Origin of the sequence: Pseudomonas sp. BN415 (assembly GCF_029871195.1) — a bacterium.
Lineage (GTDB): Bacteria > Pseudomonadota > Gammaproteobacteria > Pseudomonadales > Pseudomonadaceae > Metapseudomonas > Metapseudomonas resinovorans.
This window is the reverse complement of record NZ_SSOK01000020.1, coordinates 162-54,447: the sequence shown is the minus strand read 5'-3', so window position 1 is coordinate 54,447 and position 54,286 is coordinate 162. Positions and strand designations below refer to the sequence as shown.

The following is a 54,286-nucleotide window of genomic DNA, read 5'->3' as shown; positions in this document are numbered from 1 at the left end:
AGCCAATTCTGCTACCCGTGCTGCGGGGCATACGAGATCGTTGTCGATCTGTCGGCAAATTGTTCTGGCCACATGATGGTCAGGGATGTTCAGCACGACGTTTGGCTGAGCACTCGCGACTACCTCGACATCTACATCGAGAACGCCGAGGGCAAGACCATCAACCGCGTGCGCGCTCCGGCTGGTGCGGGGGAACCCTTCCGTCGCGGCGAGGCGCAAGGTACTGCCCATGAGTAACATCATCGGTCTTTCCGACAATGGCCTTACTCCAACCCTTCGAAACACTTCGACGAAGCTCGGCGAAGAGATCTGGGCCGCCATCGACAAGGCAACGGACGCAGGGATACCGGCTGGCCTGATAGTCGGGCACCTGGAGTTCATCAAGGCCGCCATCATCGACCAGAACTTCCGCAATGTGGAGCGGGAGGACTGAGATGGCTGATTCTTTCTACCGCTGGCCCTGTGGCATGTTCGAGAACATTGGCGGCCCCTGGTCGGTCATGCGCTATCGCCCGATGGCCTGTACACCGGCTGGTGATGTCGTGATCACGGTCGACTCCAAGGAAGCTTGCGACCGCATCGTCGCTGAGCTGATGGCGCGCGACCCGGAGCCCTCGCTGGAAGAGGCGCAGCATTTGGCGAGCGAGCTGGCTGGATAAAAGTGCCGCAGTTGAGTGCGGCACGATGAAGTTAGCTCTCGCTGGCGCGCATCCTCACAGCCACCTTCGTTAGGTAGCGGATCAGTTCCTCGACTTGTGTGGATGAGGTGGCAATCGGGTATTCGCCCAGCGCCGCCCTCAGCACGTCGTGGTGGTCGACGAAGAAAAGCTCACCATCGATGTAATTGGCGTAGCCCTCCAGCGGCATCTCGCGCATGGTTGGGATATCGGCTGCAACAGCGTCGCTGTCGATCTTGACCTTAAGTTCCATCGAGTTTCCTCCCCTGTTGAGTGGAACCGCACCAATACCGGCATCAGGCCACTGTTTCAAGTCCTGCCCGAGCGAGGCATCAAGGTCTCAAGGAATCACTATGGCGCTGACAGCAAAACAGCAGCGCTTTGTCGATGAGTACTTGATCGATCTGAACGCCACGCAGGCTGCAATACGCGCGAAGTACAGCAAGAACACGGCGAACGAACAGGGCGCCAGGCTGTTAGCAAATGTTAGTGTCCAGGCGGCAATCGCCGAGCGCATGAAAGCCCGCGAGAAGCGGACCGAGATCACGCAGGACATGGTGCTCCGCGAGTACGCCCGGATCGCCTTCTTCGACCCGCGCAACCTGTTCAATGATGACGGCACGCCGAAGCCGATCACCGAGCTGGATGACGACACCGCCGCTGCCCTGGCTGGCCTCGACCTGCAAGAGGTCTATGAAGGCTACGGGGATGAGCGTGTCTTCATCGGTTACACGAAGAAGTACAAGGTCGCGGACAAGAAGGGCGCCCTGGACTCGGTGGCCAGGCACCTGGGCATGTTCACTGCCAAGGGACACGCGGAGCTCGACATCGAACTGAAGCGTCTGGAGATCGAGAAGCGCCGGGTCGAGATTGAGCAGATGAAGAAGGGCGGTGGAAGCGATACCGCTGACCTGCTCCGCCGGCTGATCGATGGGCTGCCCAATTGAGCAGCGGAAACCTCCTGTTGGACCGGCAACTGGCCCGCTGGTACCCGCTCAAGGATCACGCGGTACAGCTCGCCTTGGTCGATGCGGTGCCGAGCGGCATTCGTTTCCCGTTGGGGCCTGCTGGCCGCCGGAGCGGGAAGACCGAGCGCGCCAAGCGCTTCCTGGTGAAGCAGGCCAACGCGGTCGTCGGGCAGTACTTCGCTGCCGCGCCCACGCATGCCCAGGCCAAGAAGATATTCTGGGATGACCTGAAGGCCTTCTCGCTGTCGTGCCTGCATGACAAGCGACCCAGTGAATCGGACCTGATCATCTTCCTGCCCAACGGCAGCGAGATTCACGTCATCGGTCTGGACAAGCCGCAGCGGATCGAGGGTATCCCGTGGAAGGGCGGCCTGATTGACGAGTTCGCCGATGTGAAGTCGGATGCCTGGGAGGCCAACATCCTCCCGGCGCTGAACACCGTGAACCCGACCGACCCGGACTACCGGGCCTGGTGCTGGCTGCTCGGAGTGCCCGACGGCCTGAACCACTACTACGACCTCTGCATGCGTGCGGAGGCCGGTGGCGACCCCAGCTTCAAGGTCTATCACTGGAAGTCGGCCGAGATCCTGCCGCCCGATGTGATCGCGGCGATGAAGCACTCGATGTCGGCTAAGCAGTTCAAGCAGGAATTCGAAGCCTCGTTCGAAACGGCCGGCGGCCGGATTTACGAGGACTACAGCAAGGCCAACCACACCACGGCGACGATCGAGCCGCACGAGCAGTTGCTGTGGATGCACGACCAGAACTTCACCCCGCTGTCCTCGGCGGTCGGGGTTCGGCGCAACAGCAACGAGCTGTACCTGCTCGATGAGATCGTGCTCACCAGTGCGGTTTCGAAGCAGTCGGCCCTGGAGTTCGTCGACAAGTTCAAGGCCCACAAGAACAAGCACGTGCTGATCTACGGCGACCCAGCAGGGCAGGCCGGCGAGAAGCATGGTCACGCCTCCGACTACACCGACATCGAGGGGGTGCTGAAGGCGCATGGCTGGACCTTCACCCGCAAGGTGAAGCCGGCGCACCCGGCCATCAAGGACCGCCAGAACGCGGTTCGGGCCAAGATCAAGACCGCCGACGGCAACATCAGCCTCTTCGTCAACCCGCACACCGCGAAGTGGTGCGACAAGGGTCTGTCCACCGTCCAGCTGCAAGACGGGTCGACCTTCCAGGAAGACCAGAAGAACCAGTACCAGCACATCACCACCGCCATCGGCTACTGCATTGATGTCGAATGGCCGGTGATCAAGCGCACCGCAACTGCCACTACCCTGCGAGTTTGAGAATGGCCAACGACCCGAGCACCGTTATCCCTGCTGTCCAGGAGATGCGCACGGATTGGGACGTCGTGGACCCACTCATGGGCGGCACCAAGGCCATGCGTGCTGCTGGTGAGCAGCTGCTACCGAAGTTCCCGAAGGAAGACCCCAAGGCCTACAAGGATCGCCTGAACCGCTCCACCTTGCTCCCGGCCTACAGCGAGACGGTCCAGAATATGACCGGCCGCGTGTTTGCCGAGCCAATCAGCCTGGGCAAGGACGTGAAGGAGCCGATCAAGGGCTACACCGAGAACATCGACCAGCAGGGCAACAACCTGCAGGTCTGGTCGCAGGTCTTCTTCAGCATGGCCCTGGCCAAGGGTCTCTGCCATGTGCTGGTGGACTATCCGTCGACCACCGACAAAGAGGGAAATCAGCTTTACCCGACCAAGGCGGCGGAGACGGAAGCTGGAGTACGACCTTATGCGGTGATCATCCACCCGGGCCAAGTGTTGGGCTGGAAGTCGGAAACCCGCCACGGTGCCGAAGTCCTGACCCAGTTCCGCTACCTGGAAGTGGTTGAAGAGGACGATCCGGATAACGACTTCGCGGTGAAGTGCATCCCTCAGATTCGTGTCCTGGAACCCGGCTCTTGGCGCACCTTCCGTAAGCAGCAGGGCGAGGGCGGCAAGGAAACCTGGGTGCAGCATGCCGCCGGCACCACGACCCTGTCCGTTATCCCGCTGGTGACCTACTACACCAAGCGCACCGGCTTCATGACTGCCGTTCCGCCGCTGCTCGAGGTCGCCCACCTCAACGTCAAGCACTGGCAGAGCCAGAGCGACCAGGACAACATCCTCCACGTCGCCCGGGTGCCGATGCTGGCCCTGATCGGCGTGGATGCGCCCGGCCAGGATGCCGCGCCCGGCAGCGAGATCACGGTCGGGACTGCTGCTGCGACCTACCTGCCGCCCCAGGGTGACATGAAATACGTCGAGCACACCGGCAAGGCCATCGAGGCCGGTCGCCAATCGCTGCTCGACCTCGAAGACCAGATTCGCATGGCTGGCGGCAAGCTGCTCCAGAAGGAGAAGCAGGCCACCAAGACCGCCGCCCAGGCCGAGGAAGAAGCGGCCCAAGAACTGAGCCCGCTGGAGACCATGGCCGGCTCGTTCGAGGACGCCATCGACCAGGTGCTGCAGTTGTTTGCCCTGTGGATCGGCGTCACGGAAGGCGGTCACGTTGAGGTGAATGGAAACTTCGACGTCGACTACGCTCCAGAAACGACCCTGCCGCTGCTTCTCAATATGGCCGCGCAGAGTCGCCTGTCGAACGAAACTCTGTTCCGTGAAGTGCAGCGCCGGGGCGTGATCAATGGTGACCTGAACTGGGAGGAGGAACAGGAGCGGATTGAGCTCCAAGGCCCGTCCCTCGGGATGGTCTGATGGCCACCATCAACGAGAAGTTGGCCGACGCTGAAGTCGCGCACGCGATCAGCCTGCAGCGCTTCAGCAATGGCGTGGTGCGCCGGATGATTGCCCTGCTGAACCGGGTTGACAACGACCTGTTCGCGCAGCTGATGGCCGCGATCGAGCGCATGCCGCCCGGCGCCTTCACTGTTCAGCGCCTGGACCAGCTTCTGCAGTCGGTTCAGGCGCTGAACGCTCAGGCCTATGCGACGCTCCGGCGCGAACTGGAGGCCGAGATGCAGGCCTACGTCGAGTACGAGGCCCACTACCAGTACCAGCTGCTGACAACGGTCATACCGCAGCCGGTGCAGGCAGTCATCCCGATCAACACCGTGAACGCCCAGCAGGTCTACGCCGCCGCGATGGCCAGACCATTCCAGGGCAAACTGCTGTCCGAGTTCACGCGGGATATGGAAGCGGCACGCATGACCCGGGTACGCGACGCAATCCGCATCGGGTTCGTCGAGGGCGAGACGGTCGATCAGATGATTCGCCGGATTCGTGGCACCCGGACCGGCGGATACGCTGACGGGCTGCTGGAGATCGATCGGCGCGGCGCTGAGGCGATCGTCCGCACCGCAGTGAATCACCTCAGCAACTTCACCCGCCAGGCGTTCTACGCGGCCAACGATGACTTGATAGAGGAGTGGCAGTTCCTTGCCACGTTGGATGGCCGCACGACCATCACCTGCGCAAGCCTTTCCGGCAAGACATTCCCGATCGGCCAAGGGCCCATGCCGCCGCGGCACATTAACTGCCGCAGCACTTCGACGCCGGTGATCAAGTCCTGGGAAGAGCTGGGCCTGACCAAGGAAGAGATCGGCAAGGGAACTCAGGCCAGCATGGATGGGTATGTTGCCGACGACATCAGCTACAGCGACTGGCTGCGCAATAAACCGGCCGCCTTCCAGGACGAAGTACTCGGCGTGACTCGCGGCAAGTTGTTCCGCGACGGCAAGGTGAACATCGACAAGTTCACCAACGACAAGGGCAATGTCTACACCCTGGAGCAACTGCGAAAGCGAGATGCAGACCTGTTTGAGCGGGTGGGGATTGCGGCATAAACTGGCCGCATGACCGACAAATATCCCTTCAAGGTAATCGACGGCACGCCGCCACCGGACACGCCCAAGCAGCGCGTGATCGACCGTGTGAAGGCGTCGCGGCCGAGCTACATCGTCAGCTGCCACCGTTGCGGCGGCATGGAGGTCATCGAGACCAAGACCGGGGTGGTCATCAAGAATGGCAAACCCACTGGCGGCACGAAGCAGTTGCTGTGCGCAAGCTGCTTCATGAAGGGTGAGAGGGTTGTACTGAATTGAGTCTGCGGGCCTAGGCGAGCAGGGGATCATCACCATCCGGTGTGGGGTGAGCTTTCTCAGCCTTCAGGGCGTTGGCAAAGCCCACGCGCTTTCTCCCGATAGCGTTCAGAAGCAGAATCGCTGTCTCGGCCTGCTCATTGGCCTTATTCCAATCACCATGCTGCTCACCATAGAAGCCGCGTAGCCTATCTTTGCACGCAACTGGGTTGATCTTGTTGAGCTTGTAGTAGCTGTCCATCTCATTGATGGCATTGCCGACAAACTTGGCCCTTTCCAACACGTCTTTTACGTTGCTCATAGCGAACACCTTGGGTCTATCCGGTTGTCATCCGACCTAGATGGCCGGACATGAACCTATAGGCACCGCATGGTGTGACGTCCATTTCGTATTCAGCCCTGGCGCCAGCCGGGGCTTTTTTATGCCTGATCGGCGGATGCCGAAGGGCGCCACGGGCCGGATGGCCTAGCAGATGGGCGGATGCCCGAGGAACTACACATGCCTTTCAAGTTCGATGCGGACGGTCACATCGTCCTCCAAGAGGTCAACGGCCAGAAGCTGCCTGTGTTCACTGGTGCTGACGGCAAGGATGCGCCCTTCGACGCGGACAGCACCGTCGCCACCATTGGTCGCCTGAACGGCGAGGCCAAAGGTCACCGTGAACGTGCCGAGGCCGCCGAGGGCAAGCTGAAAGCTTTCGACGGCATCACCGATCCGGCCGCCGCCCTCAAGGCCCTGACCACCGTGAAGAACCTGGACGAGAAGAACCTGATCGCCGCCGGCGACCGCGACAAGGCGGTGTCCGAGGCGGTCAAGAGCGTCGAGGAGAAGTACGGCCCCATCGTTCAGGAGAACGAATCCCTGAAGGGGCAGCTGAACAACCACCTGATCGGTGGCGCGTTCGCCTCTTCCAAGTTCATCGCCGAGAAGTTCGCCGCCGAGGGCCCGGCCGGCGTCGAGATCGCCCGCGCCCTGTTCGGCAGCAGCCTCAAGGTCGAGGACGGCAAGGTCGTCGGCTACGACGCCCAGGGCAACAAGCTGTATTCCCGCACCCGCCACGGCGAGCTGGCCTCCGCTGAGGAAGCCATCGAACTGCTGGTGGATGCCTACCCGCACAAGAACCACATCCTGAAAGGCACTGGCGCCAATGGCGGCGGGGCTGGTCATGGTGGTGGCAACGCTGGCGGCAAGAAGACCGTCAGCCGCACTGCGTTCGACGCGATGGACCCGGCGCAGCGCGCCCAGTTCATGCGTGAAGGCGGGACTCTGACCGACTGAGTCCCTGCATATTGCCGATTCTCGGATGGGGATCGGTGCTTGGGTCGGATGGCCCGGAAGTCTGAAAACTCAATCACTGATCCGACAAGGAGCCTGACATGGCCAACACCCTTACCAACCTGATCCCCGACATCTACAACGCGCTGGACGTAGTGTCCCGCGAGCTGGTCGGCATGATCCCCGCTGTCTCCAGCGACATGACCTACGAGCGCGCCGCCGTGGGCCAAACCGTCCGCTCGCCGGTGGCCCCGGCCGCTACTGCAAGCGACATCACTCCGGCGGTGACCCCGCCGAACGACGGTGACCAGACCATCGGCAACACCTCGATGACCATCACCAAGGCTCGCCGTGTGCCGGTGCGCTGGAACGGTGAAGAGAAGCGCGGCCTGGACAACAACGGCGCTTCCTTCAACGTCATCTTCCGCGACCAGATGGCCCAGGCTATGCGTACCCTGGTCAACGAGGTCGAGGCCGACCTGACTGCGCTGCACGTCAGCGCCTCCCGCGCCTACGGCACCGCCGGCACCACCCCGTTCGCCAGCAACCTGGCCGATACCGCTCAGGTTCGCAAGATCCTCTCGGACAATGGCGCTCCGCTGGGCGACCTGCAACTGGTGATCGACACCTCGGCCGGTGCCAACATGCGCACCCTGACCCAGCTCTCGAAGGCCAACGAAGCCAATGACGACAGCCTGCTGCGCCGCGGCGTGCTGCTGGACGTCCACGGCTTCGCGATCCGCGAATCCGCGCAGATCAAGACCTTCACTGCGGGTACCGGTGCTTCCGCTACCACCAACGCCGCCGGCTATGCCGTGGGCGCCACCACCATCACCCTGGCGTCTGCCGGTACCGGCACCATCCTGGCAGGTGATTTCATCACCTTCGCCGGCGACACCAACAAGTACCAGGTCGTCTCCGGTGATGCCGACGTGTCCAACGGCGGCACCATCACCCTGGCAGCTCCCGGCCTGCGCAAGGCCATCGCAGCCTCTGCCACCGCGATCACCGTGATTGCCACCTCGGTGCGCAACCTGGCGTTCGCTCGCTCGGCCATCGCCCTGGCCACCCGCGCTCCGGCTCTGCCGCCGCAGGGTGACAGCGCCGTCGACCGCCAGATCATCACCGACCCGGTGAGCGGCCTGTCGTTCGAAGTGGCCATGTACGCCCAGTACCGCCAGATGCAGTACGAGGTTTCCCTGGCCTGGGGCTGCGCTGCGACCAAGACCGCACACATGGCTGTGCTGCTCGGCTAACCCTGTCTGCTGGGGCCTTCGGGCCCCGGCTTCTTCTGGAGAACACGATGAAGACGATCAAGGTAAACCCCTGGGGTAAAGGTCAGGGCGACTTCGTGCTGATCAACGAAGAAGACTTCGACCCCGAAGTGCACGAGCTCTACGGCGAGAAGAAACTGTCCGCCAAGGAGAAGAAGGCGCAGGAAGCTGCCGCGAAGCTTCTGGAAGAAACCAAGGCTGCGCTGAAAGCGAAGGAAATCGCGTTCGACGACAATGCCACGCAGGAAGAGCTTCAGGCGCTTCTGGATGCGGCGGTGTAACCCATGGCACTGGTGATCGAGGACGGCAGCATCGTGGCCGGCGCCGAGAGCTTTGCCACGGCCGCCGAACTGGTTACCTATGCCGCCAATTTCGGCCGGGTGATCCCGGGCGACACCACCGCCCAGGAAGCCCTGCTGCGCCGTGCCGCTCTGCAGATGAGCGCCATGTCGTGGAAGGGCGGCCTGGTCAATGAACTCCAAGCCCTGTCCTGGCCGCGCTACGACGTGTACCGCGAGAATTGGCTGGTGCCGTCCGATTCCATCCCGGCGCAGATTAAGGCCGGGCAGATGGCGCTGGCGACCGAGATCCATGCCGATGACCTGGCGCCGCCGGAGTTGAAGAAGGGCCCGGTGGTGCGCAACCGCGTGGAAGGTGCAGTCGACGTGCAGTACGGCCAGGCGGCCGAGTACATCAGCCGCCCGGCCTCCACACGTCAGTCCTATGCGCAGTTCGGACCGTTCCTGGAAGCGTCCAACCAGATCAAGGTGGTGCGCGGTTAGAGGCCAAGGCCTCGCTCTAGGATTAGCACGCCATGGATATCCTTCTGATCTTTCCTGTCTGAGCTGTTCAGATCATCAACCAGCTTTTGCACGCCTTCTTTATCTACGGCGGATTCCATGTTCATCGGAACCAGGGTGTCTTTGATTTCCTGGGCGTAAGGCTCTGCATCAGATCCAATCGTCGAGTCTCCGATTGCCTTCCGAAGCTCGTATCTTGCCGTGATTTCACCCGTTCCAGATAAAACCGCTTCGGAGTGCAGTTTGTCGGCTTGATTGATGGCGTCCGCCTGCTTTTTAAACATCTGATTCCCTTGTGAGATTTGATGATGGCCTTCTACGACGACATGGCCGCAGTGGCGCTGGAGCTTATCACCGAGTTCGGCTCGGCACAGACGCTGCGCGACGTCACCGCCGGGGTCTATGACGAGATCAGCGGCACCTGGACTACACCGCCGAGCGATATCAGCCAGCCGGCCCAGCTAATCCTGCTGGACTACACCCTGCAGGAGTCCGGCCAGCAATACGCCGAAGGCTCCGAGATTCGCCAGGGCGACAAGAAGGTCATCATTGCGGCGAAGGGTCTGGCCTGGCCGCCGGCGCTGACCACCAAGGTCGATGTCGGTGGCGTGCTCTGGCAGATCGTCAACATCAAGGAATCCAACCCCGCAGGCACGCCGCTCGTGTACTTCTGCCAGGGGCGCAAGTGATGAGCTTCTCCGGAGACATGCGTGGCGCGACCCAGCGCATCATCGACGCGCACAACAAGATCACCCGCGCGGCCACCATCGATTTCTTCAGCGGCACGATCAAGGACACCCCCGTTGACACTGGCAGGGCGCGCGGCAACTGGGTCACCTCCGTCGACAATCCCGCCCAAGGCGAGATCGATCGCGACGACAAGGCCGGCTCCGCAGCCATTGCTGAGGTGGTCGCCAAGACGCCGGAAGGGGCAGGGCAGGAGACCTTCATGTCCAACTCACTGCCCTACATCGAAGAGCTCGAATACGGCCATAGCCAGCAAGCCCCGAGCGGTATGGTCCGCCGTAACCTCGCCCGTGTGCAGCGCATCGTGAACCAGGCCATCGCCAAATTCAGGGTCTGACATGTCCGAAATCAAGATCAACGCCGCCCTGGTAGCAGGGCTGACGTCGGCTGCGCTCGGCATCCCGACAGCGGGCGAGGGCAAGAACTTCACCCCGCCGGCTGTAACGGCGCCGTGGGCGGCCTGGTTCAACCTGCCGGCCAGCACCGATGTCGCCAGCAACGGCTCCGGCGGCATGGACGAAACCGTCGGCGTCTTCCAGGTCGACCTGAACTACCCGCTCAACGACGGCATCGGCAACATCCTCGCCGCCGTGCAGAAGCTCCGCGATTACTTCGTTGCCGGCCGCCGCCTCGTCTACCAGGGCCAGTGCGTGAAGGTCGAGCGCGTCACCCGCAACAACCTCCGGCCGGTCAACGGCTGGCAGCAGATCAACGTCTCCATCTACTACAGCGCCACGACCATCCGCCCGGAGGTATAACCCATGGCCTGCTTCGCCAACGGCTCCGCCGTCAAGCTCTACTACGTGCGCGAGTTCGCGCAGAAGGTCGCCATCACCATCAGCGCGGCTGCCAGCGATGACAGCCTCAACGACTCCGGCAACGGGTTCCTGACTTCCGGCTTCCTCGCCACCCACATCATCACCGTCGCCGGCTTCACCGAGGCGGCGAACAACGGCAAGTTCAAGATTGCCACCGCTGCGGCCGGCAAGCTGACCCTGACCGATGTCGATGGCAATCCGGTCACCTTGGTCGACGAGGCTGCTGGTGATTCGGTGACCATCACCATGGAAGGCTCGATTCCGGGCAATCCGGTGTTCAAGCCGATCCGCTTCGTCTCCGAAGGCCTGAGTCCGAACATCAATCAGATCGAGTCGGCCGAGATCAACCAGGCCCGCCAGCGCGCGCCGAGCCGTGGCGGCACCTACAGCACACAGGGCGAGATCGCTGCGGAAGTCAGTTTCGGCAGTTTCGACGACCTGATCGAGGCTGCCATGCAGGGCACCTGGACCGCCGACGTGCTGATCATCGGTTCCACCGAGCGCTCCTTCGCGATCCTCGAGCGCCACACCGACATCGGCGTCGACTACATCTACCGCGGCAGCCGTGTGGCCACCATGAACATCTCGGCCCCGCTGGGTGACAAGGCCGGCATCTCCTTCGGCATCCTGGGCACCAAGGCCGAGGCCTACACCGTTCCGGGTGGCGCGACCTTCTCCCCGGCCACTACCACCGACATGATGGTCACCACCAACGGCTCCTTTGCCGAAGACGGCGCCCCGATCGCCTACGCCACCGAGTGGAGTGTGACCCTCGACAACGGTATGGAAGCCGCCTTCTCACTGTTCCAGCGCGAGGCCTACTGCATCTCCAACGGCATCGCCTCGGTCACCGGCAGCATGAGCGCCTACCTCAAGGACGGCAGCCTCTGGGCGAAGGTACTCAACGAGGCCGAGACCGACCATGTGGTCGTGCTGGAGGAGGGTGCCGACAGCTACACCATTCAGTTGCCGAAAGTCCGCTACACCCAGGGCCAGAAGCAGGTCAGTGGTCCCGGCGCGGTGATTCCGCAGTACACCATGTCCGCCGGCTACGACGGCACCACCTCCATGCGTATCACCCGGAGCTGAGCATGACCGGAATCGACGCATTCAAAACCCGTGGCCGCGCCAACGCCGGCATCCGTATCAACCTGGCCGAGCCCGATGGCAAGCCGACTGAGCACTGGCTGCAAATCCGCTCGGTCTGGTCCGACGAGTACCAGGCGGCCCGGTCGGAACTGATCCGCCAGGCCGTCGAGGACGGCAAGCGTCTGGCTGAAGCGAAGGAAAACGAAGTGCAGGGCCTGCGCCGCGAGGCTGACCGCCGTCGGCGTGCCGTTGCCGCCGCTGCACTGGTGGCCAGCTGGTCTTTCGACCTCGAGTTCACCCCTGAGGCCGTTGCCGACTTCCTCCTGGAAGCCCCGCAAATCCTCGCGCATGTCGAGCGCATCGCCGAGGACGACCGCCGTTTTTTCGGGAAAGGATCGGCCAGCTCATCGAGTGGGGCAAAGCAGAGCTAACCCTGCTGCGGCCGCCGCCGGGCTCCGACCGACCGCTCCGGGAGCATCTGGAACAAATCTGGAAGGTCACCGGCGAAAGGCCCAAGGAACTGGCCGATCAACTCGACTGCCCGCCCGACTTGCAGTACCTCTGGCACTGGTTCTGGCAACTCTCCCGCCCCTTCAACTTCACCGAACTCCATCATTGGTCGCAACTCACCCGGCGCAATCTGCGAGCCTGGGAGGCTGAGCTGCTGGCCGATCTGCAGCGGATCTGGATATGACCGAATACGCGAAGCTCGTCGTCAGCGTCGACAGTCGGCAGGTGAGAACCGCCGACAGCGACCTGGATAAGCTGACCCAGACCGCCGGCAAAACGGAGAAGTCCACGGACCAACTGGCCGGTGCCTTCCGCCGTCTGGCTGGGCCGCTGGCGGCCGTCATCAGCGCCCGCGAAATCGCCCAGGCGGCGGAGAGCTACACCACGCTTACCAACCGGCTGCGCCTGGTCACCAACGGCACCGAGGAACTGGTGGCGGCGCAGGACACCGTGTTCCAGATCGCGCAGGAGTCCCGCCAGTCGCTCGCGGGCGTGGCCGAGCTCTATCAGCGGATCGCCACCTCCGCGCAGAATCTCGGACTCAGTAGCGCCGAGATGGCCTCGATCGTCGATACCGTATCCAAGAGCATCGCGCTCAGCGGGACGGCGGCCGCCGCCTCGGAAGCCGCATTGACCCAGTTCGCTCAGTCCCTGGCCGAGGGGCAATTACGCGGCGACGAGTTCAACTCGGTGATCGGGCAGGCTCCGGCGCTGGCCGATGCCATTGCGCGAGGGCTGGGTACCACTACCGACAAGCTGCGCCAACTGGCAACGGATGGGCAACTCACCGCGGAAGCCGTCACTCAGGCGTTGCTGAAACAAGGTGACGCCGTCGACCAGGCTTTCGGCGATCTTGGCACCACTGGCGGTCAGGCGTTGACTGTGTTGGGCAACAGCCTGACCAAGCTGGTGGGCGACCTGAACGACGCGACCGGTGCTGGCACCCTGTTTGGTGACACCATCATCGGCCTCTCTCAATACATCGACTCCGGCGCGCTCACCGACGGAATCGTCCAGACCTTCAACATCTGGTCGCAGACGTTTGATGCCGCCAGCCAGGACATTGCCGGTCTGGGCGTTGACCTGGAAGGGCTGGAGGAATCGGGCAGCAGCACGGCTTCCTTCCTCGCGGATGCCTTCCAGCAGATGCCCGCAAACCTGCGTGCGGCTGTGCAGATTGCCACGATTGAAGTGGCCAGTTTCTTTGATCGGGTGAAAGTGCAGGCCGGCGGTGCTGCCGCGCAGATTCACGCCTACATCTCTGGCGGCGCCGAGGCGGCTGCCAAGGTCGGGCAACTGGTCGAAGCCGACCTGAAACGCCTGGAAGGCGTGAAGCAGCAGGCCGTCGATGACGCGTTCGCCGAGCGTGACGCCATCATCCAGGCTGCCGAAGCGAGCCGGCAGAAGTCCACCGAGGAGCGTCAGCAGCGGGCCGAGGCTCGGGCCGAGCGGCAACGACAGATCGAGGAGTTGCGCAGGGGGATGCAGGGCCGCCAGATCGGCACGGGTGGAGGCGGCGATGCCGATAAGCAAGCGAAGGAGGCCCAGAAGGCAGCCGAGCGCCTGCGGCAGTTGTACGACAGCAACGAACTAGCGCTTTCCCGCCAAGTCGCGCTCTTTGGCCAAACTACCGAGGCCGCCCGCGTCCGCTACGAGGTCGAGAACGGCGAGCTTTCGAAGCTGAACACCCAGCAACAGGAGCACCTGATCGGTCTGGCGGAGGAAATCGACAAGCTCAACCAGCGCAAGGAACTGCAGGAGCGCGTTCGGCAAATTGAAGAGTCCACCTGGACCGATGCTCAGCGCGCCTTGGCCGATTACCAGGCTCAGGTCGAAGACCTGTGGAAGGCCAAGCAAGAGCTGGGGTGGACCGAAGAGCAGTACCAGCGCCGGGTCGACGCCGTCACCGAGGCGCACAAACGTCAGACCGAAGAAGCGAAGACTGCTACGGGCGAGTGGGACGAGATCACCAAAAACGCCGTGCAGAGCTTCCAGAACTCACTGAGCAGCACCATCAAGGACACCATCACCGGGGACTTCGACGACATCGGCAAGCGCTGGGTGGACCTGTTGAACCAGATGGCGGCGGATGCCCTGGCCGCCCAGGTTGCCCGCTCGTTGTTTGGCGAGGCCGGCGGCGGCGCCAAGGGCTCGACGGGGGCGTTCGGTGCCATTGGCGGCTGGCTGAAGGATGCCTTCACCGGCAGCGGTGGCGGTACCGGCTTGGCAGGTCTGTTCTCCAGCTTCGCCGGCCTGTTCGACCGTGGCGGCCCGATCCCGGCAGGCGGCTGGGGGATCGTCGGCGAGCGCGGGCCTGAGATTGTGCGCGGCCCGGCCAATGTCACCGGTAGGCAGGAGACGGCGCAGATGATGGGTGCCAATACCACGATCATCAAAGGGCCAATTGTGTTTCCGGGAATCACAAGTGCCAAGGAAGCGGACAAGGCTACGGCTGTTGCCGCCAGGAACCTTGGCAGGATTGCACAAGGAACTCAGAGGTACATGTAATGGCGATGTTCCTGGAAGAGCGCCTGACCGACAAAATCGACTACGGCAGCGGATTTTCCGCGGCGTACTCGAACCAGATCGTGCCCACGGCTGGTGGCGATGAATACCGCAGCCAGCGGCATCCGTTCGTGAAAGCCACGATGGCGATCGAGTTCGAAAAGCAAACGAATGTCGTGATCGACGACATGATCGACCTGAACCACCGGGCCGGGGGCACCCTGCGCGGCTTCCGCGTGCTGCACCCGGTGGACTATTCGAGCAACAACTACCGCGACGTGCCGACCGCCTTCGACCAGGCGCTGCCGCTGGTGAACCCGACTGTGCCTGGTGTGTATCAGCTGATGCGCTGGTATGGGAACAGCGCCGATCCAGCCTGTGCGCGTCGGCGCATCCGCAAGCCGCAAGCCGGTACCGTCTTGGTTGGTGTGGCTGGGCAGGCACTGCCTTCCGCCCAATGGGGCGTCAGCAACACCACTGGCATCGTCACCCTGGTGGCGAACAAGTCCAAGGCCATCACCGGTATCACCAAGGCAGCTCAGGCGGTCATCACCGTTGGTACTCATACGTATCTGGTGGGCGAGTCGGTGGCCGTGTCGCTGGTCGTGGGCATGACGCAGATGAATGGACTTCGAGCGCTGATCACTGCAATTGGCGCTACCACCATTACGGTGAACATCAACTCGACGGCCTTCAGCACTTACGTCAGTGGCGGCACGGTACAGACCTGGCCGCTCGCGGCGGAGGCCGTCACCGCCGGCTTCAAGTTCGACCTGCCGATGCGATTCAACGCCGACCTGGCCGGCGACTTCTCCAACTGGGACACGATTAACACGCCGTCGATTCAGTTGATCGAAATCCTCAACCCGGACTGACCCCTCGCCCTATCTCTGAGCCCGCCTTGTGCGGGCTTTCTTGTTTCTGGAGCCCCATGAAAGCACACGTCGCAGACTGGCAGACGCGGGTGTACTGCGTCCGGATCGAGCCGGCCAACGATGCGCCCCTTGTGCGCCTGGCCGGCTACCCGGTCGACCTGGTTATGAGCAACGGCCAGACCTACCTGACCGAGTCGGGCTACGAGTTCTCCGGCTATGGCGCCTCCAGCACCTTCGCCAGTTCCTCCATCGACCTCAAGGGCATCGTCCAGCAGGGCGCGATCTCCCGCGATGACCTGATGGCCGGGGTCTACGACAACGCCAGGGTCTACCTGTTCGCCACTTCCTGGGCGAACCCCATCGAAGACGAGGAAGAGCTCGCCATGCTGTTCTTCGGCAAGGTCGAGACCGCCGACGACCAGTACTCAGTCCAGCTGATGGGCGCCATCGATGTGCTGTCGCAGTCGCCCGGGCGCAGCTATTCGCCGACCTGCCAGTGGACCTTCCTCGACCAGACCCTCGACGGAAACATCCTGCCGGCCAGCCAGAGCCGCTGCATCGGCCCGCGTTCGGCGCCGGACGGCCCGAGCTTCGCCGCGCTGAAGGTCACTGGCACGCTGACCAGCGTTACCGACCAGTACTACTTCGCCGACAGCGCGCGCGTTGAGGCGGCCGACTACTTCGCCACCGGTGCCATTCGCTTCCTCTCTGGCCCGAATGCCGGCCTGAAGCCGATCGAGATCAAGGCCTTCACCGCTGGCGGCGTGATCCAGCTGCAGGAAGCGCTGTTCTACCTGCCCGAGGTTGGTGACCAGTACGAAATGATCCCCGGCTGCCGCAAGCGTCCTGAGGACTGCGCCTTCTGGGAAAACATGCGCAACTTCGGCGGCCATCCACATGTGCCGGCGCCCTCGCAGTACGGCCAGATCGGGAGGGGTGCATGACCCGCGACGACATCATTGCTGCTGTCCGCGAGGTGGAAGGGACGCCGTTCAGGCATCAGGGGCGCATTCCTGGACTCGGCTTGGACTGCGCCGGCGTGCTGGTGCACTGCTTCCAGCGCCTAGGTCTGCCCTACCACGACGAGATGGGCTATCCGCGCAATCCGTTCGACGGCCAGCTCGAGCGCATCCTCGACAGCCAGCCTTCACTGCGTCGCATCGTCAACGCCGACCTGGATCGCGGCGACGTGCTGTGCATGCGCATGACCCGCGCCCCCCAGCACATCGCGATTTACTGCGGCCTGATCGATGGCCATCCCTACATCACCCACGGCAGCTCCGAGCACGGGAAGGTTGCCACCCACCGCCTCGATGAGCTTTGGGGTGCCCGCATTGTCCGCGTCTACCGCTTTGAGGGCCTGGAATGAGTACTGGTCAGGCGCTTGGCGCCGTCGTCGGCGGAACGATTGGATTCTTCGTCGGCGGACCAGCTGGCGCGCTCTATGGCGCCCAGATCGGCCTGGCGGCCGGTGGTTACCTCGACCCGCCGAAGGGTCCGACCGTTCACGGCCCACGCCTGGGCGACAGATCGGTCCAGACCAGCACCTACGGCACGATCCTCACCCGCTACTACGGCACCATTGGTGCCCACGGCAACGCCACCTGGCTGGAGAATGGCGAGCTCAAGGAAACTGTTCGCAAGAAGAAACGGGGCGGCAAAGGTGGTGGCTCTGTTTCCACGGTCAAGACCTACACCTACAGCGCCACTTTCTTCCTGTCGCTGGGCCTTGGTCCTATCGCTGGCATCCGGCGTATGTGGTGCCAGGGCAAGCTGATCTACAACGCCGGCAGCGATGACCTGGAAACCATCATCGCCAGCAACCAGGCCGCGACCGGCTGGAGGCTCTACCGCGGCACCGACGACCAGTTGCCCGATCCGCGCTACGAGGCGGATGTCGGTGTCGGCAATGCCCCGGCGTACAGGGGCGAAGCCTACATCGCCTTCTATGACTTCGAGTTGGCGGACTACGGCAACAGCCTGCAGGGCGCACAGTTCAAGGTCGAGGTGGTGAACGCGGGCTCGACGGGCAAGCGCAAGCTGTACGACCAGGCGATCACCCTGCCATTGAGCAGCAACTTCTCGGTTCGGCCGGTGCAGCGCAGCCTGACCACCCAGCCCGGCCTGCTGGCGTTTTATGTCTATGACCCCACGGCCGGCTTTACCGGCGGCATCCCGACTGACGAGCGGGTCATTGCCTTGGGCTCCGAAGGCAATTACTTGCGTGCTGAAACCTTCCCAGGTGACGTGCTGCGGCCCCAGTTCAGCAGCTCGGGCACGCTGACCATCCGTGCGGGCGCGCTGGACGGGTCGAACGTTTGGGCGCCGGAGTACGCGACGACCTTCCCGATCGGCTCGACGCGGGACATCCTGCCCTTCGGCGACCTGACCAATCCGAACACGGTGAACGTCACCGGCTCGCGTGGCGACCTGACTGACCTGCTGCCCGGGGAAAGCGGGCGTTACCTGCATGGCGCGGCCTTCAGCCCGGACGGTACGCAACTGATTCTGATGACGGGGGCATTGCCCGGCAGCGCCTCGAACCAAGCTAATCGTTACTTCGTCCTCGGTGCGGATGCCAGCCTGATCGAGTCCGGCACCATCAGCGGGGCCAGCCGGATCTTCCCGCCGTTCGACAACCTGAACCTGCTCAATGGTGCGACCGCCTACGACCCTGCCAATGGCCTGGTCTGGACCGCCTGGTTCGCCGGCAGCGAGGCCTTCGTCGCTGGTTACTCGCTGGCGGATGGCGAGTTGCAGCAGGACTATTTCGACAGCACCGGCTTTATCACCGGCGTTGGCTACCCGGCGGCGTGCGCCCTGGACGGGATGTTCTACGTTCTGTTGCCCTACGGCGGCGCCCGGCACTGGCGGGTCTACCAGAAGAACTTCATCAGCGTCGACCAGGAGTCGCTGGCCAATATCATCGAGCGCGAGATCGAACGGTCGAGCCTGCTGACGGCTGCTGACATCGACACCTCCCTGCTGACGGACACGGTACGCGGCTACCGCGTGTCCGGCGGCAGCATCCGCAGCGCGCTGGAGCCGCCACAAGGCACCTGGCCGTTCGACATGATCCAGTCGGGCTATGTGCTGAAACCAGTACCGCGCGGCCAGGCCTCGGTGATGACCATCCCCTGGCAGGATCTCGGCGCATCCGATGGTGATACGCCGGGCGACCTGCTGCAGGAATCGCGCGAGATGGACTCGCAGCTCCCGGCGCGGACCAGCATCAAGTACCTGGACGCGGCGCGGGAGTACGCCGTCGCCGAGCAGTCGGCCGCGCGCGACAACACGCCAGCGATCAACCGCGTCGACCGCGAACTGCCCATCGTGCTCACCGCCGACGAGGCAGCCGGCGTGGCCGATGTGCTGCAGGAGCTCGCCTGGCTGGAGCGCAGTGAATATGCCTTCAGCCTGCCGCCGATCTACCTGGCGCTGGAGCCGGCGGATGTAGTCACCATCGCCGCGCCCTGGGCGACCTTCGAATTGCGGATCACGGAAATCAACTACGCCCCCGACGGCCGCCTGGAGTGCAAGGCCAAGCCGAACCGCGCCGCGCTCTACACCAGCAACGCCAAGGGCGGTGAGGGTGTACAGCCGGTTGGGACCATCCCACTCGCGGGGCCATCGTTGTTCCTGCCGATGGATATCCCGGTGGTCGATGAAACTCTGCAGAATGCCCCTGGGTTCGCGGGGGTCATGACGGGCTACAACCCCAGCTGGCCGGGTGGCCTGGCAGTTCGCTCAGTGGACAGCGGTCAAACCTGGAACGACCTGCAAGGCTTTACCGGACTGCCGACGCTTGGCACTGCGCGCGGCAGGCTGCTGTCCAGCACCTGCACGCTGATTGATCAGAGAACTCTGACTGTCGATTTGGTTTCCGGGGAGCTGGAAAGCATTACCCGCAATCAGATGTTGTCGGGGATGAACTACGCGGCTTATGGGGTTGATGGTCGCTGGGAGATCGTGCGGTTTCAGACTGCCACCCTGCAGGGCGACGGCTCCTACCTGATCAGCGGATTCGTGAGAGGTGACCGTGGTACCGAGTGGGTCGCTGGCCTGCACCAGAACGGCGAATGGTTTGTTCTGCTGGATGACCCGGACAACGTCTTCATCGACATGGCCGTTGGATCAATCGGGGTACCAGCCACCTATCGCGGCATCACATCGGGCGCCACCATCGACAGCGCCAGTGATGTGCCGTTCACCTATCAGGGTGTCAACCTGGAATGCCTGAGCCCGGTATCGGCCAAGGGCAGTCGAGACGGTTCCAGCAACTTCAGCAGCACCTTCACCCGTCGTTCTCGCCTCAGCAGCAGTTGGTGGGCCAATGGCGTCGAGGCGCCCTTGGGCGAATCCGCGCAGGCCTACGAGATCGATGTGATGTCCGGTTCGACCGTGAAGCGCACGATCACCGCTAGCACGCCAGCTTTCAGCTACTCCGCCGCCAATCAAGTTTCTGACTTCGGCTCGACCCAGGCCGCCATCACCTTCCGCATCTACCAGCTCTCGGCCACGGTCGGCCGCGGCTATCCCCTGGAGGTCACCCTGTGACGACCAAGCTCGCCCTCACCGACCTGGCCAATGGCCAGGCCAACTACCTCAATGCCAATGCCAGCTTTGCCCAGCTTAACCAGCTGGTGCAGGCGGCGGTGCTGGACAAGGACCTGGCGACCCCGCCCGGCTCGCCGGCCGACGAGGCGCTGTACATCGTCGCTGCCAGTCCGACTGGGGCTTGGAGCGGGCACGCCAAGGACCTGGCCTACTGGTTGTCCAGCGTCGGCACCTGGACTTTCGTCACGCCGCGCGAGGGCATGTTGGTCCACGTCAACGACGAAGACGCCTTCTACAAGTACGACGGCAGCGCCTGGGCCATTTTCACCGGTGGTGGCATGGCCAACCCGATGACCACCGCCGGTGATGTGATCGTCGGCGGTTCGTCCGGAACCCCGCAGAGGCTTGCCAAGGGCACGGACGGCCAAGTCCTGAAGGTCGTCAGTGGCGCCATAGCCTGGGCGGCCGAGAGCGGTGGCGGTGGCGGGATGACCAATCCCATGACCACGGAAGGCGACCTCATCGTGGGTGGCGCCAGTGGCACGCCCACCCGTCTGGCGAAGGGTGCCGACAACCAGATCCTCAAGGTCGTCAGCGGTGCGTTGACCTGGGCGGCCGAATCCGGGGGCGGCGGTGCCGTCTCCAGCGTTAACGGACAGACCGGAGCGGTGCTTCTGGCTGAGCAGAACCTGCTGATCAACGGTAACTTCGCCATCAACCAGCGTGGCTACGTCAGCGCCACCAACACCACGGCGGCGAACCAGTACACCCTGGACCGCTGGCGAGTCGTCACCAGCGGGCAAAACCTGGCCTTCTCTGCCTCTGGCCTGGGCAATCAAATCACCGCTCCGGCTGGCGGGGTGGAACAGGTCGTCGAAGGCAATAACATTCAGGGCGGTGTCTACACGCTGTCCTGGACCGGCACCGCGACCGCGACGGTAAACGGCACGTCGATCAGCAATGGTGGCCAGACCTCCAGCTTGACCGCCGGTTCGAACGTGACTATCCGTTTCAGCGGTGGCACGGTTTCCCTGGCCAAGTTCGAGAAAGGCAGCGTGGCCACGCCCTTTGAAGCGCGGCCTTACAGCCTAGAGTTACAGCTATGTCAGCGCTATTGCGTGGTGTACACGCTCGGTAGTGGGCAAGGCTTCGCCATTGGCACCTCGCCGGATACCAGTAGCGCCTACAGCTGGATCCTGCTACCGACCACCATGCGCACCTCATCCGCCGCAGTGACGGTGGCCTCCGGTCTGAACTTCTACGACCCGACGGCGCGAAGCGGCACGCGCGCCGGGCAGTTGCAGACGCCGTTCCTGCTCCAAATTTCTCTGACTGGCTCGAGCGGCCTAACCGCTGGCCGTTCCGGCTACTTCGCCTGGCCGAGCGGTGGCGCGATCACCATTGATGCGGAGATTTGAGATGTACCAATTGACCACTGATGCAGACCTGGTGATTCGCCTTGACGACAACACGACCATCCGCAAGGGGCATCGCTGGTGGGATGACTATGAAGCCTGGTTGGCAGCCGGCAATACTCCTAGTGCCGCAGATGGTGTCAGCTTTGCTGATGAGCAAGCGCGCAAGCTGGACGTAATTTGTGCCGCCTACGAACTGGAGTTCAGCGCGATAAAGCGACAGTACCCAGACTCAGAGCGAGAATCCTGGCCGATGCAGTTGGCTGAGTCCGTCGCCCTTCAGGCGGATCCGGGAGCCGACGCCCCCTTTCTCGAAGCGCTGGTGCTGGCGCGCGGGATGAATGAGACAAAGACCGAGTTGGCGACAAAAGTGCGGGCCAAGCACGCTTCCTACTCGGCAATCAGTGCGAGTATGACTGGCAGGCGGCACGCCCTGGAACGCAAGGTACTGGCCGCCTCCACGCTTGAGCAGATCCAGGCAATCAACTGGTAACTATTGTGGCTTTCGCCGCGCCCAAAGGCTTGACGCTTGGCTGTGGCGGCCAGATCATTTTTGCACCAGGCGAAGCAGGGCTTCACGGATCGGCCAATGAACAAGAACAGGGATATCGAGTGCTTTCGGGCCTACGCCGTCATCATCACCTTCATTGCTCACCTCTGGGTGATCAATCCGTCCTGGCAGGCCTGGACGACTTACTTCTGGCTGGGTGGGGGCGTTGACCTCTTCTTCTGCATCTCTGGGTTCCTGATTACTACGTCGCTCCTCGGCGACATCGATGCCCACGAAAGCTTCAGGTCATTTGCGTTGCCATTCTGGGTGCGCCGGGCATTCAGGCTGTGGCCAGCCGCAATTTTTTGGGCGACCGCCACCCTCCTGGTCTCGGCCTTGTTTGATGTGTCAGGAACCCTGGGTAGTCGTGAGGACGTTTCTTTCTCCTGGCTATTTGGCACCCTCAACGTGGCAAACCTGTATTTATGGTGGCTAAACGATCCCGAGAGGGTGACACCACTCTGGCACTACTGGAGCCTGTCGCTGGAGGAGCAGTTCTACATCCTGGTGCCCCTGGTTCTATTCTTGAGGCCCCGGAGAAGTCTCCTAGTGGCATTGATGGTGCTGTTCGCGGTCTACCAGAGCACCGCGATCAGGCCTTGGGGCAGCCTTCTCTGGTTCGTGCGAAGTGATGCGCTTCTGTATGGGGTGCTGATCGCGATGGCGTGGCACTTTCACCCGAAGACGATGACGCGCGGCTTTGCGGCTTGCCGGAAGGGTGTCTGGCAGAGTCTGTTGCTGGTCCTACTACCGCTCCCCGTGCTCCTGGCGAGGGAAGCCCTTTCGCCCTATTACATGGGGTGGGTCGCCATATCGTCTGCAGCGCTGGTGCTGCTTGTGTCCGGTAATGCCGACCTAACCGGCGGGAGTTCGTGGCTGAGGCGTCTGGCGATCTATATTGGGGCCCGTTCCTACTCGATCTACTTGGTGCACTACCCGGTGCTGGCGCTGGTTCGGGAGGCCATCCTGGCGACGAGCCTGACTGACCTCAGTCGGGTGGAAGACCAAGTGATCGCCGCAATGCTGGCGGCCATCACCACCATTGCTCTTGCCGAGTTCTCCTACCGCTTCATTGAGACCCCACTGCGGGTGAAAGGGCGGCATATTGCCGGGAAGATGGCGCGCCCCCTTGAAAAACAGGGGCTGGGCGCCGTACATTGAGTTCGGGCGCGCCCAGAAGGGGCGCCTGTTTGGCCTGCAGGAAGTCTCCTGCCGGTACCGTCGTCATCGCCATTCGGCGTGAGCGGATTTCCTTAACCAGAGGAGACGCTCATGCGCCCGAACTCTCGAAAATCCCTCATCAAACCCCGCTCCCAGGCTTTCCAGGCTCAGGGTGGTCGCTGCTACTACTGCCACCTGCCGATGTGGCAGGCCAATCCCGAACAGTTCGCCGCCCGACATGGGCTGACCCTGGGTCAGGTGCAGGCCTTGCGCTGCACCGGTGAGCACCTGGTCGCGCACAAGGATGGTGGTGGAGTGGGACACGGAAACATTGTGGCTGCCTGCTGGCGTTGCAACCACGGGCGGCACGCCCGGAAGGCAGAGCTGTCGCCGGAGCAGTTCAAGAATCACGTGGGGAAAAGGATGAAGCGGCAGGGCTGGCACAGCGAAGGGCTGCACCGGCTGAAGGGGGAGGGGATGTGCCCAGATCGGGCGAGAAGGGGCGCACCGAGTGATACCAATTTTGATACCAATCGGTGCGTTTTGGTGGGTGCTCGCGTGCGCTAAACCCTTGATTTCTCTACTCTCAGACAACCGAGAAAACCCCTTCCATACCGCATGGTGATGTTGGCGGTAGAGATCACGGTGGAATCCTGAGCTTGGGGCGCACGTAGCGCAAAAAGGGCGCGATTGTAGCGTTTCTGGTTCGGGAAAGGGGTAATCGATCTTCGCCATCGATCCGGTCGCCCGTCGTAGCGCATCCAGTTATATTTCGTGGTGAATATCTGAAATTCGGCAAATAAATTGGATGAATATGTTGGGCGCACGCATGCTTTGGTCAACCCGTAATCGAGAAGCCAACCATGCCGGAGATCCCGTTCATCCTCGCCAGCCTTGACCGGACGCAGGAGCGTTAGGCTGGACACAAGGGTGTTGTTACGCCCAATCCGCTGCCCGGTTTCCCGGTGCCGACGTCCGCCGAATAGGCACATTCATTGAAAACCCAGGGCGAAGGTTTGGCCTTCGCCTCCTTTCGCAAAAGGAGACCACCATGGTGCTCAAAGATATTCTTCCCGGCCAACTGGGCTTCGGTACCGCCCCGCTGGGCAACATGTTCCGCGACATTCCCGAGGAGGAAGCACGGGCGACAGTGGACGCCGCGTGGAACGACGGCATCCGCTACTTCGACAATGCGCCGTTCTACGGTGCGGGGTTGGCGGAAATCCGCATGGGTGAGGCGCTCGCCGGCAGGCGTCGCGAAGACTACGTCATCAGCACCAAGGTCGGCCGCCTGATACTCGACGAAGTCGAGGACGTGAATGCCCGCGACCTCGGTGAAAAGGGCGATGTCTTCCGCTACGGCCGCCCGAACCGGATCGTCAACGACTATTCCGAGGCCGCCACCCTGCGCTCCATCGAAGACAGCCTCAAGCGACTGCGGACCGATCACATCGAGATCGTTTGGGTCCATGACGTGGCCCAGGACTTCTACGGCGACGAATGGCTCAGCGTATTCGAAAGCGCGCGCAAGGGTGCTTTCAGGGCTCTCGACCGACTGCGCGATGAAGGCGTGATCAAGGCCTGGGGCCTGGGCGTCAACCGGGTAGAGCCCATCGAACTGCTGCTCGACCTCGATGAACCGCGCCCAGATGGCTTCCTGCTTGCGGGCCGCTACACGCTGCTCGACCATGAGCGCGCCTTGCAGCGGGTGATGCCGCAGGTGGCAGCGCGCGGCCTGGGCATAGTCGTCGGCGGCCCCTACAGCTCCGGCGCGCTCGTCGGCGGCCCCAACTTCGAGTACGCACCGGCCACGCCCGAGATACTCGCCAGGGTCGCCCGGATCAAGGCCATCGCCGATCGCTATGGCATCAGCATGAAGGCCGCGGGGCTCCAGTTCGCCCTGGCCAACCCGGCGGTGGCCGCGGTCATCCCAGGGGCCAGCAAGCCCGGCCGCATCGCCGAGGACCGCGCCGCGCTGAACGAAGTGGTGCCGGCCGATTTCTGGCGCGAACTGCGCAGCGCCGGATTGGTCGACCCGGCCGCGCCGCTGCCGATCGCGGATTGAGGCGCGCGAAGTGGCCGGGGCGATGGCCCCGGTCACAGGCCTGTCGCAAAAGTGTCAACTTCCGGCGTTAGCCTGACTCGGCTTCCACGGCATATTCGATGCGGCAGCGCATCCCCACACCTTCGCGGTGCAGGCCAACCTCATCAGTTGGCCTTTTTTCTGCCTGCCGCTTCTGCTGTGGTCCCACCGGGTTCAGCGGAGCAGTCCATGGAAATCGCGATCCAGCAGGTCAATCGTGGCGGCAAGGAAGAGTGGCAGGTAGAAGCCCTCGGTATGAAGGTGCCGTTCCGTGATCGTGCCTCGGCGCTGGCATTTGCGGTCAGGTTGCAGGAGCGTGTGGACGCCCCGCACTGGTTGCCGAGACGGGAGCAGCCAGCGTCCACGGAAGAGTGAAGTCGCGCCCTGTCGTTTTCAGCTATTGCCTGCCGGGTGTCCGCTGCGGCAAGAATGCGCCTTCAGGACCAGCAGGAGATAGCACGTGAAGAAGACTCGGTTTTTCGCTGTATTGGCCTTGCAGGCCTGCGCGGTCGCGGCAGTGGCGGGGGAGTGGCCGCAGGGCGGTGGTGAGAAGTTCACCCAGGAGTGCGTTACCAGCGCGGCGCGGCAGGTTCCGCCGGACAAGGCCGCTGCCTACTGCAAGTGCTCCAACGGCATGATGCAGGAGGCGTTCACCTCCCAGCAGTTGGTGGGCGTCACCGAAGGTCGTAAACCTACCGAAGAAGAGCTGACCGTCCTGACCGATATCTCGCGTTTCTGCGCTCGCGAAACCTTGCAGTGAGCCGGTAACAAGAGCGTCACATTCGCTCCCCAGAATGGGCACTGCGCCACGGACGGTGCCCATTCCCCCGCAATGCCCTCATTCCCTGAAGAACACCTGCACCAGGTGATAGCCGAACTGGCTTTTTACCGGACCGTGGATCACCCGTACGGGTTTCTTGAAAATCACCTGATCGATCACCCGCACCATCTGGCCGGGGCGCACCTCGCCCAGGTCGCCGCCGCGCTTGGCGGATGGGCAAATGGAGTGCTTCTTGGCCAGGGTGGCGAAGTCTTCGCCTTTATCCAGGCGCTTCTTCAGTTGCTCGGCTTCCGCCTCGGTCTTGACCAGAATATGGCGGGCAAGGGCCTTGGCCATGGGATTTCCTCTTGGAGTGTGGAGCGGTTCATTGTGCCAGCACGGGCCGCCGCCATACAGTTGCTGACCTGTGATCCGCCACGCGGATGCCTTCACACCTGACCGGACGCGCACACCCATGGACCTCTCATCGATGCTGAAAATCCTGGCCAGCCAGGATGGTTCCGACCTCTACCTGTCCACGGGCGCGCCGCCCTGTGCCAAGTTCAACGGCCTGCTCCGACCGCTCAGCAATGAGCCGCTGAAAGCCGGCGACGTGGCGAAGATTGCCGAATCCATCATGGATGCCGAGCAGCGCGCCGAGTTCGACCGCGAGTTGGAAATGAACCTGGCCATCTCGCTGCCGAACATTGGCCGTTTCCGTATCAACATCTTCCGCCAGCGCAACGAAGTGTCCATCGTCGCGCGGAACATCAAGCTGGACATCCCGCGTTTCGAAGACCTCAAGCTGCCCGAAGTGCTGCTGAAAATGGTGATGGAAAAGCGCGGCCTGGTGCTCTTCGTCGGCGGTACGGGGTCCGGCAAGTCCACCTCCCTGGCGGCGCTGATCGACTACCGCAACCGCAACACCGGCGGCCACATCATCACCATCGAAGACCCGGTGGAGTACGTGCACCGGCACAAGAAATCCATCATCAACCAGCGCGAGGTGGGGGTGGACACCCGCAGCTTCCACGCGGCGCTGAAGAACACCCTGCGCCAGGCGCCGGATGTGATCCTGATCGGCGAGATTCGCGACCGCGAGACCATGGAGCACGCCCTGGCCTTCGCCGACACCGGCCACCTGGCCATTTCCACGCTGCACGCCAACAACGCCAACCAGGCGCTGGACCGTATCATCAACTTCTTCCCCGAAGAGCGCCGTCCGCAGCTGCTCAACGACCTGGGCAACAACCTCAAGGCGTTCGTCTCCCAGCGCCTGGTGCGCACTCAGGACGGCAAACGCCGGGCGGCAGTGGAGGTGCTGCTGGGTACCTCGACCATCAGCGACCTGATCAAGCGCGGGGAATTCCACTCCATCAAGGAGATCATGGAAAAGTCCCGCGGCCTGGGCATGCAGACCTTCGACCAGGCGTTGTTCGACCTGGTGGTGGAGGGCGCCATTCCCGAGGACGAGGCGATCAAGAACGCCGACTCGGCCAACAACCTGCGCCTGAAACTCAAGCTCTACCGTGATGGTCCTGCCTCTGCACCGGTGCCGGCAGCCGCCCCAGCCCCCATAGCGGCGCCTGCCCGTACTGAAGATGCCGCCAGCTGGGGCCTGGAACTGAAGCTCGAAGAGCTGGAAGAGGACGGGCCGGAGGAGCCGGGGCCTCGCTAATGGGGCGGAGGAATGCTTGTCTTGTGGGGGCGAATTCATTCGCTGACCGGACCGAAGGTTCGGCCATGGACACCCTGGGGCAGCTTCGCTGCCCTTAGCGATTGAAATCGCCCTCACAGGCAGAATCACGACCGATTCCAGCCGGATGGCGCTCAACCTGTACGGCCAGATTTAATCGCGTCTGTACATAGCAACCGCACCCCGGCCCGCATAGATTCGCTGCATGCCCCAACCGATCCGGGAGGTCGTGATGCGTATCGCTGTACTGACGTTCGAAGGCTTCAACGAGCTGGACTCCTTCGTGGCCGCCGGCCTGCTCAACCGCATGCGCGGGCAGGGCTGGCGGGCGGAAATCACGTCCCCCAGCGAATGGGTCACTTCGATGAACGGCGTGCGGGTGCAGGCCCAGCAGCCCCTGGAGGCGGCCAACACGGCGGACGTCGTGCTGTTCGGCAGCGGCATCCAGACGCGTGAAATCGCCAAGGACCGCAGCATCCTCGACCGCCTGCGCCTGGACCCGCAGCGCCAACTGATCGGTTCGCAATGCTCCGGCGCCCTGCTCATGGCCAGGCTTGGCCTGCTCGGTAACCTGCCGGCCTGCACTGACCTCACCACCAAACCCTGGGTGATCGAGGCTGGCGTCCAGGTGCTCGATCAGCCGTTCTTCGCCAGCGGCAACCTGGCCACCGCCGGCGGTTGCCTGTCCGCGCCGTACCTGGCGGCCTGGGTGATCGCCAAACTAGCCGGCGAGGATGCCTGCGCCACGGCCCTGCATTATGTGGCGCCGGTCGGGGAGAAGGAGGCGTACATGGAACGGGCCCTGGGTGTGATCAGGCCCTACCTTTAGGCCGGCATCCTGTGGGGGCGATTTCATTCGTCAAGGGCGGCGGAGCTGCCCCGCAGGGCTTCAGGCCGAACCTTCGGTCCGGTTGGCGAATGATTTCGCCCCTATAAGCTCGGGCAGGTCCCGGAACAGCTCCAGCGCCTGCGGATTGGCCAGGGCGTCGGTGTTCTTCACCGGCCGGCCGTGCACCACATTGCGTACCGCCAGCTCGACGAGCTTGCCGCTCAGGGTCCTGGGAATGTCGGCTACGGCGATAATCTTCGCCGGCACATGGCGTGGCGTGGTGTTGGCGCGGATCACCTGGCGGATACGCTCGCGCAGGGCGTCGTCCAGCACCACCCCGTCACGCAAGCGAACGAACAGCACCACCCGCACATCGCCTTGCCAGTCCTGGCCGATGGCGATGGACTCCAGCACCTCTTCTACCTTTTCCACCTGGCGATAGATTTCGGCGGTGCCGATGCGCACGCCGCCGGGGTTGAGCACCGCGTCGGAGCGGCCGTGGATCACCAGGCCACCGTGCGGGGTTTCCTCGGCGTAGTCGCCATGGGCCCAGACGCCGGGGAAGGTGTCGAAGTAGGCCGCCTTGAACTTCGCACCGTCCGGATCGTTCCAGAAGCCCACCGGCATCGACGGGAAGTGCCGGGCGCAGACCAGCTCACCCTTCTCGCCAAACACCCGCTTGCCGTCCTCGTTCCACACCTGCACGTCCATCCCCAGACCCTTGCATTGCAGCTCGCCGCGCCAGACGGGCAGCACCGGATTGCCCAGGGCGAAGCAGGACACGATGTCCGTGCCGCCGGATATCGAGGACAGGCACAGCTCGCCCTTGATGTTGCGGTACACGTACTCGAAGCTTTCGTGGGACAGCGGTGAGCCGGTGGAAAGCAGCGCCTTCAGGCGTTCCAGGCGGTGGCTTTGGCGTGGCCTGGCGCCGGCCTTCTCCAGCGCGGCGAGGTACTTGGCGCTGGTGCCAAAGATGCTGATGCCCTCGGCATCGATCAGGTCCATCAGGCGCTCGGGGCCGGGATGGAAGGGCGAGCCGTCGTAGAGCACCAGCGTGGCGCCGAGGGCGAGGCCGGAAACCAGCCAGTTCCACATCATCCAGCCGCATGTGGTGAAGTAGAACAGGGTGTCCGAGGCCGACAGGTCGCAATGCAGGCCGTGTTCCTTGACGTGCTGCAGCAAGGTGCCGCCCACCCCGTGGACGATGCACTTGGGCACCCCGGTGGTGCCGCTGGAGTAGAGGATGTACAGCGGGTGGTCGAAGGGCACCGGGACGAACACCGGCTCGCCGCCGGGCTGATAGAGGTCGTTCCACAAGGCCACCCGGGCACGGGTGGTGAAGTCCTCCGGCCGCGCTTCGGCCTGGGAGTAGGGCACCACCACCAACTGTTCCAGCCAAGGCATGCGCTCGAGAATTTCATTGAGCTTGCCCGTCAGGTCCAGGTTCTTGCCGGCGTAACGGTAGCCGGCAGCGGCGATCAGCACCTTGGGCTCGATCTGGCCGAAGCGGTCGATCACCCCCTGGGTGCCGAAGTCCGGCGAGCAGGATGACCAGGTGGCGCCCAGGCTGGTGGCGGCGAGCATGCCGGCGACGGTCTGCCAGGTGTTCGGCATGAAGGCTACCACCCGATCACCGACGCCCACGCCCATGGTTTTCAGGCTCTGTTGCAGGCCGGCGACATGGGCGGCCAGTTCGGCGTAGGTCAGTTGCAGGCGGCTGCCGTCTTCGCCGATGGCCACCAGGGCCGGATGGCCGTCGCGACGGCGCAGCAGGTGTTCAGCGAAGTTCAGCGTGGCGCCGGGGAACCAGCGGGCGTCGGGCATCACGCTGCTTTCTTGCAGAACGGCGCTGGGTAGCGCGCTGAAACGGATGTCGAAAAACTCGACGATCGCCTGCCAGAAGGCCTCGCGACGATCCAGGCTCCAGGCATGCAGGGCAGGGTAGTCGGGCAGGTCCAGCCCCTGTTGCCGGCTGACCTGGCGGCGGAAGGCATCCATGCGGGTGGCGGCGATCCGCGCTGGGCTGGGAGTCCACAGTGGCTGATCCATCTGCGCATCCTCATCTTGCGAGTCTTGGGTCGTCCGTCTGCTATCAGCATAGGCCCTGGCTCAAGGCCGGGGCAGGTCGAGGCGGTTCCAGTCGGGGGTGTGCAGCAGCACGTCACTCAGTGCCTGGGCAGCGGTGGAAAGCGTGTGCTCGGCCAACCGCAGCAGGCCCACGCGGCGCTCCACCTGGGGGCTGTGCAGGGCGATGCAGTGGGCGCCCAACTCTTCCATCTGCTGGATGCACAGGCTGGGCACGGCGCTGACGCCCAACCCTTGGGCCACCATCCGGCCCACGGTCACCAGTTGGTGGCTCTCGAAGGCGACCGGCAGGCGGCCATGCTGCGGAGCGAGTACTTCTTCCAGCATCAGCCGCACCGCGGATGGGCGTTGCAGGGTGATGAAGTTTCCCTGCAGCAGCTCTGCCCAGCCCACCTCGGCGCGCTGGGCCAGCGCGCAGTCGGCGGGCACCACGGCGACGAAGCGGTCGGTGTAGAAGGGCGTGAAGTCGAGCCCGTCGAGGGACTCGGGTTCGAAGGCGATACCCAGCTCCACCCGCCGGTTGCGCACCATCTCCAGCACCTGCTCGTTGATCACGTCATGCACCGCCACGTTGACCTTGGGGTGCTGGTCGCGGAAGGCCTTGAGCGCGGCCGGCAGCAGGTTGCCGGCGAAGGAGGGCATGGCGGCGATGGAGACCTTGCCCAATTGCAGGGTGAAGTGCTGGCGCAGCAGTTCCTCGGCATTGTCCCAGTCCGCCAGCAGGCGCCGGGCGATGGGCAGCAGGGTTTCCCCTTCGGGCGTCAGGGCGACGCTGCGCGTCGTGCGCACCAGCAACTGGCCGCCGAGGGATTCCTCCAGGTTCTTGATCGCCAGGCTCAGCGCCGGCTGGGACAGGTGCAGCCGTTCGCAGGCCTGGGCGAAGCTCAGGCTCTGGGCTACAGCGAGGAAGGCGCGCAACTGCTTGATGGTCATTGATTTGGTTTGCTTATGAATCGTTAGGAAAAACAAACTTAACAAATCAGTCTGTGCAGGAGAAGCTCTGACCCACTCACCGGCGGCACTGCGCCGCGACCAATAAAGACAAGAGGCACATGAGCATGAGTGGACTCGACAAGCGAGTAAGCAGCTACGAGGAAGCCCTGGACGGGCTGACAGACAACATGACCGTCCTGGCCGGTGGTTTCGGCCTTTGTGGCATCCCCGAGAACCTGATCGCCGAGATCCGCCGCCGTGGCGTCACGGGCCTCACCGTGGTTTCCAATAACTGTGGCGTCGATGGTTTCGGCCTCGGCGTGCTGCTGGAAGACCGCCAGATCCGCAAGATGGTTGCCTCCTACGTGGGTGAGAACGCCCTGTTCGAGAAGCAACTGCTGAGCGGCGAGCTGGAAGTCGAACTGACCCCGCAAGGCACCCTGGCCGAGAAACTGCGCGCAGGTGGTGCCGGTATTCCGGCCTTCTTCACCGCCACCGGCTACGGCACCCCGGTTGCCGAAGGCAAGGAAGTGCGCGAGTTCAACGGCCGTCCTCATATCCTCGAACCGTCCATCACCGGTGACTTCGCCATCGTCAAGGGCTGGAAGGCCGACTACTACGGCAACGTGATCTACCGCCACACCGCGCAGAACTTCAACCCGGTGGTGGCCACTGCCGGCCGCATCACCGTGGTCGAAGTCGAAGAGATCGTCGCGCCGGGCGAACTGGACCCGACCCAGATCCACACTCCGGGCATCTATGTCGACCGCATCATTCTGGGCAGTTTTGAGAAGCGCATCGAAAAGCGCACCGTCCGCTCCTGATCACGACAAGAAGAATTCGAGGAAATCGACATGGCACTGACCCGCGAACAAATGGCCCAGCGCGTGGCCCGCGAACTGAAAGATGGCTACTACGTCAACCTGGGCATCGGCATCCCGACCCTGGTGGCCAACTACGTACCCGAAGGCATGGAAGTGATGCTGCAGTCCGAGAACGGCCTGCTGGGCATGGGCGCCTTCCCCACCGAAAATGAAGTCGATGCCGACATGATCAACGCCGGCAAACAGACCGTTACCGCGGTCAAGGGCGCGTCCATCTTCTCCTCGGCCGAGTCGTTCGCGATGATCCGCGGCGGCCACGTCGACCTGACCGTGCTCGGCGCCTTCGAGGTGGACGTCCACGGCAACATCGCTTCCTGGATGATCCCCGGCAAGCTGGTCAAGGGCATGGGCGGCGCCATGGACCTGGTCGCCGGTGCCGACAACATCATCGTCACCATGACCCACGCCTCCAAGGACGGTGAGTCCAAGCTGCTGGAACGCTGCGAGCTGCCGCTGACCGGCGCTGGCTGCATCCGCAAGGTGTTGACCGACCTGGCCTACCTGGAGATCGAGAACGGTGCCTTCATCCTGCGTGAAACCGCGCCGGGCGTGAGCATCGCCGAAATCGCCGAGAAAACCGCCGGCCGCCTGATCGTCCCCGACGACGTGGTTGAAATGACCTTTTGATTGCTCTACCGCTCCGGAGGAGGCCACCACGCATGGTGTCCTCCGGCGCGGTCTTTTCGTTTTGTAGTTCGTAGGATGGGTGGCGCGGAGCGATACCCATCAATCGAGAGCCGCCCCATGTGGTGCAGGAGTTCCAAACATGCAAGATGTCGTTATCGTCGCCGCCACCCGCACCGCCATCGGCAGTTTCCAGGGTGCCCTGGCGAACATTCCCGCCCCGGAACTGGGCGCTGCGGTGATCCGCCAGTTGCTGGCCCAGACCGGCCTCGACGGCGCAGAAGTGGATGAAGTCATCCTCGGCCAGGTGCTCACCGCAGGCTCCGGCCAGAACCCGGCCCGTCAGGCGGCGATCCTCGCCGGCCTGCCGCACGCGGTACCGGCCATGACCCTGAACAAGGTCTGCGGCTCCGGCCTCAAGGCCCTGCACCTGGCGGCCCAGGCGATCCGCTGTGGAGACGCCGAGGTGATCATCGCCGGTGGCCAGGAGAACATGAGCCTGGCGCCCTACGTGATGCCGGGTGCCCGCACCGGTCTGCGCATGGGCCATGCCAAGCTGGTCGACACCATGATCCAGGACGGCCTGTGGGACGCCTTCAACGACTACCACATGGGCATCACCGCCGAGAACCTGGTGGAGAAGTACGGCATCAGCCGTGAAGCCCAGGACGCCTTCGCCGCTGCCTCGCAGCAGAAGGCCGTGGCCGCCATCGAAGGTGGGCGATTCGTGGATGAGATCACCCCGATCCTGATCCCGCAGCGCAAGGGCGACCCCGTTGCCTTCGCCACGGACGAGCAGCCGCGCGCCGGCACCACAGCCGAAGCCCTGGCCAAGCTCAAGCCGGCCTTCAAGAAAGACGGCAGCGTCACTGCCGGCAATGCCTCCAGCCTCAACGACGGCGCCGCCGCCGTGTTGCTGATGAGCGCCGCCAAGGCCAAGGCCCTCGGCCTGCCGGTGCTGGCTCGCATCGCCAGCTATGCCAACGCCGGCGTCGACCCGGCGATCATGGGCATCGCCCCGGTCTCGGCGACCCGTCGCTGTCTGGAAAAGGCCGGCTGGAACCTGGCTGATCTCGACCTGATCGAAGCCAACGAAGCCTTCGCCGCCCAGGCGCTGTCCGTCGGGCAGGAGCTGGGCTGGGATGCCGGCAAGGTCAACGTCAACGGCGGCGCCATCGCCCTGGGCCATCCCATTGGCGCCTCCGGCTGCCGCGTGCTGGTGAGCCTGCTGCACGAAATGATCAAGCGCGATGCGAAGAAGGGCCTGGCGACCCTGTGCATCGGCGGCGGCCAAGGTGTAGCCCTGGCCATCGAACGCTAAGCCGCAATACACCCGACCCGCATTGCGGGTCATGTAGGGTGGATCGATAAAGCGCGATCCACCCTACGATTGCTTCACCCATAACTAGAAAGCTCCAACGGACCGGGCCCACCTGGTCCTCGCAAGGCCATCACGCACGAGCCCAAGGCCGAAAGGTTTACGGGCACCCGACCTCACCATGCCCCTGATGGGCGTGGCGTCGTCGTTTCAGACAGAAAGAGGGCAGAGACCCTCGGATTCGATCAAGACCACTGTCCCGGCGCCCGGCCGCCATTGCGGCTGGGCGATTGCCGATAAAAACAACACTCCCGAGGTACCCGATGGCCACAACACTTCAAGAAAGCCGCTCAGCACGCTTTGCCATGCGTTGCTCGAACTGGGCGGAACGCTGGTTCCCTGATTCCTGGGTCTTTGCCGCAGTCGCCGTTCTGCTGGTGACGGTCGCAGCCCTGGCGATGGGCGCGCCGGCCAGCCAGGCCGCCAAAGCTTTTGGCGACGGATTCTGGAGCCTGATTCCCTTCACCATGCAGATGGCCTTCGTGGTCATCGGCGGCTATGTGGTTGCCAGCTCCGGCCCGGCGTCGCGCCTGATCGATCTGTTGGCCCGCGTGCCGAAGAACGGCCGCTCGGCCGTGTGCTGGGTAGCGCTGATCTCCATGGTCGCGTCGCTGCTGAACTGGGGCCTGTCGCTGGTGTTCGGCGGCTTGCTGGTGCGCGCCCTGGCCCGCCGTGAAGAACTGAAGATGGACTACCGCGCCGCCGGTGCCGCCGCCTACCTGGGTCTGGGCGCCGTGTGGGCCCTTGGTCTGTCCTCGTCGGCCGCGCAGTTGCAGGCCAACCCGGCCAGCCTGCCGCCGTCGATTCTCGCCATCACCGGCGTGATTCCCTTCACCGAAACCATCTTCCTCTGGCAGTCGGGCGTGATGCTGCTGGCGCTGATGGTGGTGTCCCTGGTGATCGCCTACATGACCGCACCCAGCGCCGCCAGTGCGCGTGATGCCAAGTCCTGCGGCGTTGATCCGAGCTTCACCGCGCCGCCGCAAGTCAAGCCGACCCGTCCGGGCGAATGGCTGGAACATAGCCCGTTGCTGATCATCCTGCTGGTGGTGCTGGCCGGTGGCTGGCTGGCCCAGGAGTTCGCCAGCAAGCCGGCGATCACTGCCATTTCCGGCCTGAACACCTACAACCTGCTGTTCATCATGGCGGGCGCGCTGCTGCACTGGCGCCCGCGCAGCTTCCTCGATGCCGTGACCCGTGCGGTGCCCACCACCACGGGCGTGCTGATCCAGTTCCCGCTGTACGGTTCCATCGCTGCGATCATGACCACGGTCAAGGGTGTCGACGGCCAGACCCTGGCGCACCACATCTCCACCTTCTTCGTGCAGATCGCCAACCACGACACCTACGCGCTGCTGATGGGCGTGTACTCAGCCGTGCTGGGCTTCTTCATCCCGTCCGGTGGCGGCAAGTGGATCATCGAGGCGCCCTACGTGATGCAGGTGGCGAATGAACTGCAGTACCACCTGGGCTGGTCGGTGCAGATCTACAACGCCGCCGAGGCGCTGCCGAACCTGATCAACCCCTTCTACATGCTGCCGCTGCTGGGCGTGCTGGGCCTGAAGGCGCGCGACCTGATCGGCTTCTCCTTCGTCCAGTTGCTGGTGCATATCCCGCTGGTGCTGGTGCTGCTGTGGGGCCTGGGCAAGACGCTGGCCTACATTCCGCCGGTCATGCCCTGACGTTTCGACTCGGGGGTGACCCTCACCCCCAGCCCCTCTCCATGCCGCGGAGCGGGGCTCGTGCCTGACCGTCCGCGCGAGCCCGGCAGTCGGCGCGAATAGTCTCCGCCTCCCTCCAGGCGAGGGGCAGTGAAGATCGTTGGTCCCGGAACGGGGCCAACTTCTCCCTTTTTTACGCTTTCTTGATGGCTCCGCTCGCCCTCTGGACTCGTTCCTTTACGCCCTCCGTTCCGACAATGGCTCCACGGCGGCATAGACCGCATTCAGGAGCACAAGCAATGAGCATTCTCGACGGGGTGTCCCTGGTTCTGGCCATGGGACTTTTCATTTATTTGCTGGTCGCGCTGCTGCGCGCCGAGCGCGGCTAGGAGGCCACATGCAACTTCAGGACATCGGCCTCATCCTGGCCTTCTTCGTGCTGGTGTTGGCGCCGGCACCTTTCCTCGGACGTTTCTTCTACCGGGTGATGGAGGGGCAACGCACCTTCCTGACCCCGGTTTTCTCGCCCGTCGAGCGTTTCTGCTACCGCGTCTCCGGCGTCGACTCCGAGCGAGAGCAGGACTGGAAGACCTACGCGCTGGCCCTGGTGGCTTTTTCCCTCGCCAGCCTGGTCGTTCTGTTCGCCATCCTCATGCTGCAAGGTGGATTGCCGCTGAACCCGCAGAAATTGCCGGGCCTGGAGTGGAGCCTGGCGTTCAACACTGCCGTCAGCTTCATGACCAATACCAATTGGCAGGCCTACAGCGGTGAAGCCAGCCTGAGCTACTTCAGCCAAATGGTCGGCCTGGGCGTGCAGAACTTCGTCAGCCCTGCTGTCGGCCTGGCCGTACTGGTCGTGTTCTGCCGCGGTATTGCCCGTCGTTCGACCGACAGCATCGGCAACTTCTGGGTGGACCTGACTCGCGCGACCCTCTACGTGCTGCTGCCTCTGTGCCTGCCGCTGGCGCTGTTCCTGGTCTGGCAGGGCGTTCCGCAAAGCTTCTTCGACTACGCCCACGCCGTGACCCTGCAGGGCGCCGACCAGAGCATCCCGCTGGGACCTGCCGCCAGCCAGATCGCCATTAAGCAACTGGGCACCAACGGTGGCGGCTTCTTCGGCGTCAACTCGGCGCACCCGTTCGAGAACCCCACGGCCTGGAGCAACTTGCTGGAGATGGCGTCCATCATCCTGATCCCGGCGGCCCTGGTGTTCACTTTTGGCCACTACGTCAAGGACCTGCGCCAGAGCCGTGCGCTGCTGGCCTGCATGCTGGTGCTGTTCGTCATCGGCCTGGGCGTGACCCTGTACAGCGAATACCAACCGAACCCGGCGCTGGCTGCACTGCCGATCGAGCAGAGCGGTTCGCTGGAAGGCAAGGAGAGTCGACTCGGTATCGCCGCTTCGGCGCTCTGGGCCGTGACCACCACTGCTGCGTCCAACGGTTCGGTCAACGCCATGCATGACAGCTTCAGTGCCCTGGGCGGCATGGTGCCAATGTTCAACATGATGCTCGGCGAGATCATCTTTGGCGGCGTTGGTGCTGGTCTCTACGGCATGCTGCTGTTCGTGCTGATCGCCGTATTCCTCGCCGGCCTGATGATCGGCCGCACCCCGGAATACCTCGGCAAGAAGTTGGAAGCCCGCGAAGTCCGTCTGCTGGTGGCGACCCTGCTGGTGATGCCGGTTGGCGTGCTGGTGTTCTGCGGCCTGGCCATCAGCCTTGAAGGCCCTGCGGCTTCCATCACCAACCCCGGCGCCCACGGCTTCAGCCAGGCCCTTTATGCCTACACCTCGGGTACCGCCAACAACGGTTCGGCCTTCGCCGGCTTCGGCGCCAACACGCCGTTCCATAACGTGTTGATCGGCCTTGCCATGATCCTTGGCCGCTTCGGCTACATCCTCCCGGTGCTGGCCATCGCCGGCAGTCTGGCAGCGAAGAAGCGCGCGCCGCTTGGCGCCAACAGCTTCCCTACCCACGGCCCGCTGTTCGTCACCTTGCTGATCCTGACCATTCTGCTGGTCGGCGGCCTGACCTTCCTGCCGGCGTTGGCCCTTGGGCCGATCGCTGAACACCTTGCGCTGATCCAGGGCTTCTAACGGAGAACCAACATGAATGCCCCCATGCAGGCGCTCAAAGGCGCCAAGCAGCAACCCAAGACCTCCTTCGCCGCGCTGTGGAAACCGGCGCTGCGCCAGGCCTTCGTCAAACTGGACCCGCGCCAGCTGGTACGTTCGCCGGTTATCCTGGTGGTCGAGCTGACCGCGGTGCTTACCACCGTTCTCTGCTTCATCCCCAACCCGGCGGTGAGCACCGGCCTGGCCGTACAGATCGCCCTCTGGCTGTGGTTCACCGTGCTCTTCGCCAACTTCGCCGAAGCCCTGGCCGAGGGCCGTGGCAAGGCCCGCGCCGACAGCCTGCGTGCCGGTAGCCAGGGCCTGACCGCGCGCCGCCGCAAGGCCAATGGCCAGTTCGAGACCGTTCCGGCCGCGAGCCTGCGTCGTGGTGACGTGGTGCGTGTAGAAGCCGGTGAACTGATCCCCGGTGATGGTGAAGTGATCGAAGGCATCGCCGCGGTCAACGAAGCGGCCATCACGGGCGAATCGGCGCCGGTGATCCGCGAGTCCGGCGGCGACCGTTCCGCCGTCACCGGCAACACGCGCATCGTTTCCGACTGGCTGCTGGTGAACATCACCGCCAACCCCGGTGAGTCCACCCTGGACCGGATGATCGCCCTGGTGGAGGGTGCCAAGCGCCAGAAAACCCCCAACGAGGTGGCGCTGGACATCCTGCTGCTGGGCCTGACGCTGATCTTCCTGTTGGTGGTGGCCACCCTGCAGCCCTTCGCCCGCTATGCCGGTGGCGACCTGCCGCTGGTCTATCTGGTAGCGCTGCTGGTGACCCTGATCCCCACCACCATCGGCGGCCTGCTGTCGGCCATCGGCATCGCCGGCATGGACCGCCTGGTGCGCCTGAACGTGATCGCCAAGTCCGGACGTGCAGTAGAGGCCGCGGGTGACGTGCATGTGCTGCTGCTGGACAAGACCGGCACCATCACCTTCGGTAACCGCCGTTGCAGCGCGATGATCAAGGCCCCCGGCGTGGCCGGCAAAGAGCTCTCCGACGCCGCGCTGCTGGCCTCGCTCGCCGACGAAACGCCGGAAGGCAAGTCCATCGTCGAATACCTGCGCGCACTGCACTCGATGCAAGAGCCTGCTCGTGACGAGATCACCGTCATTCCCTTCACCGCCGAGACGCGTCTCTCCGGCGCCGACTGGGCTGGCCACAGCTACCGAAAGGGTGCTGTGGATGCGGTACTCGACTGGGTCGGCATGAGTCGCGAGGACGTGCCGGCGCCGCTGGCCCGCGAGATCGAGAAGATCGCCCAGAGTGGCGGCACGCCGCTGCTGGTGGCGGCCGACGGAACACTGTTGGGCGCCATCCACCTCAAGGACGTGGTCAAGCCTGGCATCCGTGATCGCTTCGCCGAACTGCGCCAGATGGGCATCCGCACCGTGATGGTGACCGGCGACAACCCGCTTACCGCTGCTGCCATCGCTGCCGAGGCCGGGGTAGACGACGTGATCGCCGAGGCCACGCCGGAGAAGAAGCTGGCACGCATCCGCCAGGAGCAGGGCGAAGGCAAGATGGTCGCCATGTGCGGCGACGGCGCCAACGACGCACCGGCGCTGGCCCAGGCCGACGTGGGCCTGGCCATGAACGACGGCACCCAGGCCGCCCGCGAGGCTGCCAACCTGGTGGACCTGGATTCCGACCCCACCAAGCTGCTCGACGTGGTGCAGGTGGGCAAGGAACTGCTGGTGACCCGTGGCGCGCTCACCACCTTCTCGGTGGCCAACGACGTGGCCAAGTACTTCGCCATCCTCCCGGCGCTGTTCGCCGGCATCTACCCGCAGCTGGGTGTGCTGAACATCATGGAGCTGGCCAACCCGCAAAGCGCCATCCTCTCGGCCATCGTGTTCAACGCGCTGATCATCATCGGGCTGATTCCACTGGCCTTGCGCGGGGTGCGGGTGCAGGCCGCGGACGCCGCCAGCCTGCTGCGCCGCAACCTGCTGATCTACGGCCTGGGCGGCATCGTCGCGCCCTTCGTCGGCATCAAGCTGATCGACGTCCTGCTCAACGCAGTGGGACTGGTGTGAACCACCCCCTCTCCCTCAGGGAGAGGGGTCGGGGGTGAAGGTTTCTCACCCCCCCCAGGACTTAGATTTCCCGCGAGGAACTGAATATGCTTAGCCAACTCCGCCCAGCCATAAGCCTTCTGGCCTTGATGACCCTGATCACCGGCGTCGCCTATCCGCTCACCGTTACCGGCATTGCCCAACTGGCCTTCCCCGAGCAGGCCAATGGCAGCCTGGTGCATGACGCCAAGGGCGAGGTGCGCGGCAGCTCGTTACTGGCGCAAAACTTCGACGGCCCCGAGTGGTTCCAGCCGCGCCCGTCGGCCGCAAGCTTTGCCACCGTGGCCAGCGGCGCCAGCAACCTGGCGCCGAGCAACCCGGCCCTGGTCGAGCGCATCAACAAGGACGCGCACCGCCTGGCCACCGAAGGCCACGGCAAGGTGCCCATGGCCCTGGTCACCACCTCTGGCAGCGGCCTCGACCCGCACCTGCCGCCGGAGGCCGCGCGTTTCCAGATTGCACGTATCGCCGCCGAACGCAGCCTGCCGGCCGATTCCCTGGAACGACTGGTTGAACAACACACCGAGCGGCCCCTGATCGGTCCGGCGGTGGTCAACGTACTGGCCCTGAACACAGCGTTGAATGAGATGACTCGATGAGTGATGCGCAGCGCGCCGATGCGCTTCTGGCCGAGATGCCCCAGGGAGGGCGTGGCCGCCTGAAAGTCTTCCTTGGCGCCGCGCCTGGCGTGGGCAAGACCTACGCCATGCTGCAGGCTGCCCAGGCGCAACTGCGCCAGGGCGTCGACCTGCGCGCCGCCGTGGTGGAAACCCACGGTCGCGCGGAGACCGAAGCCATGCTCGCCGGACTGCCGCAGCAACCGCTGCGGCGTTTCGATTACCGCGGCATGCAACTGACCGAGATGGACCTGGACGGCATCCTCGCCCGTCCGCCGCGCCTGGCCCTGGTGGACGAGCTGGCCCATACCAATGCCCCCGGCAGCCGACACGCCAAGCGCTGGCAGGATGTGCAGGAGCTGCTCGACGCTGGCATCGACGTCTACACCACCGTCAACGTCCAGCACCTGGAAGCGCTCAACGACCAGGTGCATGACATCACCGGCGTGCAGGTACGCGAGACCCTGCCGGACTGGGTCCTGCAGGAGGCTGACGAAATCCTCCTGGTCGACCTGCCGCCCCGCGAATTGCTCGAACGCCTGCGCGAAGGCAAGGTCTATGTGCCTGAGCAGGCGCGCGCCGCCATCGACGCCTTCTTCTCCCAGACCAATCTCACCGCCCTGCGTGAGCTGGCCATGCAGACCGCCGCCGCACGGGTGGATGCCGACCTCAATCGTCGTTACCGCCAGCGTGGCCTGGAAGCACCGGCTGTGCGCGGGCGGCTGCTGCTAGGCATTGATGGTGACCATCAGGCCGAGCGCCTGGTGCGGCATGCCAGCCGGGTGGCCGAGCGGCGCCATCTGCCCTGGTCGGTCGTCCACGTTGATACCGGAGGCGACCGCTCCGAAGAGGTACGTTCACGCCTGCAGAGTGCGCAACAACTGGCAGAGCGACTCGGCGGTGAAGTCGTGACCCTGCGTGGTGAGTCCGTAGCCAACGCCCTGGTCCAGCACGCCAACGAGCGCCGCGCCAGCCTGTTGCTGGTCGGCCGCAGCCGTCAGCGTCTGCGCCGCCGCCTGCTCGGCAGAGGGCTGGCGGAGCGCTTGCTGCACCTTGGCGAGGGACTGGAAATCAGCGTGCTGGATACCGAAGCTGACCGTCGCCCACCCAGTCCGCGCGCCAGCGATTCTGCGCGTCTGGTGGACTACGGCCTCGCGGTGCTGGCCGCCATCACCGCCAGTGCCCTGGCCTGGGTGGTGTCCCACTCCCTCGAACTGCCGAACATTTCCCTGGTATTCCTCGCCGCCGTGCTGCTGGTTGCGGTTCGCAGCAGCCTGGGACCTGCGTTGCTGTGCGCCGGATTGTCCTTTCTCGCGTACGACTTCCTGTTCATCCCGCCGACGTTCTCGTTGACCATCGCCCGCCAGGAAGACGTGCTGACGCTGCTGTTCTTCCTGCTGATGGCCGGTCTGACCGGCAACCTGGCTTCGCGCCAGCGCCGGCAGTTGGATGCCCTGCGTGATACCCAGTCGGAAACCACGGCATTGCTTGACCTGTCGCGCAAGCTCACCGCCGCCACCGACCGCCAGGCTGTCCTTAATGTCGCGATTCAGCAGTTTGGCGCCTGGACGGATGTGGAGGTTTGCCTGCTTTCCCGAGGCCGCGACGGCATCTGGAAGGTGGAAGCAGGCGCCCAACGCCTGCTGGCGGACCAGGAACGGGCAGCTGCGGAATGGTCCTGGCAGCACGATCAACCGGCGGGCCTGGGGACCGACACCTTGCCGGGCGGGCGCTGGTGGTGGCTACCGCTGTCGGGCGAGGAAGGGCCGCTGGTGCTGCTGGGCATCAGCCCGCGCGACGAAGCGCCGCTTCCGGCGGGCCGGCGTCGGCTGATCGCCGCCCTCGGCCAACCGCTGGCCCAGGCCCTGGCCCGTGCCCAATTGGCCGAAGACTTGGAGGCCGCGCGCCTGCACGGCGAGACCGAACAGTTGCGTAGCGCATTGCTGGCGTCGGTTTCCCATGACCTGCGCACGCCGCTTACCGCCATGCGCGGCTCCATCGACAGCCTGCTTGCCCTGGGCGAGGCCATTCCCATGGCGGACCGCCGCGAGTTGCTGGAAGGCACCCGCGACGAAGCCGAACGCCTGGACCGTTACATCCAGAACCTGCTGGACATGACCCGTCTCGGCCATGGCGGCCTCAAGCTGGCGCGCGATTGGGTGGCCCCGGTGGATATCGTCGCCAGCGCGCTGCAGCGCCTGCGCCCGGTACTGGCGCCATTGCGAGTGGAAACCGTTGTGCCGGAGCAACTGCCGCTGCTCTATGTACACGCTGCGTTGATCGAGCAGGCACTGGTCAATGTGCTGGAGAACGCCGCGCGTTTCTCGCCCAGCCAGGGGCGCCTGCGTGTTGCGGTGGAGGCAGACGAAACCGAGCTGCGTTTCTCCGTCAGCGACCAGGGCCCGGGCATTCCGCCGGAAGAGCGCGACAGGATCTTCGACATGTTCTATACCGCCGCTCGGGGTGATCGGGGCGGGCAGGGCACCGGCCTGGGCCTGGCCATTTGCCAGGGCATGGTCGGCGCCCACGGCGGCCGCGTGACCGTGAGCGAAGGCCTGGACGGCCGTGGCGCGACCCTGACCCTTCACCTGCCGCTGCACCCGCAGCCCCAGTTGGAGGAGGAATGATTGCAGTACCTTGTAGGGGCGAGTTCATTCGCCAAGGGTGGCGAAGTCACCCCACAGGACTTCCGGGGCAGACCTTCGGCCTGCTTGGCGAATGAATTGGCTGGGTGTTGCAGGGAGCTGCATTGCCCGTAGGCTCTTGGCCCGATGGTCAACTTCTCGCAACAGCTAACGCAGACATCGCCAATGTATTCGCCCCTACAGTAAAGGTGCTCCATTTGAAACCGGAAACGACGAACCACGCATGACAACCAATCAACCGACCATCCTCGTCATCGACGACGAAGCGCAGATCCGCAAGTTCCTGCGCATCAGCCTGGCTGCCCAGGGCTATCGGGTGCTGGAGGGCGCCAATGGCCGCGAAGGGCTGGCCCAGGCAGCGCTGGCCAAGCCCGACATGGTCGTGCTCGACCTCGGTCTGCCGGACATGGATGGCCAGGACGTGCTGCGCGAGCTGCGCGAATGGTCCCAGGTGCCGGTGCTGGTGCTCTCGGTGCGCGCCAGCGAGGGCGAGAAGGTGCTGGCCCTGGACGGGGGCGCCAATGACTACGTGACCAAGCCGTTCGGTATTCAGGAATTCCTCGCCCGCGTGCGGGTGCTGTTGCGCCAGGGCGGTCCTGGCGAGCAGCAGGAAGCCAGCGTCACCAGCGGCCCGTTGCGGCTGGACTTCGCCTATCGCCGGGTGAGCCTGGACAACGAAGACGTGTCGCTGACCCGCAAGGAGTACGCCGTGCTCGCCCAACTGGCCCGCCACCTCGGCCGGGTGGTCACCCAGCAGCAACTGCTCAAGGACATCTGGGGCCCAACCCACGTCGAGGACACCCATTACCTGCGCGTAGTCGTGGGGCACCTGCGCCAGAAGCTCGGCGATGACCCGGCCAACCCGCGCTTCATCGTTACCGAAGCGGGCGTCGGCTATCGGTTGAAAGAGGCCTGAACAAGGCTGTGCCGTCATGCCCGCGGCGCGCGTCCAGTGCTCCATGAGCGCGAAGACGCTCTCTTAACGGAAGGACCGGCATGCAGCAACTGTTGAACGAAATCCTCGATGAAGTCCGCCCCCTGATCGGCCAGGGCAAGGTCGCCAGCTACATTCCCGCACTCTCCAGTGTCAGCGGGGACCAGCTCGGCATTGCCGTCTACAGCAACGACGGCGAACTCTATTACGCGGGTGACGGCCTGACGCCGTTCTCCATCCAGAGCATCTCCAAGGTCTTCAGTCTGGTGCAGGCCATCCAGCACTCGGGCGAGGACATCTGGCAGCGTCTGGGGCACGAGCCTTCCGGCCAGCCGTTCAACTCGCTGGTGCAGCTGGAGTTCGAACGCGGCGTGCCGCGCAACCCCTTCATCAACGCCGGCGCCCTGGTGATCTGCGATATCAACGAATCGCGTTTCGCCGCACCGTCGCTGTCCATGCGCGACTTCGTCCGGCGCCTGTCGGGCAACCCCCATGTAGTGTCCGATGAGGTGGTGGCCCGTTCCGAATACCAGCACCGTGCGCGTAACGCCGCCATGGCCTACCTGATGCAGTCCTTCGGTAACTTCCGCAATGACGTGGAGGCCGTGCTGCACAGCTACTTCCACCACTGCGCGATTCGCATGAGCTGCGCCGACCTGGCCCTGGCCTTCAGCTTCCTCGCCAACAACGGCGTCAGCCCCCACAGCGGTGAACAGGTGCTCACCCCGCGCCAGGCCAAGCAGCTGAACGCCATCATGGCCACCAGCGGCCTCTACGACGAAGCCGGCAACTTCGCCTACCGCGTCGGCCTGCCGGGCAAGAGCGGGGTAGGGGGCGGGATAGTCGCGGTAGTGCCGGGGCGCTTCACCGTCTGCGTCTGGTCACCGGAACTCAACGAGGCCGGCAATTCGCTGGCGGGAATGGCAGCGCTGGAAAAACTGTCCGAGCGGATCGGCTGGTCGATTTTCTAGCCTGCCCCCGACGCACCGGACGCTGCCTGTCCGGAGCCGGGCCGATCTGCAACTCGCGTGGCTGATAAGGAAATCGAGAACGCTATGACCGATCGCGAGCAATGCCAACGCAATGGCTATGTGCTGCTCCGTCGAGCCATACCGGCCCAATGGCTGGATGACCTTCGCGCTGTGTTCGATGCCGGTGTGAAGCCATCGAACCATTGGCCCGTGCCACGTGGCATGGACTGGCGCCATGCGCAGCTGGACCTTGATCCCAAGGTCCAGGCGGTTTGTCGCCTGCCGGGGCTGCTGGCAGCGGTGGGCGAGTTGATCGGGGAGCGGTTCTTCCTTTCCCAGGTGGAGGGGCGCGAGCCCCTTGGCGGTGGCGGTCACCAGCGACTGCACCGTGACCTGTCGGCCCAGCGGCCCGGCGACATGGTCAACGCCTTGGCGTTTCTCGACGACTACGGCCCCGAGAACGGCGCGACACGCATCGTCCCCGGCAGCCATCGCCCCGAGCCGGGCGAGCCGCCCTTCGACTTCAACGACGAATCCCGCTCGGTGCCGCTTTCAGGCTCGGCGGGCGACATACTCGTGTTCGATGTCGACCTCGTGCACGCCGGCAGCCTGAACGCCATCGGCGCTCGCCGGCGCTCTCTCCTGATCAGCTATTTCTCGGAATCTCTCTACGCCTCACACCTCAAAACCGCGAGCTTGCGCGGCGTTCGGATGGACACGAGCGAACGGTTCGACCCTACGGATTTTGCCCTGAAAGGCCCCGTAGCCTGACCAGGATGGCTTGTGCCTGATCGGCGCCAGTTGCCCCGCTCCTCTTCAGGGGTGAAGAGGCATGCTTTCGGAAGCATCGCTTCCGGTGTCGATGAACGCCGGGGCGCAGGGCGGGGGCTTGGGGAGAGGGGGGCTGGCACGAAGTCCTGGAAGCGCAAGGGCGCTCGTTGTCGCGTCGCGGCACTGATTCCAGCTTTTGAACGTGCCCCGCGAGGACGATTCGATTCGGCAGGGGAGTGGGTGCTATCCACCTTGGTGAGCGCGATGTCGAGCCGGTACGGATAGGCGTACGTGGATAGAACAGCGTCGCTGTTGGCCGAAAGAAGCCCGCCGCACGTTTCTTCTTCCGGCCCAACCCGCCTACCTACGTACCCACTAAAAAACTACCCCCTCATTTCCCCTGCTCATACCGCTCCAGGGTTTCCCGGGCGATCTGCCGCCCAAGTTGGATCAGTTCGGGTGCCTTGTAGAACTCGAAGAAGCGGCACACGCGCTTGGGTACGTTGATGAGGATGTCCGGCGGGTAGCCGGCGATCTTGTATTGGGCGAGTGAGGTTTGCATGACCTCGAAGCTCTGGTTCACCAGGTCCAGCAGGGAGGCGGGGCCGACGCTGGCGATGACTTCCGAGCCGCTGGCGGATCGGGGGGCGCCGTGGGTCTCCGGAGCGGCGGCGGGTTGCTGCATCTGCGGTGCAGCGTTCTCCAGCCAAGGGTTGCCGCCTGGCAGGCTCTCCGGATCGAGTATGTCGTGGGGTTCGAAACCGCTGCGTTTGAGGAAGGGCAGCCGCGAGCCCAGAGACGTCATCAGCAGGTCGATGCGGCTCTTGATCGCCGGTGGGCGCTCGATCACCGGAAGCTGGTAGTCGCGCTGGGTAGTGGCGTTGAGGTTGACGGCAATGATCAGATCGCAATGGCTGGAGACCACCGGGACGATGGGCAAGGGGTTCAGCAGGCCACCGTCCACCAGCATGCGGCTGCCCTGGACCACCGGCGTGAACAGGCTGGGAATGGCTGCCGAGGCACGCATGGCCTGGTGCAGGCAGCCCTCCTGGAACCAGATTTCCTGTTGGTTGGTGAGGTCGGTGGCGACCGCCGTGTAGGGGATGGACAGGTCTTCGATGTTGATTTCGCCCACGATGTCGCGGATGCGCCCAAAGACTTTCTCGCCGCGGATGGCGCCCAGGCGGAAGCTCACATCCAGAAGGCGCAGTACATCGAGGTAGTCCAGGCTTTCGGTCCAGTCGCGGTAGTGGTTCAGCTTGCCGGCGGCGTAGATGCCGCCGACCACGGCGCCCATGGAGCAGCCGGCAATGCAGGCGATTTCATAACCGCGCGCTTCAATTTCTTCTATCACGCCGATGTGCGCATAGCCGCGCGCACCCCCTGACCCCAGCACCAGTGCCACGCGTTTGCTCATTCGGAAATCCCCCACCAACAGTGTTTCGACGATACGCCCGTGGCGGGGCGTCGCCAAGGCGCTCTACCCACACGCCAGGGCAGCTCGCTGTCGCTTGCCGATCAGCACACGAAGTTGAATCTTGCGAGTATCGGACCGTCTATCGAGACACTAGACTCTGCCGATCGTCACCACAGGAGTTGTATAGATGAAAGCCTGGATCAGTCTGCCTTTGATCGCCTTGTTGCTCGTCGGTTGCGCCGGCAAGACAGCTTTTCGCACGAGCTGCGCTTCAGAGCTCGATGCCGCCTGGAAGGAGCTGGACCTGGCCAAGGCCGAAGGTTTCTCCGGCACCGTGAGTTACTCCAAGGCATTGAGCCTGCTCACCGCGGCCAAGACCCAGCAGCAGTTCGAAGCCTTCGAAGGCTGCACTAACAAGGCCGAGAAGGCCCGCTTCTATATTCGCGAATCGCGTGCCGGTCGCTGACTCTCCAGCCGGTACTGACGCGGTGTGATTCCCTTCCAGCGCTTGAAGGCGTGGATGAAGTTCGACACTTCGCCATAGCCCAGGCGCTCGGCAATTTCCTCCAGTCGCAAGGCGGTTGAGTTCAGCAGCTCTTCCGCCAGCGTCTCCAGCACTTCCTCCTGCAACTGTCGGAAGCTGGTGTCTTCGGCCGCCAGCTTGCGGCGCAGCGTGCGTGACGTCATATGCAGCGCCAGCGCCAGGCGTTCCATGTCTGGCAGTTGTCCCGGCCGGGCCAGCAGCAGGTCGCGGATGCGCCCGGCAAAGCCGGTGCGTGCCCGGCGGCGGGCCAGGATGATCTTGCACTGCGCCTCGCAATGCTGCGCCACCTGCGGGTTGGCGCCGGGCAGGGGAAGGTCGAGCAGGGCGCGGGGAAAGACGATGCAGTTGCGGCTGGCGCCGAATTGGGGTGTCACCCCCAGCAGTTGGCGCCAGGGTTTGAGGTCGGCGGGCTCAGGAATGCGGAAGCTGGCCCGGCGCACCGCAAGCGGGGCGTTGACCAGGTCGTGGTACACGCTGAGCGCACCGGACACATCCCGCTCCAGCAGGAAGGCGCACAGGTCGTCTGGCAGCTCCTGCGCTTCCAGGGTCAGCCAGGCGTCGTCACCCTGTTCCTCCAGGTGCATGCTGTGGAAGGCGTAGGTCAGGTCCAGGTAGCGCAAGCCCAGTTGCACGGCACTGCGAAAGGTGGCGCTGCTGAGCAGGGCGAAGCCCCAGATGCCGTAGGTGTTGAGGCGATAGCGCCGCCCGGCCTGCAGGCCCATGCCGGGGTGCTGGCCGAGGTGTCGGGCGAGGTTGCGCAACAGTTCGAGTTCCTGGCTGGCGACGACCTCTGCGCCGGGATCGCCGAGCAAGCACCAGTCCAGCCCGGTGCCGGCCAGGCATTGTTCCAGGGTGAGGCCCTGGTCGAGGCCGAACTGGGTCATCAGTTGCACGCTGATGGCGCTGCGGCGGGGCGATCGGGGTGTGGGGCTGGGCATGGAGGCTTTGCTCTGGTCTGTCCGAAATTCACAATTTACTGTCCGACTATGCCATAACGCGCCGATATACGCCGAACTAGCATGCTTCCATCACGCAGGCCCTGTGCCACGCGTCACTACCCATGGGAGATATCAATGATCAACAGTTCCCAGCCCGGCGCGCCCCTACACGTCCTGATCATCGGCGCCGGCTTTGGCGGCCTGGGCTTGGCCATCCAGTTGCAGAAGGCCGGCATCCAGGACTTCCTGATCCTGGAGAAGGGCAGCGAAGTCGGCGGCACCTGGCGTGACAACAGCTATCCCGGGGCGGCCTGCGATGTGCCCTCGCATCTCTATTCCTTTTCCTTCGAGCCCAAGACCGATTGGTCGCGCAAGTACGCGCCCCAGGCGGAGATTTTTGCCTACCAGCGTCATTGCGCCGACAAGTATGGGCTTCACCGGCATATTCGTTTCGGCTGCGAGGTGGCGGGTGCGGAGTTCGATGAAGCCAGCGGCACCTGGCAGGTGCAGACGTGCACGGGCGAACGCTTCCACGCCCGTGCGCTGGTCAGCGCCTGTGGCCAGTTGAACCGTCCGGCCTGGCCGCGCATTTCCGGCCTGGACGGGTTCAAGGGCGAGCTGTTCCATTCGGCTGGCTGGAACCATGGCTACCCGTTGGAGGGGAAGCGGGTGGCGGTGATCGGCACAGGTGCCAGCGCCATCCAGTTCGTTCCGCAGATTGCCCCGAAGGTGGCGCAGCTCACACTGTTCCAGCGCTCGGCGGCTTATGTAATTCCCAAGCCGGACCGTGCCTACCAGCCTTGGGAGCTGGCGCTCATGCGGCGCCTGCCCGGGTTGCAGAAGGTCGACCGGATGCTCAAGTACATCCAGCACGAGTCGCGAGTGCTGGCGTTCTCGGTGTTCCCGCCATTGATGAAGCTGATGCAGTTCCGCTTTCGTCGGCACCTGGCACGCGGCATCACCGACCCGGGATTGCGCCAGCGTCTGGTGCCGGATTACCCGCTGGGCTGCAAGCGCATCCTGATCTCCAACGATTTCTATCCGGCCCTGGCGCGATCCAATGTCGAGGTGATCAACACGGGCATCCGCGAGGTCACGGAGCGTGCGGTGGTCACCGATGACGGCCAGCATCATGAGGTGGACGCCATCATCCTCGGCACCGGCTTCACCGCCACGGATTTCCTCGCCCCCATGAGCATCCGCGGGCTGGGTGGGCGCGACCTGAACCAGGCCTGGCGAGAGGGCGCGGAGGCTTATCTGGGCGTCAGCGTCAGCGGTTTCCCGAATCTCTTCATGCTTTATGGACCCAATACCAACCTGGGGCACAACTCCATCATCTACATGCTGGAAAGCCAGTTCCGCTACGTACTCGACGGAATTCGTACACTGAGCGGTTTACGCTACCTCGACCTCAAGCCAGAGGTGCAACGCCACTTCAACCAGCGGCTGCAGCAGGATGTGCGCCACACCGTCTGGGAGCAGGGCTGCAACAGTTGGTACAAGACCGCTGACGGCCGCAACACCAACAACTGGCCGGGATTCACCTTCAGCTACCGTCAACAGACTCGTCGCCTGGAACTGAATCACTATGAATGCACCCGTTGAATTCACGGCCCCCGAGCCCGGTCAGCCGCTGCTGCGGGCGACCTTGCGCGGTGCCCTGTGCCTGCTGTTCCGCGGCCTGATGCGGCCACCCGTGCCGGTAGCGTTGCAGCGGCTGGTGCTGCGCTTTCTCACCGCCAGTACCCTGGCGCCCCGGGGCGTGGTGCGCGAAGGCGGGCAATTGGGCGGTCGTCCCTGCGAGTGGCACCGGCCCCAGGGCGGCAGCCACGTGGTGCTGCTTTATCTGCATGGCGGGGCCTTTATCACGGGCTCGCCTGCCACTCACCGGGCGATCACCGCCAGCCTGGCCAAGCGTGCCGGCGTGGCCGTGTGTGCGCTGGATTACCGGCTGGCACCGGAGCATCCATTTCCTGCCGGGCGGGAGGATGCCGTGGCTGCCTACTGCGAGTTGCTGGACGCGGGCTATCCGGCTTCGCGCATCGTCATTGGCGGCGATTCGGCGGGGGGTAACCTGACGCTCCTCTGTGCGTTGGAAATAAAGCGCCAGGGCCTGCCCCAGCCGGCAGGACTGGTCTGCTTCTCGCCGGCCACGGACCTCAGCGGCACGGCGCAGCACACGCCACCGGCCGGCGACCCGCTGATCCACCCGGCCTGGGTGGAGCAGGCGATGGACCTCTATTGCCCGCCCGGAATGGATCGCCGCGACCCGGCCCTGTCGCCAGTGTTCGCCGATCTCGCGGGGCTGCCGCCCATGCTGGTGCAGGTGGCCGAGGACGAAATCCTGCGCGATGACAGCCTGCGTCTTGCCAGGCGGGTGCGTGAGGTCGGGGGCTGGGTGCGGTTGGAGCGCTATCCCGGCCTTTGGCATGTGTTCCAGGCTCACACCGGGGTGTTGCGCACCGCCGACCAGGCCCTGGCCAGCGCTGCGGACTTCATCTGCAAGCATGTGGAGGTGGAGGCCTGAGATGGACAACATCCTGATTACCGGCGCTGCGTCCGGCATTGGCGCGGCGACCGCGCGGCTGTTTCATGAACGGGGCTGGCAAGTGGGGCTGATCGACCGCGACGCCGCGGCGCTGGCCACCCAGGCAGCTGCCCTGGGCGGCGTCTGGCACCAGGCCCTGGATGTGACCGACCTGGCCGCTGTCGAAGCCGCGCTGGCGGACTATTGTGGCAACCACGCGGGGCAGTTGCGCCTGCTGTTCAATTGCGCAGGTGTGTTGCGCTTCGGCCATTTCGAGGAGATCGACATGGCCGAGCACGCACGCATCCTCACGATCAACGTGCTGGGGCTTGTGCAGGTCACCCATGCGGCTTTTCCCTACCTCAAGGCCACCCGTGGTGCCCAGGTGATCAACATGGGCTCGGCGTCGGGCGTCTATGGCACGCCGCATATGGCGAGCTATTCGGCCTCCAAGTTCGCGGTGCGCGGCTTCACCGAGGCCCTGGAGCTGGAATGGCGCCGTCACGGCATCCGCGTGGGCGACCTGATGCCACCCTTTGTGCGCACCCCGATGGTCAGCAACCAGGGTTTCGAACCGCCGGTGCTGCGCCGCCTGGGGGTGAACCTGGACGCCGAGGACATCGCCCAGGCCGCCTGGCAGCAGGCCCAGGGCGCGGCGGTCCATCGGCCGGTGAGCTGGCTGTTCCGCCTGATGTACGGCGCGGGGCAGGTTTCGCCGGCTTGGGTGAATCGGGGAATCATGAAACTGTTGAGCGGGGCGTGATGGATATACGTGGCGAGCGCCGGGACAATTTGTCGATAGAGGAAGCCTGGACGCCGCCTGTCGCCACTTTTGTGACAATTTGTCCTGCTTTTCGGCAGACCGGCCGTGGTGGCGCTACCCTGCAAAATGAAAGCTGAAACAATCACTCGACGAGTGAGTCAGTGGCCAGGTCCGCGCGGGGCTTGGCCAGGGTCTGGCGCTGTGTCTGCAGAGTCGGCCCGGGGGCGGCACTGCGTGGTGCCGCGAGGCCGATTCCACCGGCTTCTCGGATTAGCGGAAAAGCGAAAAAGCGGAACTCTCATCCATCGCTAAGAGGAGGTCGTTTCATGAGCACAGCCTTCCACGATGATGTCAGCAGTAGTCTGTTGCGCCGCATGAAAGAAGGCGGTTTCGATTTTGCCCGTGTCCATCCGATCGAGTTTTACGCCATCTTCCCCGACGAGGACCGGGCGCGACTGGCGGCGAAGAATTTTCGTGGTGAGTCCTTGAATGCCCAGGTATCGGTACGCGCCGACGGGGTCTGGCACCTGCAGGTGAGCAAGGTGATGTACGCCACCCACACGGGAATCGGTGATTTCGAGCACGATCTGGAGGCCTTGGTGGTCCCGCTCGGCGGTGTGCTCGACGGCTGGGGCGTGACCCAGGAAGTGGGCGTTACGCGACCTTGAGGCCAGCCCGGTTCGTGGCGGACAATTCGCTGCGAACCGGGCATTCCGGACAATTCTTCGGCTGGTTTTCCTTCCCCCCTCTGGCTCGCGTATTCCCTGCAAAAACATACACTTCCATTACTCGACCTCGGCATGGCCTTTGCCTCAGACTCCGCCAACGGAGGGGACCCCATGACCGACATCCTGATTCTTACCCACGCGGATTTCTGCCCACCCGGCCACCTGGCCACCGTCCTGGACCGAGAGCAACGCGACTTCACGGTATTGCGCACGGACCTGGGCGAACTGGATGGCTACGACCTGGACCAGCCCAAGGCTGTGGCCATCATGGGCGGGCCCATGAGCGTCAACGACCCGCTGCCCTGGATCGGGGCGGAGGTCGACGCGTTGCGTCACTTCATCGCGCGCGATGTGCCCATGATCGGCCACTGCCTGGGCGGCCAGTTGCTGGCTCGTGCCCTGGGCGCCTCGGTGCATCGCATGCCCTACACCGAGATTGGCTGGCAACCGCTGGAGAAGCGCGCACTGGCGACGGACAACCCCTGGCTGGCGCACCTGCCACGGGAGTTCTCGATCTACCAATGGCACAGCGACACCTTCGACCTGCCTGAAGGCGCCCAGTGGTTGATGGACAGCCCCTGGTGCCCTAACCAGGGTTTTTCCTGGGGCAACAAGGTTCTGGGCCTGCAAGGCCATCCGGAAATGACCGAGGACCTGGTGCGAGGTTGGTTGACCGATTGGGCGCACCTGCTGGATGAGACCCAGCCCAGCCAGCAGGCCAGGGCACGCATGCTCGATGACCTGCCCACCAAGGTGGCGGCGCTGAACCAGGTGGCGGAAGGGTTCTACCGGCGCTGGTTGAAGCTGGCGTTCGGCTGAATGGCCTTCGGGGGCGATTTCAATCGCCAAGGGCAGCAACGCTGCCCCCTGCGGGTTTGAAGGGCAAACCTTCGGCCCGTTTGGCGAATGAATTGGCTATGTCTGCGTTAGTTGTTGCAACGATGGAGGAAGTGCTCTAGTGCAGACCTTCGAGGCTTCCGCGCCAGCCGGACATAACCCTCACCCGAACG

General features: G+C 64.1%; 58 protein-coding genes (1 of these 58 running past the window's edge). 50 read left to right on the top strand and 8 right to left on the bottom strand.

Annotated elements, in window-relative coordinates; all coding sequences use genetic code 11:
- The 3 genes in view from E8F20_RS05830 to E8F20_RS05820 are tightly spaced (at most 1 nt apart) and all read left to right on the top strand, a layout consistent with a single transcriptional unit that may run on beyond the window.
- Positions 1-237 carry the 3' portion of a hypothetical protein gene (locus E8F20_RS05830; protein ID WP_280282873.1) on the top strand. 42 nt of this gene lie to the left of the window's left edge, so 237 of the gene's 279 nt are visible here — the last part of the coding sequence; its start codon lies off the left edge, out of view; it ends in the stop codon at positions 235-237.
- A complete protein-coding gene (locus E8F20_RS05825; RefSeq protein ID WP_280282872.1) occupies positions 230-433 on the top strand; it encodes a hypothetical protein in 204 nt (67 codons plus the stop codon). Before E8F20_RS05830 ends, E8F20_RS05825 begins: the two co-directional genes overlap by 8 nt.
- A gap of 1 nt (position 434) precedes the next feature.
- Positions 435-659 (top strand): hypothetical protein, encoded by a 225-nt coding sequence (locus E8F20_RS05820; protein ID WP_280282871.1) that lies wholly within the window; start codon positions 435-437, stop codon positions 657-659.
- Positions 660-690: 31 nt separating this feature from the next.
- Here the strand turns inward: E8F20_RS05820 and E8F20_RS05815 are convergent, their stop codons facing one another.
- Entirely contained in the window at positions 691-930 is a 240-nt protein-coding gene (locus tag E8F20_RS05815) for a hypothetical protein (protein WP_280282870.1), read from the bottom strand.
- 100 nt (positions 931-1,030) lie between these two features.
- Between E8F20_RS05815 and E8F20_RS05810 the strand changes: the two genes are divergently transcribed.
- The 5 genes from E8F20_RS05810 to E8F20_RS05790 are packed head-to-tail and all read left to right on the top strand — an operon-like array spanning position 1,031 to position 5,710.
- Positions 1,031-1,624 carry a terminase small subunit gene (locus E8F20_RS05810; RefSeq protein ID WP_280282869.1) on the top strand — a complete coding sequence of 198 codons (594 nt, stop codon included), beginning with the start codon at positions 1,031-1,033 and terminating at the stop codon, positions 1,622-1,624.
- A 17-nt stretch (positions 1,625-1,641) separates the two neighbouring features.
- Positions 1,642-2,943 (top strand): terminase family protein, encoded by a 1,302-nt coding sequence (locus E8F20_RS05805; RefSeq protein WP_280282868.1) that lies wholly within the window; start codon positions 1,642-1,644, stop codon positions 2,941-2,943.
- 2 nt (positions 2,944-2,945) lie between these two features.
- Positions 2,946-4,364, top strand: a complete 1,419-nt coding sequence (locus tag E8F20_RS05800) for a DUF4055 domain-containing protein (RefSeq protein WP_280282867.1) — start codon at positions 2,946-2,948, stop codon at positions 4,362-4,364.
- Positions 4,364-5,452: a minor capsid protein gene (locus E8F20_RS05795; protein ID WP_280282866.1), complete on the top strand. Its 1,089-nt coding sequence runs from the start codon at positions 4,364-4,366 to the stop codon at positions 5,450-5,452. Before E8F20_RS05800 ends, E8F20_RS05795 begins: the two co-directional genes overlap by 1 nt.
- A 9-nt stretch (positions 5,453-5,461) precedes the next feature.
- On the top strand, positions 5,462-5,710 hold the full coding sequence (locus tag E8F20_RS05790) for a hypothetical protein (RefSeq protein ID WP_280282865.1): 249 nt from the start codon (positions 5,462-5,464) through the stop codon (positions 5,708-5,710).
- 10 nt (positions 5,711-5,720) lie between these two features.
- Here the strand turns inward: E8F20_RS05790 and E8F20_RS05785 are convergent, their stop codons facing one another.
- Positions 5,721-6,008, bottom strand: a complete 288-nt coding sequence (locus tag E8F20_RS05785; RefSeq protein ID WP_280282864.1) for a hypothetical protein — start codon at positions 6,006-6,008, stop codon at positions 5,721-5,723.
- Positions 6,009-6,206: 198 nt separating this feature from the next.
- On the opposite strand from E8F20_RS05785, the gene E8F20_RS05780 reads away from it, so the two are divergent.
- The 4 genes from E8F20_RS05780 to E8F20_RS05765 all read left to right on the top strand — a co-directional run bounded on the left by E8F20_RS05780 (position 6,207) and on the right by E8F20_RS05765 (position 9,039).
- Positions 6,207-6,986 carry a DUF6651 domain-containing protein gene (locus E8F20_RS05780; protein ID WP_280282863.1) on the top strand — a complete coding sequence of 260 codons (780 nt, stop codon included), beginning with the start codon at positions 6,207-6,209 and terminating at the stop codon, positions 6,984-6,986.
- A 98-nt stretch (positions 6,987-7,084) separates the two neighbouring features.
- A complete protein-coding gene (locus tag E8F20_RS05775) occupies positions 7,085-8,239 on the top strand; it encodes a P22 coat - protein 5 family protein (RefSeq protein WP_280282862.1) in 1,155 nt (384 codons plus the stop codon).
- Positions 8,240-8,286: 47 nt separating this feature from the next.
- A complete protein-coding gene (locus E8F20_RS05770; RefSeq protein WP_280282861.1) occupies positions 8,287-8,538 on the top strand; it encodes a hypothetical protein in 252 nt (83 codons plus the stop codon).
- Positions 8,539-8,541: 3 nt separating this feature from the next.
- Positions 8,542-9,039 carry a DnaT-like ssDNA-binding protein gene (locus tag E8F20_RS05765; RefSeq protein WP_280282860.1) on the top strand — a complete coding sequence of 166 codons (498 nt, stop codon included), beginning with the start codon at positions 8,542-8,544 and terminating at the stop codon, positions 9,037-9,039.
- Here E8F20_RS05765 and E8F20_RS05760 read toward each other — a convergent pair.
- Complete coding sequence (locus tag E8F20_RS05760; protein WP_280282859.1) at positions 9,036-9,341, bottom strand: hypothetical protein; 306 nt, start codon at positions 9,339-9,341, stop codon at positions 9,036-9,038. The genes E8F20_RS05765 and E8F20_RS05760 overlap by 4 nt on opposite strands.
- A 24-nt stretch (positions 9,342-9,365) precedes the next feature.
- On the opposite strand from E8F20_RS05760, the gene E8F20_RS05755 reads away from it, so the two are divergent.
- The 18 genes from E8F20_RS05755 to E8F20_RS05670 all read left to right on the top strand — a co-directional run bounded on the left by E8F20_RS05755 (position 9,366) and on the right by E8F20_RS05670 (position 26,127).
- Positions 9,366-9,746, top strand: coding sequence for a hypothetical protein (locus tag E8F20_RS05755; protein WP_280282981.1), 381 nt, complete (start codon positions 9,366-9,368; stop codon positions 9,744-9,746).
- A complete protein-coding gene (locus E8F20_RS05750; protein ID WP_280282858.1) occupies positions 9,746-10,141 on the top strand; it encodes a hypothetical protein in 396 nt (131 codons plus the stop codon). Before E8F20_RS05755 ends, E8F20_RS05750 begins: the two co-directional genes overlap by 1 nt.
- Before the next feature lies 1 nt (position 10,142).
- Positions 10,143-10,562, top strand: a complete 420-nt coding sequence (locus tag E8F20_RS05745; RefSeq protein ID WP_280282857.1) for a phage tail terminator-like protein — start codon at positions 10,143-10,145, stop codon at positions 10,560-10,562.
- 3 nt (positions 10,563-10,565) lie between these two features.
- Positions 10,566-11,711: a phage tail tube protein gene (locus E8F20_RS05740; RefSeq protein WP_280282856.1), complete on the top strand. Its 1,146-nt coding sequence runs from the start codon at positions 10,566-10,568 to the stop codon at positions 11,709-11,711.
- Between the two features lie 2 nt (positions 11,712-11,713).
- Positions 11,714-12,142 carry a hypothetical protein gene (locus E8F20_RS05735; RefSeq protein ID WP_280282855.1) on the top strand — a complete coding sequence of 143 codons (429 nt, stop codon included), beginning with the start codon at positions 11,714-11,716 and terminating at the stop codon, positions 12,140-12,142.
- A gap of 119 nt (positions 12,143-12,261) precedes the next feature.
- A complete protein-coding gene (locus tag E8F20_RS05730; RefSeq protein ID WP_280282854.1) occupies positions 12,262-12,405 on the top strand; it encodes a hypothetical protein in 144 nt (47 codons plus the stop codon).
- Positions 12,402-14,729: a tape measure protein gene (locus tag E8F20_RS05725; protein WP_280282853.1), complete on the top strand. Its 2,328-nt coding sequence runs from the start codon at positions 12,402-12,404 to the stop codon at positions 14,727-14,729. The genes E8F20_RS05730 and E8F20_RS05725 overlap by 4 nt, the downstream gene beginning before the upstream one ends.
- Positions 14,729-15,601 carry a DUF2460 domain-containing protein gene (locus E8F20_RS05720; RefSeq protein WP_280282852.1) on the top strand — a complete coding sequence of 291 codons (873 nt, stop codon included), beginning with the start codon at positions 14,729-14,731 and terminating at the stop codon, positions 15,599-15,601. Before E8F20_RS05725 ends, E8F20_RS05720 begins: the two co-directional genes overlap by 1 nt.
- A gap of 56 nt (positions 15,602-15,657) precedes the next feature.
- Positions 15,658-16,545 (top strand): DUF2163 domain-containing protein, encoded by an 888-nt coding sequence (locus E8F20_RS05715; protein WP_280282851.1) that lies wholly within the window; start codon positions 15,658-15,660, stop codon positions 16,543-16,545.
- Positions 16,542-16,970: an NlpC/P60 family protein gene (locus E8F20_RS05710; RefSeq protein WP_280282850.1), complete on the top strand. Its 429-nt coding sequence runs from the start codon at positions 16,542-16,544 to the stop codon at positions 16,968-16,970. The genes E8F20_RS05715 and E8F20_RS05710 overlap by 4 nt, the downstream gene beginning before the upstream one ends.
- The gene (locus E8F20_RS05705) at positions 16,967-20,158 is read left to right on the top strand and encodes a phage tail protein (protein ID WP_280282849.1); all 3,192 of its coding nucleotides are present in this window, start codon (positions 16,967-16,969) and stop codon (positions 20,156-20,158) included. Before E8F20_RS05710 ends, E8F20_RS05705 begins: the two co-directional genes overlap by 4 nt.
- Positions 20,155-21,576 carry a DUF2793 domain-containing protein gene (locus E8F20_RS05700; RefSeq protein ID WP_280282848.1) on the top strand — a complete coding sequence of 474 codons (1,422 nt, stop codon included), beginning with the start codon at positions 20,155-20,157 and terminating at the stop codon, positions 21,574-21,576. Before E8F20_RS05705 ends, E8F20_RS05700 begins: the two co-directional genes overlap by 4 nt.
- Position 21,577: 1 nt before the next feature.
- Positions 21,578-22,066, top strand: coding sequence for a hypothetical protein (locus E8F20_RS05695; protein ID WP_280282847.1), 489 nt, complete (start codon positions 21,578-21,580; stop codon positions 22,064-22,066).
- Positions 22,067-22,162: 96 nt separating this feature from the next.
- Positions 22,163-23,284 (top strand): acyltransferase, encoded by a 1,122-nt coding sequence (locus E8F20_RS05690; protein WP_280282846.1) that lies wholly within the window; start codon positions 22,163-22,165, stop codon positions 23,282-23,284.
- A gap of 111 nt (positions 23,285-23,395) precedes the next feature.
- Positions 23,396-23,851, top strand: coding sequence for an HNH endonuclease (locus tag E8F20_RS05685; protein WP_280282845.1), 456 nt, complete (start codon positions 23,396-23,398; stop codon positions 23,849-23,851).
- A gap of 484 nt (positions 23,852-24,335) precedes the next feature.
- Positions 24,336-25,349 (top strand): aldo/keto reductase, encoded by a 1,014-nt coding sequence (locus E8F20_RS05680; protein ID WP_280282844.1) that lies wholly within the window; start codon positions 24,336-24,338, stop codon positions 25,347-25,349.
- A gap of 207 nt (positions 25,350-25,556) precedes the next feature.
- Positions 25,557-25,742, top strand: coding sequence for a hypothetical protein (locus E8F20_RS05675; RefSeq protein ID WP_280282843.1), 186 nt, complete (start codon positions 25,557-25,559; stop codon positions 25,740-25,742).
- Positions 25,743-25,827: 85 nt separating this feature from the next.
- On the top strand, positions 25,828-26,127 hold the full coding sequence (locus E8F20_RS05670; protein WP_280282842.1) for a hypothetical protein: 300 nt from the start codon (positions 25,828-25,830) through the stop codon (positions 26,125-26,127).
- A gap of 78 nt (positions 26,128-26,205) precedes the next feature.
- On the opposite strand, the gene E8F20_RS05665 is transcribed toward E8F20_RS05670, so the two are convergent.
- Positions 26,206-26,484, bottom strand: coding sequence for a peptidylprolyl isomerase (locus tag E8F20_RS05665; protein ID WP_028627186.1), 279 nt, complete (start codon positions 26,482-26,484; stop codon positions 26,206-26,208).
- Between the two features lie 118 nt (positions 26,485-26,602).
- On the opposite strand from E8F20_RS05665, the gene E8F20_RS05660 reads away from it, so the two are divergent.
- Positions 26,603-27,805 carry a PilT/PilU family type 4a pilus ATPase gene (locus E8F20_RS05660; RefSeq protein WP_280282841.1) on the top strand — a complete coding sequence of 401 codons (1,203 nt, stop codon included), beginning with the start codon at positions 26,603-26,605 and terminating at the stop codon, positions 27,803-27,805.
- A 250-nt stretch (positions 27,806-28,055) separates the two neighbouring features.
- Entirely contained in the window at positions 28,056-28,652 is a 597-nt protein-coding gene (locus E8F20_RS05655; RefSeq protein WP_280282840.1) for a DJ-1/PfpI family protein, read from the top strand.
- 60 nt (positions 28,653-28,712) lie between these two features.
- On the opposite strand, the gene E8F20_RS05650 is transcribed toward E8F20_RS05655, so the two are convergent.
- Positions 28,713-30,704, bottom strand: a complete 1,992-nt coding sequence (locus E8F20_RS05650) for an acetoacetate--CoA ligase (protein ID WP_280282839.1) — start codon at positions 30,702-30,704, stop codon at positions 28,713-28,715.
- 60 nt (positions 30,705-30,764) lie between these two features.
- Positions 30,765-31,673: a LysR family transcriptional regulator gene (locus E8F20_RS05645; RefSeq protein WP_280282838.1), complete on the bottom strand. Its 909-nt coding sequence runs from the start codon at positions 31,671-31,673 to the stop codon at positions 30,765-30,767.
- A 125-nt stretch (positions 31,674-31,798) separates the two neighbouring features.
- Here E8F20_RS05645 and E8F20_RS05640 point away from each other — a divergent pair, with 125 nt between their 5' ends.
- The 12 genes from E8F20_RS05640 to E8F20_RS05585 all read left to right on the top strand — a co-directional run bounded on the left by E8F20_RS05640 (position 31,799) and on the right by E8F20_RS05585 (position 46,359).
- On the top strand, positions 31,799-32,497 hold the full coding sequence (locus tag E8F20_RS05640) for a CoA transferase subunit A (protein ID WP_280282837.1): 699 nt from the start codon (positions 31,799-31,801) through the stop codon (positions 32,495-32,497).
- 30 nt (positions 32,498-32,527) lie between these two features.
- On the top strand, positions 32,528-33,184 hold the full coding sequence (locus E8F20_RS05635) for a CoA transferase subunit B (protein WP_028627191.1): 657 nt from the start codon (positions 32,528-32,530) through the stop codon (positions 33,182-33,184).
- Between the two features lie 139 nt (positions 33,185-33,323).
- Entirely contained in the window at positions 33,324-34,502 is a 1,179-nt protein-coding gene (locus E8F20_RS05630; RefSeq protein WP_280282836.1) for an acetyl-CoA C-acetyltransferase, read from the top strand.
- A 320-nt stretch (positions 34,503-34,822) separates the two neighbouring features.
- On the top strand, positions 34,823-36,241 hold the full coding sequence (locus E8F20_RS05625) for a TIGR00366 family protein (protein WP_280282835.1): 1,419 nt from the start codon (positions 34,823-34,825) through the stop codon (positions 36,239-36,241).
- A gap of 278 nt (positions 36,242-36,519) precedes the next feature.
- A complete protein-coding gene (gene kdpF / locus E8F20_RS05620; protein WP_036996920.1) occupies positions 36,520-36,609 on the top strand; it encodes a K(+)-transporting ATPase subunit F in 90 nt (29 codons plus the stop codon).
- An 8-nt stretch (positions 36,610-36,617) separates the two neighbouring features.
- On the top strand, positions 36,618-38,318 hold the full coding sequence (gene kdpA / locus E8F20_RS05615; protein WP_280282834.1) for a potassium-transporting ATPase subunit KdpA: 1,701 nt from the start codon (positions 36,618-36,620) through the stop codon (positions 38,316-38,318).
- A 12-nt stretch (positions 38,319-38,330) separates the two neighbouring features.
- Complete coding sequence (kdpB, locus tag E8F20_RS05610; RefSeq protein WP_280282833.1) at positions 38,331-40,382, top strand: potassium-transporting ATPase subunit KdpB; 2,052 nt, start codon at positions 38,331-38,333, stop codon at positions 40,380-40,382.
- An 86-nt stretch (positions 40,383-40,468) separates the two neighbouring features.
- A complete protein-coding gene (kdpC, locus tag E8F20_RS05605) occupies positions 40,469-41,020 on the top strand; it encodes a potassium-transporting ATPase subunit KdpC (protein ID WP_280282832.1) in 552 nt (183 codons plus the stop codon).
- Entirely contained in the window at positions 41,017-43,665 is a 2,649-nt protein-coding gene (locus E8F20_RS05600) for a sensor histidine kinase KdpD (RefSeq protein WP_280282831.1), read from the top strand. Before kdpC ends, E8F20_RS05600 begins: the two co-directional genes overlap by 4 nt.
- A 241-nt stretch (positions 43,666-43,906) precedes the next feature.
- A complete protein-coding gene (locus E8F20_RS05595; RefSeq protein ID WP_280282830.1) occupies positions 43,907-44,599 on the top strand; it encodes a response regulator in 693 nt (230 codons plus the stop codon).
- Between the two features lie 80 nt (positions 44,600-44,679).
- Entirely contained in the window at positions 44,680-45,588 is a 909-nt protein-coding gene (gene glsB, locus E8F20_RS05590; protein WP_137822791.1) for a glutaminase B, read from the top strand.
- Between the two features lie 84 nt (positions 45,589-45,672).
- On the top strand, positions 45,673-46,359 hold the full coding sequence (locus tag E8F20_RS05585; protein WP_280282829.1) for a phytanoyl-CoA dioxygenase family protein: 687 nt from the start codon (positions 45,673-45,675) through the stop codon (positions 46,357-46,359).
- 391 nt (positions 46,360-46,750) lie between these two features.
- Here the strand turns inward: E8F20_RS05585 and E8F20_RS05580 are convergent, their stop codons facing one another.
- Positions 46,751-47,776 carry a patatin-like phospholipase family protein gene (locus E8F20_RS05580; RefSeq protein ID WP_280282828.1) on the bottom strand — a complete coding sequence of 342 codons (1,026 nt, stop codon included), beginning with the start codon at positions 47,774-47,776 and terminating at the stop codon, positions 46,751-46,753.
- A 187-nt stretch (positions 47,777-47,963) separates the two neighbouring features.
- Between E8F20_RS05580 and E8F20_RS05575 the strand changes: the two genes are divergently transcribed.
- Complete coding sequence (locus E8F20_RS05575) at positions 47,964-48,242, top strand: hypothetical protein (protein WP_280282827.1); 279 nt, start codon at positions 47,964-47,966, stop codon at positions 48,240-48,242.
- Here E8F20_RS05575 and E8F20_RS05570 read toward each other — a convergent pair.
- Positions 48,212-49,258: an AraC family transcriptional regulator gene (locus E8F20_RS05570; RefSeq protein ID WP_280282826.1), complete on the bottom strand. Its 1,047-nt coding sequence runs from the start codon at positions 49,256-49,258 to the stop codon at positions 48,212-48,214. The genes E8F20_RS05575 and E8F20_RS05570 overlap by 31 nt on opposite strands.
- A 135-nt stretch (positions 49,259-49,393) precedes the next feature.
- Here E8F20_RS05570 and E8F20_RS05565 point away from each other — a divergent pair, with 135 nt between their 5' ends.
- From E8F20_RS05565 to E8F20_RS05545, 5 genes are all read left to right on the top strand, one after another.
- On the top strand, positions 49,394-50,863 hold the full coding sequence (locus E8F20_RS05565) for an NAD(P)/FAD-dependent oxidoreductase (protein WP_280282825.1): 1,470 nt from the start codon (positions 49,394-49,396) through the stop codon (positions 50,861-50,863).
- Positions 50,847-51,785, top strand: coding sequence for an alpha/beta hydrolase (locus E8F20_RS05560; protein WP_280282824.1), 939 nt, complete (start codon positions 50,847-50,849; stop codon positions 51,783-51,785). Before E8F20_RS05565 ends, E8F20_RS05560 begins: the two co-directional genes overlap by 17 nt.
- A 1-nt stretch (position 51,786) precedes the next feature.
- Entirely contained in the window at positions 51,787-52,548 is a 762-nt protein-coding gene (locus E8F20_RS05555) for an SDR family oxidoreductase (protein WP_280282823.1), read from the top strand.
- 326 nt (positions 52,549-52,874) lie between these two features.
- Positions 52,875-53,216: a ribonuclease E inhibitor RraB gene (locus tag E8F20_RS05550; protein WP_028627216.1), complete on the top strand. Its 342-nt coding sequence runs from the start codon at positions 52,875-52,877 to the stop codon at positions 53,214-53,216.
- A 171-nt stretch (positions 53,217-53,387) separates the two neighbouring features.
- Positions 53,388-54,095, top strand: coding sequence for a type 1 glutamine amidotransferase (locus E8F20_RS05545; RefSeq protein WP_280282822.1), 708 nt, complete (start codon positions 53,388-53,390; stop codon positions 54,093-54,095).
- The last annotated feature ends 191 nt before the right edge of the window (positions 54,096-54,286 follow it).

Bases quoted from the DNA above. Each gene is read 5' to 3' on its own strand.
- E8F20_RS05825 (WP_280282872.1), top strand. From the start codon at position 230: ATGAGTAACATCATCGGTCTTTCCGACAATGGCCTTACTCCAACCCTT.
- E8F20_RS05820 (WP_280282871.1), top strand. From the start codon at position 435: ATGGCTGATTCTTTCTACCGCTGGCCCTGTGGCATGTTCGAGAACATT.
- E8F20_RS05815 (WP_280282870.1), bottom strand. From the start codon at position 930: ATGGAACTTAAGGTCAAGATCGACAGCGACGCTGTTGCAGCCGATATC.
- E8F20_RS05810 (WP_280282869.1), top strand. From the start codon at position 1,031: ATGGCGCTGACAGCAAAACAGCAGCGCTTTGTCGATGAGTACTTGATC.
- E8F20_RS05800 (WP_280282867.1), top strand. From the start codon at position 2,946: ATGGCCAACGACCCGAGCACCGTTATCCCTGCTGTCCAGGAGATGCGC.
- E8F20_RS05795 (WP_280282866.1), top strand. From the start codon at position 4,364: ATGGCCACCATCAACGAGAAGTTGGCCGACGCTGAAGTCGCGCACGCG.
- E8F20_RS05790 (WP_280282865.1), top strand. From the start codon at position 5,462: ATGACCGACAAATATCCCTTCAAGGTAATCGACGGCACGCCGCCACCG.
- E8F20_RS05785 (WP_280282864.1), bottom strand. From the start codon at position 6,008: ATGAGCAACGTAAAAGACGTGTTGGAAAGGGCCAAGTTTGTCGGCAAT.
- E8F20_RS05780 (WP_280282863.1), top strand. From the start codon at position 6,207: ATGCCTTTCAAGTTCGATGCGGACGGTCACATCGTCCTCCAAGAGGTC.
- E8F20_RS05775 (WP_280282862.1), top strand. From the start codon at position 7,085: ATGGCCAACACCCTTACCAACCTGATCCCCGACATCTACAACGCGCTG.
- E8F20_RS05770 (WP_280282861.1), top strand. From the start codon at position 8,287: ATGAAGACGATCAAGGTAAACCCCTGGGGTAAAGGTCAGGGCGACTTC.
- E8F20_RS05765 (WP_280282860.1), top strand. From the start codon at position 8,542: ATGGCACTGGTGATCGAGGACGGCAGCATCGTGGCCGGCGCCGAGAGC.
- E8F20_RS05760 (WP_280282859.1), bottom strand. From the start codon at position 9,341: ATGTTTAAAAAGCAGGCGGACGCCATCAATCAAGCCGACAAACTGCAC.
- E8F20_RS05755 (WP_280282981.1), top strand. From the start codon at position 9,366: ATGGCCTTCTACGACGACATGGCCGCAGTGGCGCTGGAGCTTATCACC.
- E8F20_RS05750 (WP_280282858.1), top strand. From the start codon at position 9,746: ATGAGCTTCTCCGGAGACATGCGTGGCGCGACCCAGCGCATCATCGAC.
- E8F20_RS05745 (WP_280282857.1), top strand. From the start codon at position 10,143: ATGTCCGAAATCAAGATCAACGCCGCCCTGGTAGCAGGGCTGACGTCG.
- E8F20_RS05740 (WP_280282856.1), top strand. From the start codon at position 10,566: ATGGCCTGCTTCGCCAACGGCTCCGCCGTCAAGCTCTACTACGTGCGC.
- E8F20_RS05735 (WP_280282855.1), top strand. From the start codon at position 11,714: ATGACCGGAATCGACGCATTCAAAACCCGTGGCCGCGCCAACGCCGGC.
- E8F20_RS05725 (WP_280282853.1), top strand. From the start codon at position 12,402: ATGACCGAATACGCGAAGCTCGTCGTCAGCGTCGACAGTCGGCAGGTG.
- E8F20_RS05720 (WP_280282852.1), top strand. From the start codon at position 14,729: ATGGCGATGTTCCTGGAAGAGCGCCTGACCGACAAAATCGACTACGGC.
- E8F20_RS05715 (WP_280282851.1), top strand. From the start codon at position 15,658: ATGAAAGCACACGTCGCAGACTGGCAGACGCGGGTGTACTGCGTCCGG.
- E8F20_RS05710 (WP_280282850.1), top strand. From the start codon at position 16,542: ATGACCCGCGACGACATCATTGCTGCTGTCCGCGAGGTGGAAGGGACG.
- E8F20_RS05705 (WP_280282849.1), top strand. From the start codon at position 16,967: ATGAGTACTGGTCAGGCGCTTGGCGCCGTCGTCGGCGGAACGATTGGA.
- E8F20_RS05695 (WP_280282847.1), top strand. From the start codon at position 21,578: ATGTACCAATTGACCACTGATGCAGACCTGGTGATTCGCCTTGACGAC.
- E8F20_RS05690 (WP_280282846.1), top strand. From the start codon at position 22,163: ATGAACAAGAACAGGGATATCGAGTGCTTTCGGGCCTACGCCGTCATC.
- E8F20_RS05685 (WP_280282845.1), top strand. From the start codon at position 23,396: ATGCGCCCGAACTCTCGAAAATCCCTCATCAAACCCCGCTCCCAGGCT.
- E8F20_RS05680 (WP_280282844.1), top strand. From the start codon at position 24,336: ATGGTGCTCAAAGATATTCTTCCCGGCCAACTGGGCTTCGGTACCGCC.
- E8F20_RS05675 (WP_280282843.1), top strand. From the start codon at position 25,557: ATGGAAATCGCGATCCAGCAGGTCAATCGTGGCGGCAAGGAAGAGTGG.
- E8F20_RS05665 (WP_028627186.1), bottom strand. From the start codon at position 26,484: ATGGCCAAGGCCCTTGCCCGCCATATTCTGGTCAAGACCGAGGCGGAA.
- E8F20_RS05660 (WP_280282841.1), top strand. From the start codon at position 26,603: ATGGACCTCTCATCGATGCTGAAAATCCTGGCCAGCCAGGATGGTTCC.
- E8F20_RS05655 (WP_280282840.1), top strand. From the start codon at position 28,056: ATGCGTATCGCTGTACTGACGTTCGAAGGCTTCAACGAGCTGGACTCC.
- E8F20_RS05650 (WP_280282839.1), bottom strand. From the start codon at position 30,704: ATGGATCAGCCACTGTGGACTCCCAGCCCAGCGCGGATCGCCGCCACC.
- E8F20_RS05645 (WP_280282838.1), bottom strand. From the start codon at position 31,673: ATGACCATCAAGCAGTTGCGCGCCTTCCTCGCTGTAGCCCAGAGCCTG.
- E8F20_RS05640 (WP_280282837.1), top strand. From the start codon at position 31,799: ATGAGTGGACTCGACAAGCGAGTAAGCAGCTACGAGGAAGCCCTGGAC.
- E8F20_RS05635 (WP_028627191.1), top strand. From the start codon at position 32,528: ATGGCACTGACCCGCGAACAAATGGCCCAGCGCGTGGCCCGCGAACTG.
- E8F20_RS05630 (WP_280282836.1), top strand. From the start codon at position 33,324: ATGCAAGATGTCGTTATCGTCGCCGCCACCCGCACCGCCATCGGCAGT.
- E8F20_RS05625 (WP_280282835.1), top strand. From the start codon at position 34,823: ATGGCCACAACACTTCAAGAAAGCCGCTCAGCACGCTTTGCCATGCGT.
- kdpF (WP_036996920.1), top strand. From the start codon at position 36,520: ATGAGCATTCTCGACGGGGTGTCCCTGGTTCTGGCCATGGGACTTTTC.
- kdpA (WP_280282834.1), top strand. From the start codon at position 36,618: ATGCAACTTCAGGACATCGGCCTCATCCTGGCCTTCTTCGTGCTGGTG.
- kdpB (WP_280282833.1), top strand. From the start codon at position 38,331: ATGAATGCCCCCATGCAGGCGCTCAAAGGCGCCAAGCAGCAACCCAAG.
- kdpC (WP_280282832.1), top strand. From the start codon at position 40,469: ATGCTTAGCCAACTCCGCCCAGCCATAAGCCTTCTGGCCTTGATGACC.
- E8F20_RS05600 (WP_280282831.1), top strand. From the start codon at position 41,017: ATGAGTGATGCGCAGCGCGCCGATGCGCTTCTGGCCGAGATGCCCCAG.
- E8F20_RS05595 (WP_280282830.1), top strand. From the start codon at position 43,907: ATGACAACCAATCAACCGACCATCCTCGTCATCGACGACGAAGCGCAG.
- glsB (WP_137822791.1), top strand. From the start codon at position 44,680: ATGCAGCAACTGTTGAACGAAATCCTCGATGAAGTCCGCCCCCTGATC.
- E8F20_RS05585 (WP_280282829.1), top strand. From the start codon at position 45,673: ATGACCGATCGCGAGCAATGCCAACGCAATGGCTATGTGCTGCTCCGT.
- E8F20_RS05580 (WP_280282828.1), bottom strand. From the start codon at position 47,776: ATGAGCAAACGCGTGGCACTGGTGCTGGGGTCAGGGGGTGCGCGCGGC.
- E8F20_RS05575 (WP_280282827.1), top strand. From the start codon at position 47,964: ATGAAAGCCTGGATCAGTCTGCCTTTGATCGCCTTGTTGCTCGTCGGT.
- E8F20_RS05570 (WP_280282826.1), bottom strand. From the start codon at position 49,258: ATGCCCAGCCCCACACCCCGATCGCCCCGCCGCAGCGCCATCAGCGTG.
- E8F20_RS05565 (WP_280282825.1), top strand. From the start codon at position 49,394: ATGATCAACAGTTCCCAGCCCGGCGCGCCCCTACACGTCCTGATCATC.
- E8F20_RS05560 (WP_280282824.1), top strand. From the start codon at position 50,847: ATGAATGCACCCGTTGAATTCACGGCCCCCGAGCCCGGTCAGCCGCTG.
- E8F20_RS05555 (WP_280282823.1), top strand. From the start codon at position 51,787: ATGGACAACATCCTGATTACCGGCGCTGCGTCCGGCATTGGCGCGGCG.
- E8F20_RS05550 (WP_028627216.1), top strand. From the start codon at position 52,875: ATGAGCACAGCCTTCCACGATGATGTCAGCAGTAGTCTGTTGCGCCGC.
- E8F20_RS05545 (WP_280282822.1), top strand. From the start codon at position 53,388: ATGACCGACATCCTGATTCTTACCCACGCGGATTTCTGCCCACCCGGC.